At 59.8% G+C, this 57,232-nt stretch carries 49 protein-coding genes (2 of these 49 cut by a window edge); 23 read left to right on the top strand and 26 right to left on the bottom strand.

Annotated elements, in window-relative coordinates:
• Both ACUZ9Q_RS08425 and ACUZ9Q_RS08420 read left to right on the top strand, forming a co-directional pair.
• On the top strand, positions 1–877 hold the 3' portion of the coding sequence (locus tag ACUZ9Q_RS08425) for an MFS transporter (protein WP_449247684.1). Its footprint begins 341 nt before the window's first position; only the last 877 of its 1,218 coding nucleotides appear in the window; its start codon lies beyond the left edge, outside the window; the stop codon is at positions 875–877.
• Positions 878–1,313: 436 nt separating this feature from the next.
• On the top strand, positions 1,314–3,854 hold the full coding sequence (locus ACUZ9Q_RS08420) for a glycosyltransferase (RefSeq protein WP_449247683.1): 2,541 nt from the start codon (positions 1,314–1,316) through the stop codon (positions 3,852–3,854).
• 139 nt (positions 3,855–3,993) lie between these two features.
• Here the strand turns inward: ACUZ9Q_RS08420 and ACUZ9Q_RS08415 are convergent, their stop codons facing one another.
• A complete protein-coding gene (locus ACUZ9Q_RS08415) occupies positions 3,994–4,215 on the bottom strand; it encodes a hypothetical protein (protein ID WP_022659278.1) in 222 nt (73 codons plus the stop codon).
• A 248-nt stretch (positions 4,216–4,463) separates the two neighbouring features.
• Positions 4,464–5,615 (bottom strand): HD-GYP domain-containing protein, encoded by a 1,152-nt coding sequence (locus tag ACUZ9Q_RS08410; RefSeq protein ID WP_192111975.1) that lies wholly within the window; start codon positions 5,613–5,615, stop codon positions 4,464–4,466.
• A 337-nt stretch (positions 5,616–5,952) separates the two neighbouring features.
• On the opposite strand from ACUZ9Q_RS08410, the gene ACUZ9Q_RS08405 reads away from it, so the two are divergent.
• Positions 5,953–7,011 (top strand): polysaccharide deacetylase family protein, encoded by a 1,059-nt coding sequence (locus ACUZ9Q_RS08405; protein ID WP_449247682.1) that lies wholly within the window; start codon positions 5,953–5,955, stop codon positions 7,009–7,011.
• A 36-nt stretch (positions 7,012–7,047) separates the two neighbouring features.
• Positions 7,048–7,692, top strand: a complete 645-nt coding sequence (locus ACUZ9Q_RS08400; RefSeq protein WP_300551974.1) for an HAD-IA family hydrolase — start codon at positions 7,048–7,050, stop codon at positions 7,690–7,692.
• A 99-nt stretch (positions 7,693–7,791) separates the two neighbouring features.
• On the opposite strand, the gene ACUZ9Q_RS08395 is transcribed toward ACUZ9Q_RS08400, so the two are convergent.
• The 4 genes from ACUZ9Q_RS08395 to ACUZ9Q_RS08380 all read right to left on the bottom strand — a co-directional run bounded on the left by ACUZ9Q_RS08395 (position 7,792) and on the right by ACUZ9Q_RS08380 (position 11,596).
• Entirely contained in the window at positions 7,792–9,015 is a 1,224-nt protein-coding gene (locus ACUZ9Q_RS08395; protein ID WP_027180909.1) for an aspartate kinase, read from the bottom strand.
• A gap of 61 nt (positions 9,016–9,076) precedes the next feature.
• Entirely contained in the window at positions 9,077–9,568 is a 492-nt protein-coding gene (locus ACUZ9Q_RS08390) for a tRNA (adenosine(37)-N6)-threonylcarbamoyltransferase complex ATPase subunit type 1 TsaE (RefSeq protein WP_192111972.1), read from the bottom strand.
• On the bottom strand, positions 9,556–11,223 hold the full coding sequence (locus ACUZ9Q_RS08385) for an NAD(P)H-hydrate dehydratase (RefSeq protein ID WP_449247681.1): 1,668 nt from the start codon (positions 11,221–11,223) through the stop codon (positions 9,556–9,558). The genes ACUZ9Q_RS08390 and ACUZ9Q_RS08385 overlap by 13 nt, the downstream gene beginning before the upstream one ends.
• A 1-nt stretch (position 11,224) precedes the next feature.
• Entirely contained in the window at positions 11,225–11,596 is a 372-nt protein-coding gene (locus ACUZ9Q_RS08380; RefSeq protein WP_449247680.1) for a holo-[acyl-carrier-protein] synthase, read from the bottom strand.
• A gap of 164 nt (positions 11,597–11,760) precedes the next feature.
• Here ACUZ9Q_RS08380 and ACUZ9Q_RS08375 point away from each other — a divergent pair, with 164 nt between their 5' ends.
• Entirely contained in the window at positions 11,761–13,095 is a 1,335-nt protein-coding gene (locus ACUZ9Q_RS08375) for a UDP-glucose dehydrogenase family protein (RefSeq protein ID WP_192111970.1), read from the top strand.
• Between the two features lie 387 nt (positions 13,096–13,482).
• Here the strand turns inward: ACUZ9Q_RS08375 and ychF are convergent, their stop codons facing one another.
• From ychF to ACUZ9Q_RS08355, 4 genes are all read right to left on the bottom strand, one after another.
• A complete protein-coding gene (ychF, locus tag ACUZ9Q_RS08370; RefSeq protein ID WP_449247679.1) occupies positions 13,483–14,583 on the bottom strand; it encodes a redox-regulated ATPase YchF in 1,101 nt (366 codons plus the stop codon).
• Positions 14,584–14,814: 231 nt separating this feature from the next.
• Positions 14,815–15,423: a FlgO family outer membrane protein gene (locus tag ACUZ9Q_RS08365; protein ID WP_215647853.1), complete on the bottom strand. Its 609-nt coding sequence runs from the start codon at positions 15,421–15,423 to the stop codon at positions 14,815–14,817.
• A gap of 8 nt (positions 15,424–15,431) precedes the next feature.
• Positions 15,432–15,785: a hypothetical protein gene (locus tag ACUZ9Q_RS08360; protein WP_449247678.1), complete on the bottom strand. Its 354-nt coding sequence runs from the start codon at positions 15,783–15,785 to the stop codon at positions 15,432–15,434.
• 13 nt (positions 15,786–15,798) lie between these two features.
• The gene (locus ACUZ9Q_RS08355) at positions 15,799–16,467 is read right to left on the bottom strand and encodes a FlgO family outer membrane protein (protein WP_215647854.1); all 669 of its coding nucleotides are present in this window, start codon (positions 16,465–16,467) and stop codon (positions 15,799–15,801) included.
• Between the two features lie 431 nt (positions 16,468–16,898).
• On the opposite strand from ACUZ9Q_RS08355, the gene ispG reads away from it, so the two are divergent.
• The 7 genes from ispG (at position 16,899) to dxs (ending at position 25,344) form a co-directional block, all read left to right on the top strand.
• On the top strand, positions 16,899–17,972 hold the full coding sequence (gene ispG, locus ACUZ9Q_RS08350) for a flavodoxin-dependent (E)-4-hydroxy-3-methylbut-2-enyl-diphosphate synthase (RefSeq protein ID WP_449247677.1): 1,074 nt from the start codon (positions 16,899–16,901) through the stop codon (positions 17,970–17,972).
• Positions 17,972–19,702 carry a proline--tRNA ligase gene (locus ACUZ9Q_RS08345; RefSeq protein WP_449247676.1) on the top strand — a complete coding sequence of 577 codons (1,731 nt, stop codon included), beginning with the start codon at positions 17,972–17,974 and terminating at the stop codon, positions 19,700–19,702. The genes ispG and ACUZ9Q_RS08345 overlap by 1 nt, the downstream gene beginning before the upstream one ends.
• Before the next feature lie 127 nt (positions 19,703–19,829).
• On the top strand, positions 19,830–21,359 hold the full coding sequence (gene xseA, locus ACUZ9Q_RS08340; protein ID WP_215647857.1) for an exodeoxyribonuclease VII large subunit: 1,530 nt from the start codon (positions 19,830–19,832) through the stop codon (positions 21,357–21,359).
• Positions 21,359–22,291, top strand: a complete 933-nt coding sequence (locus tag ACUZ9Q_RS08335) for a M23 family metallopeptidase (RefSeq protein ID WP_449247675.1) — start codon at positions 21,359–21,361, stop codon at positions 22,289–22,291. The genes xseA and ACUZ9Q_RS08335 overlap by 1 nt, the downstream gene beginning before the upstream one ends.
• A complete protein-coding gene (gene xseB / locus ACUZ9Q_RS08330) occupies positions 22,288–22,548 on the top strand; it encodes an exodeoxyribonuclease VII small subunit (protein WP_192111962.1) in 261 nt (86 codons plus the stop codon). Before ACUZ9Q_RS08335 ends, xseB begins: the two co-directional genes overlap by 4 nt.
• A 3-nt stretch (positions 22,549–22,551) precedes the next feature.
• A complete protein-coding gene (locus tag ACUZ9Q_RS08325; protein ID WP_449247674.1) occupies positions 22,552–23,445 on the top strand; it encodes a polyprenyl synthetase family protein in 894 nt (297 codons plus the stop codon).
• Positions 23,446–25,344 (top strand): 1-deoxy-D-xylulose-5-phosphate synthase, encoded by a 1,899-nt coding sequence (gene dxs / locus ACUZ9Q_RS08320; protein WP_215647859.1) that lies wholly within the window; start codon positions 23,446–23,448, stop codon positions 25,342–25,344.
• A gap of 150 nt (positions 25,345–25,494) precedes the next feature.
• Here the strand turns inward: dxs and ACUZ9Q_RS08315 are convergent, their stop codons facing one another.
• The 8 genes from ACUZ9Q_RS08315 to rpsU all read right to left on the bottom strand — a co-directional run bounded on the left by ACUZ9Q_RS08315 (position 25,495) and on the right by rpsU (position 34,646).
• Positions 25,495–26,040, bottom strand: a complete 546-nt coding sequence (locus ACUZ9Q_RS08315; RefSeq protein ID WP_192111959.1) for a serine/threonine protein kinase — start codon at positions 26,038–26,040, stop codon at positions 25,495–25,497.
• The gene (gene queC, locus ACUZ9Q_RS08310; RefSeq protein WP_215647860.1) at positions 26,040–26,798 is read right to left on the bottom strand and encodes a 7-cyano-7-deazaguanine synthase QueC; all 759 of its coding nucleotides are present in this window, start codon (positions 26,796–26,798) and stop codon (positions 26,040–26,042) included. The genes ACUZ9Q_RS08315 and queC overlap by 1 nt, the downstream gene beginning before the upstream one ends.
• Positions 26,795–27,517 (bottom strand): thermonuclease family protein, encoded by a 723-nt coding sequence (locus ACUZ9Q_RS08305; RefSeq protein WP_215647861.1) that lies wholly within the window; start codon positions 27,515–27,517, stop codon positions 26,795–26,797. The genes queC and ACUZ9Q_RS08305 overlap by 4 nt, the downstream gene beginning before the upstream one ends.
• Positions 27,518–27,629: 112 nt before the next feature.
• Complete coding sequence (gene rpoD / locus ACUZ9Q_RS08300) at positions 27,630–29,399, bottom strand: RNA polymerase sigma factor RpoD (protein ID WP_192111956.1); 1,770 nt, start codon at positions 29,397–29,399, stop codon at positions 27,630–27,632.
• The gene (dnaG, locus tag ACUZ9Q_RS08295; RefSeq protein WP_215647862.1) at positions 29,386–31,119 is read right to left on the bottom strand and encodes a DNA primase; all 1,734 of its coding nucleotides are present in this window, start codon (positions 31,117–31,119) and stop codon (positions 29,386–29,388) included. The genes rpoD and dnaG overlap by 14 nt, the downstream gene beginning before the upstream one ends.
• A 17-nt stretch (positions 31,120–31,136) precedes the next feature.
• Positions 31,137–33,536: an endonuclease MutS2 gene (locus ACUZ9Q_RS08290; RefSeq protein ID WP_192111954.1), complete on the bottom strand. Its 2,400-nt coding sequence runs from the start codon at positions 33,534–33,536 to the stop codon at positions 31,137–31,139.
• A 283-nt stretch (positions 33,537–33,819) separates the two neighbouring features.
• Positions 33,820–34,287, bottom strand: a complete 468-nt coding sequence (locus ACUZ9Q_RS08285; protein ID WP_192112096.1) for a GatB/YqeY domain-containing protein — start codon at positions 34,285–34,287, stop codon at positions 33,820–33,822.
• Between the two features lie 155 nt (positions 34,288–34,442).
• Complete coding sequence (rpsU, locus tag ACUZ9Q_RS08280) at positions 34,443–34,646, bottom strand: 30S ribosomal protein S21 (RefSeq protein ID WP_183718206.1); 204 nt, start codon at positions 34,644–34,646, stop codon at positions 34,443–34,445.
• 100 nt (positions 34,647–34,746) lie between these two features.
• On the opposite strand from rpsU, the gene ACUZ9Q_RS08275 reads away from it, so the two are divergent.
• Positions 34,747–34,950 carry a hypothetical protein gene (locus ACUZ9Q_RS08275; protein WP_192111953.1) on the top strand — a complete coding sequence of 68 codons (204 nt, stop codon included), beginning with the start codon at positions 34,747–34,749 and terminating at the stop codon, positions 34,948–34,950.
• 10 nt (positions 34,951–34,960) lie between these two features.
• Here ACUZ9Q_RS08275 and ACUZ9Q_RS08270 read toward each other — a convergent pair whose 3' ends face one another.
• From ACUZ9Q_RS08270 to ACUZ9Q_RS08245, 6 genes are all read right to left on the bottom strand, one after another.
• Positions 34,961–35,233, bottom strand: coding sequence for an HU family DNA-binding protein (locus tag ACUZ9Q_RS08270; RefSeq protein WP_022659306.1), 273 nt, complete (start codon positions 35,231–35,233; stop codon positions 34,961–34,963).
• A 111-nt stretch (positions 35,234–35,344) separates the two neighbouring features.
• Positions 35,345–36,166 carry a 16S rRNA (adenine(1518)-N(6)/adenine(1519)-N(6))-dimethyltransferase RsmA gene (rsmA, locus tag ACUZ9Q_RS08265; protein ID WP_449247673.1) on the bottom strand — a complete coding sequence of 274 codons (822 nt, stop codon included), beginning with the start codon at positions 36,164–36,166 and terminating at the stop codon, positions 35,345–35,347.
• A 6-nt stretch (positions 36,167–36,172) separates the two neighbouring features.
• A complete protein-coding gene (fusA, locus tag ACUZ9Q_RS08260) occupies positions 36,173–38,212 on the bottom strand; it encodes an elongation factor G (RefSeq protein WP_192111951.1) in 2,040 nt (679 codons plus the stop codon).
• 189 nt (positions 38,213–38,401) lie between these two features.
• On the bottom strand, positions 38,402–39,274 hold the full coding sequence (locus ACUZ9Q_RS08255; protein ID WP_192111950.1) for a hypothetical protein: 873 nt from the start codon (positions 39,272–39,274) through the stop codon (positions 38,402–38,404).
• A 17-nt stretch (positions 39,275–39,291) separates the two neighbouring features.
• Entirely contained in the window at positions 39,292–40,692 is a 1,401-nt protein-coding gene (gene argH, locus ACUZ9Q_RS08250) for an argininosuccinate lyase (RefSeq protein WP_308584085.1), read from the bottom strand.
• Positions 40,693–40,910: 218 nt separating this feature from the next.
• The gene (locus tag ACUZ9Q_RS08245; protein WP_192111948.1) at positions 40,911–42,116 is read right to left on the bottom strand and encodes an argininosuccinate synthase; all 1,206 of its coding nucleotides are present in this window, start codon (positions 42,114–42,116) and stop codon (positions 40,911–40,913) included.
• 278 nt (positions 42,117–42,394) lie between these two features.
• On the opposite strand from ACUZ9Q_RS08245, the gene carB reads away from it, so the two are divergent.
• From carB to ACUZ9Q_RS08220, 5 genes are all read left to right on the top strand, one after another.
• Positions 42,395–45,637, top strand: a complete 3,243-nt coding sequence (gene carB / locus ACUZ9Q_RS08240) for a carbamoyl-phosphate synthase large subunit (RefSeq protein WP_215647868.1) — start codon at positions 42,395–42,397, stop codon at positions 45,635–45,637.
• A gap of 3 nt (positions 45,638–45,640) precedes the next feature.
• Positions 45,641–46,771: a glutamine-hydrolyzing carbamoyl-phosphate synthase small subunit gene (gene carA, locus ACUZ9Q_RS08235; protein WP_192111946.1), complete on the top strand. Its 1,131-nt coding sequence runs from the start codon at positions 45,641–45,643 to the stop codon at positions 46,769–46,771.
• A gap of 249 nt (positions 46,772–47,020) precedes the next feature.
• On the top strand, positions 47,021–47,455 hold the full coding sequence (locus ACUZ9Q_RS08230) for a hypothetical protein (protein ID WP_022659315.1): 435 nt from the start codon (positions 47,021–47,023) through the stop codon (positions 47,453–47,455).
• Between the two features lie 39 nt (positions 47,456–47,494).
• Complete coding sequence (locus ACUZ9Q_RS08225) at positions 47,495–47,734, top strand: glycine zipper domain-containing protein (RefSeq protein WP_022659316.1); 240 nt, start codon at positions 47,495–47,497, stop codon at positions 47,732–47,734.
• A 105-nt stretch (positions 47,735–47,839) separates the two neighbouring features.
• On the top strand, positions 47,840–48,652 hold the full coding sequence (locus tag ACUZ9Q_RS08220) for a 4Fe-4S binding protein (RefSeq protein ID WP_215647869.1): 813 nt from the start codon (positions 47,840–47,842) through the stop codon (positions 48,650–48,652).
• 202 nt (positions 48,653–48,854) lie between these two features.
• Here ACUZ9Q_RS08220 and ACUZ9Q_RS08215 read toward each other — a convergent pair whose 3' ends face one another.
• Both ACUZ9Q_RS08215 and pyk read right to left on the bottom strand, forming a co-directional pair.
• On the bottom strand, positions 48,855–49,904 hold the full coding sequence (locus tag ACUZ9Q_RS08215; protein ID WP_192111944.1) for an HD-GYP domain-containing protein: 1,050 nt from the start codon (positions 49,902–49,904) through the stop codon (positions 48,855–48,857).
• 3 nt (positions 49,905–49,907) lie between these two features.
• Positions 49,908–51,326, bottom strand: coding sequence for a pyruvate kinase (gene pyk, locus ACUZ9Q_RS08210; RefSeq protein ID WP_192111943.1), 1,419 nt, complete (start codon positions 51,324–51,326; stop codon positions 49,908–49,910).
• 383 nt (positions 51,327–51,709) lie between these two features.
• Here pyk and ACUZ9Q_RS08205 point away from each other — a divergent pair, with 383 nt between their 5' ends.
• The 5 genes from ACUZ9Q_RS08205 to ACUZ9Q_RS08185 all read left to right on the top strand — a co-directional run.
• Positions 51,710–52,156 carry a division/cell wall cluster transcriptional repressor MraZ gene (locus tag ACUZ9Q_RS08205; protein ID WP_027180920.1) on the top strand — a complete coding sequence of 149 codons (447 nt, stop codon included), beginning with the start codon at positions 51,710–51,712 and terminating at the stop codon, positions 52,154–52,156.
• 8 nt (positions 52,157–52,164) lie between these two features.
• A complete protein-coding gene (gene rsmH, locus ACUZ9Q_RS08200) occupies positions 52,165–53,148 on the top strand; it encodes a 16S rRNA (cytosine(1402)-N(4))-methyltransferase RsmH (RefSeq protein WP_308584091.1) in 984 nt (327 codons plus the stop codon).
• Positions 53,145–53,450 carry a hypothetical protein gene (locus tag ACUZ9Q_RS08195; RefSeq protein ID WP_022659322.1) on the top strand — a complete coding sequence of 102 codons (306 nt, stop codon included), beginning with the start codon at positions 53,145–53,147 and terminating at the stop codon, positions 53,448–53,450. Before rsmH ends, ACUZ9Q_RS08195 begins: the two co-directional genes overlap by 4 nt.
• A gap of 91 nt (positions 53,451–53,541) precedes the next feature.
• Positions 53,542–55,683 carry a penicillin-binding transpeptidase domain-containing protein gene (locus ACUZ9Q_RS08190; protein WP_192111941.1) on the top strand — a complete coding sequence of 714 codons (2,142 nt, stop codon included), beginning with the start codon at positions 53,542–53,544 and terminating at the stop codon, positions 55,681–55,683.
• A gap of 115 nt (positions 55,684–55,798) precedes the next feature.
• Positions 55,799–57,232, top strand: partial view of a UDP-N-acetylmuramoyl-L-alanyl-D-glutamate--2,6-diaminopimelate ligase gene (locus ACUZ9Q_RS08185; protein WP_227117922.1) — the 5' portion only. Its footprint extends 21 nt past the window's final position; 1,434 of the gene's 1,455 nt are visible here — the first part of the coding sequence; it begins with the start codon at positions 55,799–55,801; its stop codon lies off the right edge, out of view.

Here is a 57,232-nt window from a genome sequence, read left to right as displayed (position 1 = left end):
CACCATTACGCAGATGGTTGTTCCCATGGCCGCTGACCTTGCCAGGGAAGGCGAGCGCGGCAAGGCCGTCGGCATTGCCTTCAGCGGCGTTTTGTGCGGCATATTGCTGGCACGTGTGGTGTCTGGCGCGGTGGGCCAGTGGCTGGGCTGGCGCGAGGCTTTCTGGCTGGCTTGCGCCTTTGCCGTGCTGCTGAGCGCGCTGCTTGCATGGCGCTTGCCTGATCTGCCGCGCAAGTCGAGCTTGCCCTACGGGCGGTTACTGGTCTCCATGCTGCAACTTTTGCGGGATTACCGTGCGCTGCGCTATGCCTCCATTATTCAGGCTTGCGTGTTCGGGGCTTTCAGCGCCTTCTGGTCAGTGCTTGCGCTGTATCTGCAAGGCCCGGCTTACGGGCTTGGCGCAAGCGTGGCGGGTTCGTTCGGGATTGTGGGGCTGGTGGGCGTGCTGGCAGCGCAGGCCGGGGGCAGGCTGACAGACCGCTTTGGCGTCAGGTGCGGCGTGTTGATCGGCGCGCTCACAAGCATCGCGGCTTTCGGCATCATGAGCTTCAGCGGCATGACCGCCCTTGTGCTGGGGGTTATTGTGCTTGATTTCGGCGTGTCCATTGCGCAGGTGTCCAATCAGTCGCTCATTTTGGGCTTGTCTGAATCGGCGCGCGGCAGGGTGAACACCATTTACATGACAGTATTTTTTCTGGGCGGGTCGCTGGGTTCGGCTGCGGCCAGCCATGCCTGGGCGGCATATCGCTGGCCCGGCGTCATGCTCACGGGCGGAGCTTTTGCCTTGGCTGGTTTGTTTTTTCATCTGCTGGAAAGACACTGCACCTGCCCAAAGACGCGTGTCTCGGACCGCCCCTCGGCTCAGGAGTGCTGTTAAATCCGGCTGTTGCGCCAGCAGTTCAGCCCCGCCGGTCTTTTTTTACCCGGAATTATAGCCGGGCTGGCGCAAAAAGGGAGGCTTTAGCCTCCCTTTTTGCGTTTGCAAGGATATTTTGCTTACAGCAGCCGCAAAGCGCCGTCGTTTGGGCGTGGATTGTTACAGTTAAATGGTGTAGGCCAGTTTAAATGTTTTATATCGGCGTGTTAGCCTTGTTACGGCATCGCACAAAAGCCCAACAACCTTCACGCTGCCAGCACACAATCCCTCTGGATTTTTTCTATAGTGCAGACCATGCAATACCCAGTACGCATCCGCATCATTTCAGGCAACGCTGTAAACGGCGGATGTGTCGCGCCGTTACGGCAACGTAGTTGCTGACGGCGTGATGATGGCGGAATCGCGAATGGCCACAGCACATTCAGGAGGAAGCCGCATGTTCCCAAGCCCAGACGGAAAGCAGAGTGAATCCAGCCCGTTCAATGCCTCGTTCTGCGTAGATCTGCACGTCCATTCCCGCCATTCAACCTGCCCCTCGCAGTGGATTTTGCAAAAGATCGGCTGCGGCGAAAGTTACACCCCTCCCCGCAAGATTTACGACATTGCCCGAGCAAGGGGCATGGACTACGTTACGATTACAGATCACGACACCATTGCTGGCGCGCTGGAAATCGCCCATTTGCCGCAGACCTTCATCAGCGAAGAAATTTCGGCCTACTTTCCTGAGGACAAGTGCGAGATTCATGTGCTCGCCTGGGACATCACGGAAGCGCAGCACCGGGAGATAACCCAGCTCAGGGGCAACATCTTTGAGCTTGTTCCCTACCTGATGGGGCAGGGCATTGCCCATGCTTGCGCGCACCCCCTGTGCGCGGCCAATAACCGGTTGACCCTGGGCCATGTGGAGCAGCTCATATTGATGTTTTCAGTCTTTGAGCTCAACGGGGCGCGTAATAATGTGCAGAATGACGCGCTGCGCCAGATTGTGGCCGACCTGACCCCGGAATCCACAGCCAGAATGGAAGAAAAACATGGCCTTGACGCGCTTGTCGCCCAGCCCTGGCGCAAGAGCTTTGTGGCCGGGTCTGACGACCATTCCTCCTGCAATATCGCCAGAAGTTCCACCGTGATAGAAGTTCCCCGCGCGGAACTGGGCTGCTCGGGCCACGCCCCGGCTTCGGCCCTGCTGCGGGCGGTCATGTCAGGGGGCACCACGCCCCGGGTCATCCCTGCAACGCCGCTGGGCTTTGCCCATAATCTGTATGCCATCGGTTACCAGTTCTATAAAAATTCCACAGGACTCGCGCAGGATATCAACAACAGCACCGTGCTGCGCTTTGCCGAAAATATGCTCACGGGCAAGCCAGATACGCGTACCCGCACCATCAAGACGCGTGTCATGTCCATTGGCGGATTTTTGCTCAACTGCGGCAGATGGGTGTCCCGCTCTGAAAAAAGCATGCAGGAAAACATGCTTGAGGCGGCTGGCAGGGCCATTGCCCAATCGCCGGAGCTTGCCGTGGCGGCGGACAGCGTCAACGTCATTGTGCCGCAGGAGCGCATGCCCCGGCGTGAGGCGCTGCTGGCCCGTTTTGTGGGCGATGTGGCGGAAAACGTGCAGCTTGCCTGTGCCAACTCCGTTTTGTCCGATGTGCTTAAAGGCAATTTTTTCAATGTGTTCAAGCTGGTGGGAGCCATGGGGTCGCTCTACGCCATGCTTGCCCCTTATGGCATCGGCTATTCGCTCTTTGCGCAGGATAAAATGTTTACGCGCGAATGCCTGCGTCGTTTTCGCCCAAGGGGTGCCAGATCCGACACGGCTGGGGACAAGGCCGCCATTGCCCATTTTACGGATACCTATCTTGAAGTGAACGGCGTTGCCAAAACCCTGCAATCCATGCTGCCTTTGGCGCGTGAGCAGGGCAAGAAAATGGATATCCTGACCTGCGTTCGGCCAGAAAATGTGAAAGGCAGCCACACCGACGGCCTTGGCCCCATAAATTTCAGCCCCACGGGCAGTTTTTCCATTCCTGAGTATCCGGAGCTGACGCTGCACTATCCGCCAGCGCTTAAAATTGTGCAGCACTGCTATGAAAGCGGCTATACCCTGCTGCATTCCGCAACGCCCGGCCCAATGGGGCTTGCGGCCCTGCTGACGGCAAAAATGCTCAAGCTGCCCATCCATGCCACCTATCACACGGCATTTCCGCAGTATATTCTGGAGCTGACGGGCGACACATCGCTGGAAGAAGCCACCTGGCGGTATGTGTACTGGTACTATAACCAGATGGATGTGGTTTTTGCGCCCTCGGCTGCCACCATGAAGGAACTGATCGCCCACGGTTTGCCAGAGGAAAAAATCCGCCTCTACCCCCGTGGGGTGGACGCCTCGCGCTATACGCCAGCCTGGCGCAACAGCGGGCGGGAGAGCGCTCAGGGTACACGTTTTTTGTATGTGGGGCGGCTCTCCAGAGAAAAAAGCGTCAGCCGTCTTGTGGATGCCTTCCGGATGGTGCTGGGGCATATCCCCGGCGCGCAGCTGACCATTGTGGGCGACGGCCCGCAGGCTGGGGAACTTCAGGTGCAGGCTGCGGACATGCCCGTGACCTTTACGGGCTATCTGAGCGGGGCAGCGCTTGTGCAGGCCTATGAAGAAGCCGACATCTTTGTTTTCCCCTCAACCACAGATACATATGGAAAGGTTGTGCTGGAAGCGCAGGCCGCGGGGCTGGCAGTGGTGGTGAGCGGACAGGGCGGCCCCAGAGAGAACGTGGTGCCGGATAAAAGCGGCATAGTGGTGCGGCAGGAAACGGCAGAGGCCTATGCCTCGGCCATGGTGGCTCTGGCAAGCGATGAGGCCATGCTGTTTGCCATGAAGCGCGAGGCCCGCTGCTATGCAGAATCGCGCAGCTCGCAAAAGGCCTTTGCTGCCCAGTGGAAGCTCATTGAGACCCTGACGCCGCAAGCCTGCTGGTAGCCTTGCGACAGCACGCAGGGTCAATCTGGCAAGTCCTGTACAACGCAGGCGCTGTAACCAACCGTTTGAACAGCATACCGCCGGAAGACGGGGTTTGATGTCAACCTGACCGCCCTTGGCAGAATGCCTGGGGCGGTTTTCAGTCGCTGATTCTGTTCACAAGGCGGGCCAGCACATCGGGGCCGTCCTTGAGGAGCCTTTCGCGCATGGCCGAAGCCTCGCTGAAGGTAATTTCCGCAAGCAGGTCTTTGCCTTTATCCGGATTGCTGGAAATAATGGCTTCAAAGGTCTGGGCCACAGCTTCCTCATCACGGCCAGTCAACTGGCTGAGGGCACCAATCAAAACATCAACTCTGCGCATGAAAATTATCCTTAAGCCTGATGCGTTTTGACATTTCAAATTTCGGGGCAGGGCGTTGCCGCATCCCAGATGGTGAACATACTGAAATAGCAGGTTTATCCCTTGCCCGGTGTATAGCGTTTACAGCATCTGCGGGCAAGCCCGGATGTGTGAAAGAAATGTGAACATTGCGTATTTGTAGCAGAAAATGCCGGGGGTTGCTGGCTGAGCGGCTAAAAAGTGTTTGTCTGCACGACCAGTAATCTGACCTACGCAGGGCCGCCCAGTAACAATGGTATGTCAAAATGAGCGGATTCGGCAGCAGATAGCGAGCGCGTGATGCGCAGGCCAATGTAGCGCGTGAGGTCAACAAACTGCGGCTGAATGGTGCGTCCGTCAGGGTCTCGCGCCACAAGAACGCAGGGTTGGGCGGGAAAATTGGGATTCGAGCGGCACACAATGCCCTGGTGCTCGTTTGAAAGCTCCACAGCAGTACCCACGGGGAAAATGCCCACCATTTTGATGAAGCGTTCCACATAGCCGGGTGCCCAGGCCTGACCACGCATTTTGTACATCATGCCCAGCGCCTTGTTGGGGGCCAATGCCCCTTTGTAAACACGCTTGGACGAAAGGGCGTCATACACGTCGCTGAGCGAAAGAATACGGCCAAAAACGCCAATCTGCTTGCCGGATAGCCGGTTGGGGTAGCCCGTGCCGTTGTGCTTTTCGTGGTGCTGCGCAATGCCTTCAATGGCTTCTTGCTCAACGCTTGAAAACTGCTTGATTTTTTCAACACCAAGCAGCACATGCGACCGCATGACCTCAAATTCCTGAAACGTCAGGGAGCGGGGTGCGGTGAGAATTTCGTTGGGAATCAGCGCCTTGCCGTAATCGTGCAGCAGCCCGGCCAACCCGACGTTGTGCAGGCGGTCGTCGGGCATGCCCAGAAAATTGGCAAAGGCCACGGCAAAAATGGTTACGTTGACGCTGTGGGCGTAGGTGTATTCGTCTGTTTTTTTGAGCAGAGAAAGCGTCACCAGCGCGTCAACGTTGCGCGAAAGGCTTTTGATAATGTCACCCACCAGCGGGCGCGCAAAGGTAAGATCAAGCGCGCCGCCTCTGGCGGATTCGAGAAAGTTTTTCACATTCTCGTAGGCGTCTTCATAAATCCTGTTGGCGGCCTGAAGTTCTATGGCAAGTGGAATATTTGGCTGGGGAGCTGCAGAATTTTCGTCGCGTGAGCGTTCCGGGTCGTAGTATGCTTCGGCAAATCCTTGAAGGATTATGCCGTTGATTTCGTCGTCCGACGCCAAAATTCCCTCCTGCATATACAGCAGAGGGGCTTTCAGCCATGATATCCCGGGGTCAACAATATACATCCCCGGGCGTAGGGTTGAAACGGGTATTTTGATGTGGGACATGTGGTCTTGATCGCCTGGATATAAGTTTTTGCCTTGATCTTCGCAGATAGCAAACCCCGCAGTAATGCCCACGCAAGGCCAACACGCCGCCGCAAATAGATTTTGAAATTATGCGATATTTGAAAAATAAATTCAACATGCAATTTGCTGGGAATTAATTCTTATGATTACAGGTGAGTATCGATGTCACTCGTCACGCTTGTGGGCCGATTGTGTAAAGGATATAGACCTGCTTGGCAGAAAAAGGCCTCACCATGTGTGCAGCGCACCAATCTGTATGCTATGGTTCCCAAAAGTTGCTGTTTGACGCCGTAGTGCGGCGCAGGAGTTCCCCTCTATGTTCAGCTCAGTCAGCTTGGTTTTGCGGTTGCGGCATACCGTTGCTGTTTCGGCAGGCGTGTTTTGCATTTTAGCGGGCATAAGCGTTGCGTCGATTGCTGCAGATGCGGCATCTACTGCCCCGGCTATTGCTTCGTCAGCTCCGGCCCCCTCATGGGCGCCCGATGCGCAGGATGCCCGCAAGGCTTTGCGCAACGATGCAACCCCGCCCGCCAAACGCGAACCTTCAGTGATGCTTCCACCGCTCGGACCTGACGCGGTGGGCACCATCCGGCGGGTTGCGCTGGCCGATGGGGCCAAGGTGGTTGCTCTTACCTTTGATCTTTGCGAGCTGGATACCGTCACTACCGGCTGCGATATGGATATTCTCGGTTTTTTGCGGGCCGAGCATATCCCGGCCACGCTCTTTATGGGCGGCAAGTGGATGCGCACCCATTCCCGCCGGGTGCTGCAAATCATGACCGAGCCGCAGTTTGAAATAGCCAACCATGCGTGGTCGCACGGCAATTTTGCCTTGCTTTCCCCGGCTGGTCTGCGCGCCCAGGTTTTGTGGACGCAGGCCCAGTATGAGCTGCTGCGCGAGGAGGCCTTGCGCGATGCCAGGGCGCAGGGCCGCCCGGAGCCTTTCATTCAGCCTGTGCCTACACTGTTCCGTCTGCCTTACGGGCGTTGCAGCGACCAGTCTTTACAGGCGCTGGCAAAGCTGGGCATGCAGGTGGTGCAGTGGGATGTGGTGGCGGAATCCGGCGCGGACAATACCAGTATCGAGCATGCGCGGCGCGAGGCCCATCTGGTTGCCTCGCAGGTCAAACCGGGTTCCATACTGCTGTTCCACGCCAATCTGGTGCCCAAGGGCTCGGCGCAACTGTTGCGCGAGACTGTGGCGGAACTGCGCCGCAGAGGCTACAATTTCGTTTCTGTGAGTACCCTGCTGGGCATGGGGGTTCCACAGCGCACCATGAACGGCTATTTTACATCGCCGGGCGACAACAAGGCGCTGGACAGCAAATTCGGTGTTGACGGCACTGGGCGGCATACGCCCTTTAACGGCGAGTAGCCCTTCGCCCGAAACCGGAAGCAAGGAAATCCCTTCGTGAAGCAATACCTTTTTTTTGATCTTGACGGCACGGTGACAGACTCCAAAACCGGCATCATCCGCTCTGTGCAGCATGCCCTGAAGTATTTTGATGTTGCCCGCGCTGACGATGAACTGCTGTATTTTATCGGCCCCCCGCTGAAGGATTCGTTCGGTAAGCTGTTTGGGGGCGATGCGGCCAAGGCTGATCTGGCCGTGCAGAAATACCGTGAATATTATTCGGTCACGGGTATATTTGAAAATGCGCTTTATGACGGCGTGGCAGACATGCTGGCCGATCTGCGGCGTCAGGGCCGGGTGTTGTCGCTGGCTACATCCAAGCCGGAACCCTTTGCCCAGCGTATTCTGGAGCATTTTGGCATTGCCAGCCTGTTTGACCATGTGGCGGGAGCGGAGCTGACCGGCCCGCGCAACAGCAAAACATCCGTGCTGCGGCATGCCTGCGGCCTTTGCGGTGTTGCGGATATGGCGCAATGCCTGATGGTGGGCGACCGGAAATATGACATTCTTGGCGCGCATGCTGTGGGTATGGACGGTGTGGGCGTACTCTATGGCTACGGTTCGCGCGGCGAGCTTGAAGAAGCCGGGGCGGACAAGTTGTGCGAAGACGTTCCCGCCTTGCGGCAACTGCTCCTTGCCTGATTGTCGCCACGGTCTGGCAGGAGCCTCAGACAACAAAAAAACTCCCCGCAAGCGGGGAGTTTTTTTGTTCAATATGTCGGTAAGCTGTATGGCAGGCGTTTAGCCCAGATCCCAGTCCAGCCCGAAGGTGTCGTGCAGAATGCGCACGGCAAGCTCAACGTATTTTTCCTGAATCAGGATGGTGATCTTGATTTCAGAGGTGCTGATCATAAGGATATTGATTCCTTCCTGAGTCAGTGCGGCAAAGGCCCGCGCTGCTACTCCAGAATGGTTGCGCATGCCCACGCCGATGGCGGAAACCTTGGCAACGCTCACATCGTGCAGCACTTCGCGCGCGCCGGTCTTCTGGGCGACTTCTTCCATCATCTGCAAGGTCTGCTTGAGATCCTTGCGCGAGATGGTGAAGGTCATGTCGGTATGGCCGTCCTGGCTGGTGTTCTGCACGATCATATCGACCAGAATGCCCTTTTCGGAAAGAGGGCCAAACACCGCCGCAGCCGTACCGGGCACGTCGGGAAGGTCGCGCAGGGTCACGCGGGCCTGATCTTTGTCATATGCAATGCCGGAAACGAGTACGGCTTCCATGGTGGAGTCCTCCTGAGTGACAAGCGTGCCTGGATCATCGCTGAACGTAGAGCGCACGCGCACGGGAACCTTGTATTTTTTGGCAAATTCTACCGAACGGATGTGCAGCACCTTGGCCCCCATGCTTGCCATTTCAAGCATTTCTTCATAGGCAACGCGGTCCATTTTGCGGGCCGTGGAGCAGATGTTGGGGTCGGTGGTGTAAACACCGTCAACGTCGGTGTAAATGTCGCATTCCACAGAGCCGAGGGAAGCGGCCAGCGCCACCGCCGAGGTGTCCGAACCGCCGCGTCCGAGCGTGGTGATGCGGCCATCTTCGGTGCAACCCTGAAACCCGGCGACCACAAGCACATCGTAGTCGTTAAGGTATTTGCGCAGGGAATTGCTGTCGATGGAGCGAATGCGTGCACGGCCAAAATCGTTGTCCGTGGTGATGGGAATCTGCCAGCCGAGCAGCGAGCGGGCGCGGATGCCCGCATCTTTGAGCAGCATGGTGAACAGGCTGATGGAAACCTGTTCGCCAGTGGAAACGAGCGAATCAACTTCCGCGCGGTCAGGCGTGGAAGACCATTCATCAGCAAGGGCAAGCAGCTTGTTGGTGTCGCCAGCCCGAGCCGAAAGCACCGCAATGACCTTATACCCCTTGGCAAGGCCTCCCAGCACTTTCTCTCGCACCTGCTTCATGCACTCCAGCTTGGCAACGGAAGTGCCGCCAAATTTCTGGACCAGAATTTTCATGCCTGTATCCATTGTCCTCAATCCTTGATGGGTACAACAGGTCAGCCCACCCCGGAACTGGTTACCCGTGGTCAGGACTGTCCACAGGCCAATTTCGGCGCAGGTGGCGCAAAAGCTCAGTGGCAATAGGGCCATGAGCTTGCAGCGTCAGTAGGCGACTTTCTTCGCACGGTTGCACTGAGATGTCCAGATAATCTTGCGGCATTTCCGCCTCGGGCAGGTATTCCGACCATTCCAGCACAGACAGGATTTGCGGATTATCCAGACCCTCGGCAATTTCATCAGGCAGACTGCCGGGGCTGCGGTACAGATCGCTGTGTATGACAGGCGGCTGGGTAGGGTAATAGTTGCAGAGCGTGAACGAAGGGCTGCCCACCTCGGCCTGATCGCCGCCGGGCATGGCCTCCACCAGGGCGCGGGTAAGCGTGGTTTTGCCGCTGCCAAGCGGGCCACGCAGCAACAATGCCGCAATGCCGCAGGTGGCGACAGCCTCGGCAAGCATATGCCCTAGGCGGTTGGTATCAGAAAGATTGTGCAGGATTATCTGGGCCATGGCAGGATGTCGTCCTTTGATTCACTGGCTGCCATGCAGGCAGAGAGGGTTTGCGGCAATGCATCCGCCACTGCCGAGGGCGTATTGCCCCTGAGGGGCCATTGTTCGGCAAGGTTTTTGCCCGCAAGGGCGTGCAGGGCCGCTGCCTGCCCGGCCAGCATGTGGCATGGGGTTAAAGTCTGATTTGCGGTATTGTTGTGCACTTGCGCTTGCTCTTTTGCGGTCTGCATGCTGGGCAGCAGCCGGGCAAGCAGCCCGCCAGCGCAGCCCGCCAGCACATCGCCCGAGCCTCCTACCGCAAGCTGCGGCACATCGTAGGGGCAAAGCAGTGTTGGGGCATCAGCCTGCCCGATGAGGCTTGCCGCTCCTTTAAGAATAATCACGCCACGGCAGAGATCGCGCAGGCGCTCTAGCGCGCCTTGCCGGTCGGTCTGAACATCCGCTGCGGAACAGCCCAACAGGGTTGCCGCTTCGCCGGGGTGGGGCGTCAGAATATCATCTGCGGTTATGCGGTCGAGCAGGCCTTGTCGCCCGGCCAGCAGCACCAGGGCATCGGCGTCAAATACCGTGGGCGGTCTGTGGTCCAGTGCCAAAAGAGCTTCAACAAAGGCCGCAGCGTCCTGCCCCCGGCCCATGCCGGGGCCGACCACAAGTGCAGCGCAGCGTTGGGCCAACTCCACAAAATTTTGCGGCAGGCGGGCGGGCCACTGGCGTTCGCTCTCGCCCAGCGGCAGGGTCATTATTTCGGGCCAGCCGTTCTTGATATCCGCAATGCCAGCACCGGGCGCGGCGGCGGTTACAAGGCCTGCACCTGCGCGCAGGGCCGCACGGGCAGCAAGATGCGCTGCTCCGCCAAGACCGGGCGCGCCACCAACCACCAGCACATGCCCGTAGGAGTTTTTGAAGCCTCCGGGCTGAATCTTCGCAAGCGGGGCGAGGCAATGCCCGTCAGCAACGTAAAAAGAGCAGGGAGCCTTGCGCCGTGCGGCAAGGGGAATGCCAATGCTGCGCACGTGCAGCGCGCCCGTCCAGGGGCGCGCCTCGGGCAAGGCCAGCCCCGGCTTGGCGGCCGCAAAGCTGACTGTGGCCGTGGCGCGCACTGCTTCCGGCATGGGCAGGCCGGTGCGTCCGTCGAGGCCAGATGGAATATCCAGTGCCAGCACAAAGGGACGACTTTGCAGGGAATTGACCGAACGCACAAGCTCCAGCGCATCCGGTCGCAGTTGACCGCTGAAACCTGTACCCAACAGACCATCCACAAGAATATGGGGTAGCTCCGCCCTTTGAAAGACCGCCGGGCGCCAGCGTTCAAAGGTAACGCCTGCGGCTCTGGCAATGCGTACATGTTTGCCGCAGGCCCCCTTGCAGGCGGCAAGAGGCCGCGTGTGCAGCACCAGCGGTTCCGCGCCCGCGTCCAGCAAATGCCGCGCAAGGCATGCGGCATCGCCGCCGTTGTTGCCGCTGCCCATAAGCAGCCATACGCGCAGCCCCGTTAGCTGTGGCTGGTATTCTCGCAAGACGTCAAAGGCCGCTCTGGCGGCATTTTCCATCAGCAGCTCTTCGGGCAGGCCAAGGGCCATGGCTTCCGCATCCCACTGGCGCATTTCAGCGGGCAGGGGCAGGGGAGGGAACAGATCGTCAAATGAGGTGGGCATGTTATGCCTCCAGCACCACAACCGCCACGGCGGCATTGCGGTCATGACTTATGGAAATGTGGGCGGCACGCATGCCCAGAGCCTCAGCCCGCGCAAGCGCAGGGCCGTGCAAATGGAGCAGGGGTTGCCCCGCAGGGCCGCGCAGCACCTCAATATGGTGAGGGCCAATCCCCTCGTTAAAGCCAGTGCCGAGCGCCTTGACCGCAGCCTCTTTGGCGGCAAACCGACCGGAAATGTAGGCAATAGGATTCTCCGGCACGAGTTTCAGTTCATCGGGGGTAAGGATCTTTTGCAAAAAGCGCTCTCCAAACCTGTCGTAACTTGCCTTAATGCGTGCTAGTCCCGTAATGTCAGTCCCAATGCCTACGATCATCAGTTATCCACCATATGCAGTACGGGCAAAATGTACTGCAAATAGGGCTGTTGCCCATTAAAAAAAATTAGCGTATTGCTTGCCTTTCAACCTAAACTATTCTGACCCGTTCCCCGCTGTAACGTCAAGCGCGCTGGCTGTGGGAACGTACGGAGAAATTTTGTATGAAGTTGTGCATTATCGGGACCGGCTATGTTGGCTTGGTCAGCGCCGCGTGCTTTGCTGAAATGGGTAATACCGTGACCTGCGTGGATGTTAACCCGGCTGTGGTGGAAAAGCTCAATGCCGGTTCCGTGCATATTTTTGAACCCGGTCTTGAACCCATGGTTCGCCACAGCCGCACTGATGGCCGCCTCAAGTTTACTACCCGTCTTGAAGATGGCATTGCGGATGCCGACTGCGCCTTTATCTGCGTTGGCACCCCGCCCCAGCCCGACGGCTCGTGCGATCTGAGCTATGTGCGTCAGGTGGCTGGCGAAATTGGCCGCCACATGCAGAACGACCTCGTGGTTGTGGACAAGTCCACGGTTCCCGTGGGCACCGCTGACGAAGTGCGCGCGCTCGTGGAAAAAGAGCTTGCCGCGCGCGGCGTGTCCTACAAGGTGGACGTGGTTTCCAACCCCGAGTTCCTCAAGGAAGGCGACGCCATCTCCGACTTCATGAAGCCCGACCGCGTTGTGCTTGGTACGGATTCCGAACGCGCCGCTTCGCTGATGCGCGAACTGTATTCGCCCTTTGCCCGCACCCGCGACAAGATCATCGTCATGGGCGTGCGAAGCGCAGAAATGACCAAGTATGCTGCTAACTGCATGCTTGCCACCAAGATTTCCTTTATCAACGAAATCGCCACCATTTGCGAAAAAGTGGGCGCGGACGTGCGCGACGTGCGCACCGGCATCGGCTCCGACACCCGCATTGGCTACCAGTTCATCTACCCCGGCGTGGGTTACGGCGGTTCGTGCTTCCCCAAGGACGTGAAGGCGCTCATCCACACCGCTGAAAAGGCTGGCGTGGAACCCAAGCTGCTCAACGCTGTGGAAGACGTCAACGCCCGCCAGAAAAAGCACATGGCTGGCCGCATCATGGAATATTTTGCTCCCCAGGGCGGCGTGAAGGGCAAAACCCTTGCGCTGTGGGGGCTGGCCTTCAAGGCCAATACCGACGACATGCGCGAAGCCGCTGCCATCAGCATTGTCAACGAGCTTACCGCCGCTGGCATGAAGGTTCGCGCCTTTGACCCGGTTGCCGCCGATAATGCCCGCGAAATCTTTAAAGATAATAAGCTTGTTGAAATTGTGGACAGCCAGTACGGCGCGTGCGAAGGCGCTCAGGGCCTGCTGGTGGTTACGGAATGGAACCAGTTCCGCAACCCCGATTTTGACAAGATCAAGGGCCTGCTGACCGCCCCCCTGCTGTTTGACGGCCGCAACCTGTACTCGCCCAACTTCATGGCGCAGCGCGGGTTTGCGTATTTCTGCATTGGCCGCCGCGCCGACTAGAGCCTGTTAACACGATGACCCTTTTGCCCCTTGCCTGCGTCAGGGAGCAAAATTACTCCTGGTGTTAACAGCCCCTTGTAAAAATGCTCAGTAGATAGTTTGAAATGGTTGAAGCCGCCCGGAGCCGATGCTCCGGGCGGCTTTTGTCATAAAAAAGGCTCTGTTCCTGTGGGACAGAGCCTTTTGGCATTATATAATGAACACTTTGAAATGAGAAGTATTTCAAAGTTAATCTGCTCTAGGGGCTGTTTCTAAATAAAAGATTTTGCGCCGAGGACAAGGAAAACAGTATTTTTTACGACAGGAGTGGACTCTTCTGTCCATGACTGGAGTAAAAAATGTTGGATGACGCAGTGATCGGCCAAAAGAATTATTTAGAAACAGCCCCTACACGTTGAACAGGAAATGCATGACGTCGCCGTCGTTGACCACATATTCCTTGCCTTCCACGCGCAAGACGCCATCAGCGCGGCAAGCCGCTTCGCTTTCGTGGCTCATGTAGTCGGCGTAGGAGATAACTTCGGCCCGGATAAAGCCGCGCTCAAAGTCTGTATGGATGACGCCAGCGGCCTGCGGGGCCTTCCAGCCCTTGTGGATGGTCCAGGCGCGGACTTCGTCCGGCCCGGCGGTAAAGTAGCTGTACAGGCCAAGGGTGGCGTAGCCGGTGTGGATGATGCGTACAAGGCCGCTTTCATCAATGCCGTAGGAGGAGAGCAGTTCCGCCTGTTCCTCATCGGGCAGGCCTTGCAGTTCTTCTTCAAGCTTGGCGCAAATGCGCGCAAAGCCGGACTGGCGTTCCTTGGCAAAGGCTTCAAGTTTGTCGGAAAATTCATTGCCCTCGGCAACGGCGGCTTCATCCACATTGGCGCAGTAAATAACGGGCTTGGCCGTGAGCAGGCCAAGTTCGCGCCATGTGGTCAAAAAGCTCTCGTTATCAGGCAGGTCAAATCCCCGCGCGGGCTTGCCGTCGTTGAGCTGGGCCAGCAGGGTCTGCATGATTTCTGCGGATGCCTTGGCGTTTTTGTCAAACTTGGCAAGCTTTTGCAGCTTGTCCAAGCGCTTTTCAACGCTTTGCAGGTCGGCCAGCAGCAGTTCTGTTTCGATGGTGTCCACATCCCGCAGGGGATCAACGCCGCCGTCCACGTGGGTGATATTTTCATCCTCAAAGCAGCGCACTACATGCACAATGGCCGCGCATTCGCGAATGTTGCCCAAAAACTGGTTGCCCAGCCCTTCACCCTTGCTTGCGCCGCGTACCAGACCTGCAATGTCGATAAAATCCACACTGGCGTAAATGGTCTTCTTGGGCTTGGCCTTGGCTGTCAGGGCGTCCACCCGCTTGTCCGGCACCGCCACCGTGGCCTTGTTGGGTTCAATGGTGCAGAAGGGGTAGTTGGCGGCCTGAGCGTTCTGAGCCTTGGTCAGGGCGTTGAAAAGGGTGGATTTGCCAACGTTGGGCAGGCCCACAATACCAATACTGAGCGACATGTTGTCTCCTTGCTGCGCGCAAAAAGGCGTATAGCCCGCAGTGGGCGGCGTGCCCGCGCGGGATTGGCCGCCAGCAAAATCAGCGGCCCGGGTTCACGGATCGTTTACGCTATTGCCCCTGTGGGCAAGACGGAATTGTTGAAAACAGCGGCAGCCCCAAAGGCAACCCGCGCCGTCAAGCAGACAGGCGCGGGCATGTTATAGACGCAAAGCGCGTATGAGGCAAGGACGCTACTGAAGCCGTGTGCTCACCGAGGGCGCAAGCCCGTCGCCGGGCCGGGCCTCGCGCACGAGGGGCCGCAGGTCGTCCGTAATGGGCACAGTGGCCGTGCCCATGGCCAGCACCTCATTGCTTGAGGTGTGGATAAGCCGGATGCTGAAGCGCACCTGTTCGCTGGTAGTCACATAGGTGCCCGCCAGTATGGCCTGACTGGTGCCGCTGGGGCTGGCAAGCTGGCGCACGTCGCGCGTCAGGATAAATTCGCCCTTGAGCTTGTCAAAGCGGATGTCGCGCCCCTTGCGCAGTTCCTGAAAGCGGTAGCCCGCATTGATGAGCCAGCGGGAGATTTCTTCCGTCATCTGGCGCGCCAAGGGCGAGGCTTCGTCCAGATTGTTGATGTTGACCGGGGTGGTGCCCATGATCATGATGCGGGCGCGGGCCAGAGCTTCACGGTCTTTGCGGCTCATGTCCTGGCTGTCGCCCGAAAAGCGCATCATGATCTGTTCGTCAAGCTGCTTGGCAATGCTTACGGCAGCAGTGGGCACGTTTCCGGCTGCCGCCGCCGTGAGCGGAAAGAGCAGGGCCGCAAGCACAAGAATGGTAATGAAAAAGCGGTTCATGGTGATCCTCAGCGCATGGTGCGCAAAAGCAGTTCAACGCCGTTCAGTTCTCTTTTTATGATACCAAGGGTCTGGTCATCGGCACAGATGGAAAGGGCCTGAAGATAGCGCTGCCGCGCAAGCTCATAGCGCCCCTGTTCGCGGAACTGACGGGCCTGACCAAGATAGACCAGGCTGTGCTCGTTGGCATCAGAAAGATAGTTGGCCCGTTCCTTTGCCTCGCGCTTTGCCTGGGCATCATTGGCCTGCCCGCTGTATGACGACATGCTGTCGGCCAGCGCGCTGGCTGGCAGTGCCGCAAGGGGCAGGGCGCATGAGGCCATAAGGCAAAGTGCGCAGATGTTGTTCAACATTTTTTTCATGGCAATTCCGGCATTACCGGCCTTGTTTGATTACAAGCGTGCCGCTGCTGATGCTGCTGGCAGGCGTATAGAGCGAAGTTGGGGCCGGTTTGGCTGGGGCGCTGCTGGCCGTGGCCTTTACCGGCGGTGGCACATCGGCCTCGGCCATGCGCGTCACGATGGGGGTATTCACCAGCACAAGCTGGCCCGTGCGCATCACAAGGCCATCGCTGGCGCGCACCAGCCGGGCGTTGATAAAGGTTGCGTCCTTATCCACATAATAGGTGCCCACAACAAGGGCGGCCCATTTTTGCCCGGTGGTTGAAACCATCTGGTTGGCGGCAAGGGCGAGGTCATCGCGCCCGCCCTGAACGTTGATAGCCCCGTTCAGCCTGTATTCGCGCGTGGGAAAGCCACGCTGGTTGAATTCATAAAACAGCGATTCAGCCATCAGCCTGCCCATGGGCGAGCTTTGCGAGGTGTTGTTCTGGTTCACAAAGGCCGTGGGCATGGCCACAAAGCCCTGAATGGCGTCGTTGGGCATGGTGGCAAGCATCTGCTCGGCCAGTTCGCGACTTTTGAGCTTCAGCTCCACGGCGTCCGTATAGCCGGGCGAAAGCGCGGAAGGCCCACTTTTGGCGCAGCCGGAAAAGAGCGGCAGCAAAAGTGCGCAAAGCATAAGAAGACGCGGCATTATATGCATACAAACCCCGAGTGAAGTTGCTCTGATGCAGTCCCTCGCGCCTTGATCCCGATGGATCCCCGGCGGGATAATTCCTCGTTTGCCGGGGTATTGCCCACTGCCCAGCGGAACTGCTCTTACCATAGTCTTATCGTCACAATGGCCGCCAACTTGAGTGCTGACGGAAAAAACGTCAGCCTACGACCTTTTTTCAAAACTTTGCAAGACACGTTCCAGATAGCGCATTTGCCCCACGGTTGCTTGGAATCACTCTGTCCAAAAGGGATTTTATGCGGTTCAGGATCAGGGAGCATGCGGCAAGCCTTGCCGCAAAGCCCGCAGCGCGGCCCGTGCTGCGCGCACTTGGCTTGCAGGGGGAAATAGCATAGAAGACTCGTTTACGGAGTGCCGTGGCTTTGCGCCGTGGCTCCACTTGTTTTTGTGAGGGAAGCATGCACAAGCACACAACCCGCGCCATCCGTCTGGGCGGGCTTTCCATTGGCGGCGGTGCGCCTGTTATGGTGCAGAGCATGACCAATACAGACACCCGCGATGCCGAGGCAACGCTTGCGCAGATTGCGCGGCTTGAGGCGCGCGGCTGCGAGGCCGTGCGCGTGGCAGTGCCGGACGAGGCTGCCGTTGCGGCCTTGCCCGCCATCCGTGCGGGTACGCGCCTGCCGCTCATAGCGGACATACATTTTGATTACCGCCTTGCCGTGGCCTCTCTGGAGGCCGGGCTTGAAGGCCTGCGCATCAACCCCGGCAATATCGGCCCCAAGGAACACGTGGACCGCGTGGTGGATGCCGCCAAGGCCCACGGGGCGGTCATTCGCGTGGGGGTCAACTCCGGCTCGGTGGAAAAGCGCCTGCTCCAGCAGTACGGCGGCCCCTGCCCTGAGGCGCTGGTGGAAAGCGCTCTCACCCATGTGCGCATGCTTGAGGCGCGCGGTTTTTACGATACCAAAATTTCGCTCAAGTCCTCCTCTGTGCTTGATACCATTGCCTCCTACCGCAAGCTTGCCGAAGCTTGCGACTACCCCCTGCACATCGGCGTTACCGAGGCCGGGGGCCTCATGCGCGGCACGGTAAAATCTGCCGTGGGGCTTGGTATCCTGCTGCACGAGGGCATTGGCGACACCCTGCGCGTTTCGCTCACCGCCGACCCGGTGGAAGAAGTAACCGTGGCGTGGGAAATATTGCGCGCCCTTGGGCTGCGCTCGCGCGGGCCGGAAATCATCTCGTGCCCCACCTGCGGGCGCACGGAGATTGACCTGTTTTCGCTGGCCCGCGCGGTGGAAGACCGCTTAGCTACCTCAAAGGCCGACATCAAGGTGGCGGTCATGGGCTGCGTGGTCAACGGGCCGGGCGAGGCCCGCGAGGCCGATCTGGGCGTTGCGGGCGGGCGCGACAAGGGCATCATATTTCGCAAGGGCGAGGTCATCCGCTCGGTCAAAGGGCAGGAGGCCCTGCTGGCGGCTTTTATGGAAGAACTGCAACAACTGCTCAACGAAAAGGAATCACAGTAATGCGTTTCAGCAACTGCTATATTCCCACCCTCAAGGAATCTCCGGCGGATGCCGAGGTAATCAGCCACAAGCTTTTGCTGCGCGCCGGTATGGTGCGCAGGCTTACTTCGGGCATGTACACCTATCTGCCGCTGGGCCTGAAGGTGATTGAAAAAATAAGCCGCGTCGTGCGCGAAGAAATGGCCGTCGCCTACTTTGAAGAACTGCTCATGCCCATGGTGCAGCCCGCCGACCTGTGGAAAGAATCGGGCCGCTGGGAGCATTACGGCAAGGAACTGCTGCGCTTCAAGGATCGCAACGAGCGCGAATACTGCCTTGGCCCCACGCACGAAGAAGTCATCACCGACCTCGTGCGCGGCGAAGTGCGCTCCTACCGTCAGCTTCCTGTGCGTCTGTACCAGATTCAGACCAAGTTCCGCGATGAAATCCGCCCCCGTTTCGGCCTGATGCGCGGGCGCGAATTTATCATGAAGGACGGCTATTCCTTTGACGCCACGGAAGAAGGCGCACAGCAGAACTACTGGGCCTGCCACGCGGCCTACAAGCGTATTTTCCAGCGCCTTGGCCTCAAGTTTCGCCCTGTGGAGGCCGACTCCGGCTCCATCGGCGGCAACTTCTCGCACGAATTCATGGTGCTGGCTGAAACGGGCGAAGACACCATCGCTTTCTGCCATCACTGCGACTACGCGGCCAACGTGGAGCGCGCCGAAGTGGCCTGGAACGGCAAACCCTGCACGGTTACCTGCGCTCCGGCAGAGAAGGTTGCCACCCCCAATGCCCACACGGTGGAAGAAGTGGCGGCCCTGCTGGGCGTGCCCGCCTCCTCCGTGGTCAAGACCATGCTCTTCAAGGTGGACGGCAAGCCCGTGGCCGTGCTGGTGCGCGGCGACCGCGAAGTGAACGACATCAAGCTCAAGAACCTGCTCAACGCGCAGGATGTGGTCATGGCTGACGCCGCCACCGTGCAGCAGATCACCAAGGCTCCTGTGGGCTTTGCCGGGCCTGTGGGGCTGGAAATCCCGGTCTACGCCGATGCAGAACTGCAAGGCGCCACAGATTACGTGGTAGGCGCCAACGCCGGCGATGCCCACCTTGTGCACGTTGACCTCAAGCGCGACGCCACGGTGACCGTCTGGGCCGACCTGCGCGCCATCACGCCCGAAGACACATGCCCCCGCTGCGGTGGCCGCATTGAGCTTACGCGCGGCATCGAAGTGGGCCACGTGTTCATGCTTGGCCGCAAATACAGCGATGCCATGCATGCCGCCTTCCTTGACGAAAACGGCAAGGAACAGATCATGATCATGGGCTGTTACGGCATCGGCGTTTCCCGCGTGGCCGCAGCCGCCATCGAGCAGAACAACGACGAGCACGGCATTGTGTTCCCGCCGCCGCTGGCTCCTTACGACTGCATCCTGCTGAACCTTGACCCGCGCAACGAAGAGGTCAACGCCAAGGTCGAGCAGATCTACGCCATGCTCAAGGATATGGGCGTGGACGTACTCATGGACGACCGTGACGAACGTCCCGGTGTCAAGTTCAAGGATGCGGATTTGTTGGGTATTCCCATGCAGCTCGTGGTGGGCGGCAAGGGTCTGGCCAAGGGCATTGTGGAATGTAAGGATCGCCGCAGCGGCGAAAAGGGCGAACTGCCCGCCGATGCAATGGCTGAAGCTTTTTCTGACTGGGCCGCCAAGGTTCGCGAGGGGTGGGCGCAGCAGCAGGCCTAGGGGTAATGCCTCTCACGCAACGGTCTGAGGGTTTTTATAGGTTGAGGTAATGTAAAAGGGGCACTGACAGTGCCCCTTTTACGACAAAAAAGCCTTTTTTCAGATAGATAGCCGCACGCGGAGCACCATGCAGGAAGCCATACTGTCTGTCCGTGAACTCACGGAACAGCTGCGCAAAACCCTTGAGGGACGTTTCCCCTTTGTCTGGGTGCGGGGCGAGGTGACCAACCTGACCCGTCCCGGCTCCGGGCACGTCTATTTTACCCTCAAGGATGCCGATGCGCAGTTGCAGTGCGTGTGGTTCAGGCACATGCAGCGGCAGAACAGTCAGGGTTTTGATCCGTTGACAGGCGAGGTTTTTGACGCGCCGCGTCCTTCGCCGCTGGAGCTTTTGCGCAACGGGCTGGATGTGCTGTGCGCAGGGCGCATCACCCTGTATGCGCCGCGCGGCCAGTATCAGCTTGCCGTGGAGCTGGTGCAGCCAGCGGGCGAGGGGTTGCTTGCGCAGGCCTTTGAGGCCAGCAAGCGCAAGCTGGCGGCTCTGGGCTATTTCAGCCAAGAGCGCAAACGGCCCCTGCCGTATGATCCGCAGCGCGTGGCCCTTATCACCTCCCCAACGGGCGCGGCTATCCATGATTTTATGGAGCTTGCGGCCAGCCGGGGCAGCGGGGCGCGCATTCGTCTGTTCCCGGCCCTGGTGCAGGGGGCGGATGCTGCCCCCTCCATTGTACGGGCGCTGCACGAGGCCAATGCGCAGGGCTGGGCGCAGGCCGTTGTGCTGGTGCGCGGCGGGGGCTCGCTGGAAGATTTGTGGGCCTTTAATGAAGAAGCCGTGGCCGAGGCAGTGTTTGAGTCGCGCCTGCCGGTGCTGGCGGGCATCGGGCATGAGGTGGACGTTACCCTTGCCGACATGACGGCAGACCTGCGCGCGGCAACGCCCTCGCATGCGGCGCAACTGCTCTGGCCCGCGCGGGCCGAGCTGATGCAAAAGGTTGACGAGGCGGAGGCGGCCCTTGTGCGGGCGGCGCGGCGGCGGCTGGAAACAGCGGGACAGAGCCTCGCGCAGTTTGAAAACGCCCTGCGCTGGTTTTCGCCCATGCGGCATCAGGCCCGCCTGGCGGAGCAGCTTGACGGTCTGCACCGTTCCTTGCACAGGGCCGCGCGCCAGTGGCTCGACACCACAGAGGCCCGGCGCGACAGGCTTGAGCGCGCCCTGCAGAACGCCTTCAGCCCTTCGCGGCTGGATGTGCTGGGCAGCAGGGTAGAGGCTCTTTCCGCCAGTCTGGCTGCGGCCATGCCGCGCATGCTGGCCGCGCAGGAACAACGGTATGATGCCGCGCGGCAGCGCTTGCAGGCGGCAGGGCAGGAAATGCTTGCCCGCACCGGGCGCGAACTGGATAAATGCGAATTTGCTTTGGCAGCCGCCAACCCCCTCGCGCCCCTCAGGCGCGGCTATGCCCTTGTGCATGGTGCGGATGGCGGCCTGCTGCGCACGGTGACGGAGGCTCCTGCGGGCAGCGCCATCACGGTGCGGCTGGCGGATGGCAGCCTTGCCGCCGTGGTCAACAAGGTGCTGCCAGACGTTGCGCCAGACGCTTCGCCCGACTCTGATACAGGCGCGTTGCCGGTTGCCAAAAAACAAGGACGGAATAGCTGATGTCTGTGCTCACGCGCATGCTCGTGGTTCTGTTGGCGGGGGCTTTTATTTTTGTTCCTGCAGCCGTTCTGGCTGCGCCATCCCCCACGCCAGCCCTCGCGCTTGACGCGCCTGAATCCGTAGCCAGGGGGGATGCCTTTCCCGCCCTGGCGGTGAGCGACGCGCCCGCAAAGTCCTTTACGTTCCGCTGGCTGGGCAAAACCTACGAGGCCAGGGCGGAGCAGGTGAGCGCCAATACCGCTGCGGGCGCTGCAACGCGCTGGCAGGCCGTCATGTTGCTGCCCGTGCCGCTGGAAGAAAAGGAATCCGCGCGTGATCTTGCCGTCTCCACGGGCAACGGCAAGGATGCCCCCGCAGTAGTGCGCAAGATCGCTTTTTTTGACAAAGACCGCCCGGTGCAGAAACTGAACGTTGATAAAAAATACGTTGATCCCCCGGCGGCGGAAATGGCGCGCATCAAGGCCGACAGGGAACTTGTGCGCCAGGCCCTGGCCCAGCGTCTGCCCGAACGCTTCTGGGTGCTGCCCTTTGTGCGGCCTGTGCCCGGCGATGTTTCAAGCCTGTACGGCCTCAAACGCGTGTTCAACGGGCAGCCGCGCGGGGTGCACAAGGGCCTTGATCTGCGCGGCCCGCAGGGGCAGCCTGTGCTTGCCTGCGCCGATGGTCAGGTGGGCCTTACGGGGAATTTGTACTTCTCTGGTAATGTAGTGTACATCAATCACGGCGAAGGGGTGTTCACCGCGTATCTGCACCTCTCTGAAATACTGGTGCAAAATGGCGATCGGGTGCGCAAGGGGCAGGTTATCGGGCTGGTAGGGGCCACGGGCCGCGTTACCGGGCCGCATCTGCATCTTTCGCTTCTGGTTCAGGGCGAGTCGGTTGACCCGCAGCCCTTTTTGACAACCGGGAACGCCAGGGGAAACAATCCATGAGCGCCAAGACAGACAATACTTTTGAAAAAAAGATGGCCCGGCTTCAGGAGATCGTAGCGGCGCTTGAAAGCGGCGACCTGCCCCTGGAAAAGGGCATGGCCCTGTATAAGGAAGGAGCGGCGTGCTCGCGCTATTGCCGCGAGCAGCTCGACAAAGCCCGGCACGAGCTTGAAATCTGGCAGGATGGTCAGGCTCGTCCCCTTGAGTCACGCCCTGTGGCGGCAAGCGGGCTGAACGCAGAAGAGGAGGCGGAATAGGCGATGATGAGCGTTGCTGACATGAAGGCCCTGCTGCACTCGCGGGGCAAGGATGTGGAAGCCTATCTGGCCACCTGTCTTGACGGCCGCGATGTGCCGCAGAGGCTCAAGGATTCCATGCTGTACAGCCTGCAAGCCAGGGGCAAGCGTTTGCGCCCTGTTTTGTGCCTGAGCACTGCCGCCCTGTGCGGTCTTTCGCCCCAGCGCAGCATGCCCTTTGCTGCCGCTATCGAGATGATCCACACCTATTCGCTCATCCATGACGACCTCCCCGCCATGGATAACGATGATCTGCGCCGGGGCAAGCCCTCGAACCACAAAGCTTTTGATGAAGCCACGGCCATACTGGCGGGCGATGGCCTGCTGACGGACGCATTCATGGTCATGTGCCGCACTGCGGAATCCCCTGATCGTGTGCTGGACGCCGTTGCCGAGCTTTCGTTTGCGGCGGGGTCTTCCGGCATGGTGGGCGGGCAGGAATGGGACATGATCTATACGGGCGCGTCTTCCATCACGCTTGAGCAGATGCGCGCCGTGCACGCCATGAAAACTGGGGCGCTGCTGCGGGCATCATGCGTATGCGGGGCCATTCTTGCCGGTGCGGAAACGCCCGCGCGCGAGGCCATTGCCGCCTACGGCGCTGCGCTTGGCGTGGCATTTCAGATTGCGGACGACATCCTTGATGTGGTTTCCGACACTGAAACTCTGGGCAAACCTGCGGGCAGCGACGAGGAGCAGGGCAAGAGCACCTATCCCGCCCTGCTAGGGCTTGAAAAAAGCCGGGAACTGGCGCGCGCGCAGGCTCAGGCCGCGCAGGCCGCGCTGGCCCCGTTTGACGGGCAGGAAGCGGATTTTCTGCGGGCATTGGCCGACTACACGGTAACGAGGGCGGCCTAAATGGACACCACAGAAAGCCCATTGCTGGATGCTGTGAGCAGCCCGGCGCAACTGAACAAATTTTCTGACGCGCAGCTTGCCCAACTGGCTGGCGAGGTGCGCAGCCGCATCATTGAAACCGTCTCCCGCAACGGCGGGCATCTTGCGCCCTCTCTGGGCGTGGTTGAGCTGACGCTGGCCCTGCTGGCGACCTTTAATGTGGAGCACGACAAGCTCATCTGGGACGTGGGGCATCAGGCCTACGCCTACAAATTGCTGACCGGGCGCGCCAAGAATTTTCACACCCTGCGGTCTTTTGGCGGCATTTCTGGCTTTCCGCGCATGGCAGAAAGCCCGTACGACCATTTTGGCGTGGGGCATTCTTCCACGTCCATTTCTGCGGCTCTGGGCATGGCTTTGGCCCGCGATCTTTCCTGTCTCAAGCATCACGTGCTGGCCGTTATCGGCGATGGCTCGCTGACGGCGGGCGAGGCCTTTGAGGGCCTGAACCTTGCCGGGCACATGGGGCGGCGGCTCATTGTGGTGCTCAACGACAATGAAATGTCCATTTCGCCCAATGTGGGCGCGCTTTCGCTGTTTTTGAGCCGCACGCTTTCGCAGCGCTGGGTGCGGCAAACCCGCAAGGAAGTGCTTAATTTCCTGCGCTCCATTCCGCGCATCGGCCAAAAGCTGGCCGTATACGCCATGCGCGGCGAATGGAGCTTCAAGTCGTTCTTTACGCCGGGCATGCTGTTTGAGGCGTTTCGCTTCAACTACATCGGCCCGGTGGACGGGCACGACATCACAAGCCTGCGCCGCCATCTGGAAATGGCCGCCGCCATTGAGGACGGCCCGGTGCTGCTGCACGTGCGCACCCAGAAGGGCAAGGGCTACGGCCCGGCGGAGAAAAATCCCACACTGTACCACGGCATCGGCCTGTTCACGCCCGAAACCGGGCAGCCTGTGGCTTCCACAGCCAAGTTGCCCTCGTTCACCACGGTGTTCAGCAATACGCTGACAGAGCTTGCCGAGCATAACGACAAGATCATTGCTATCACGGCGGCCATGCCCGAAGGCACAGGCACGGACAAGTTCCGCGCGCGTTTCCCCGACCGCTTTGTGGATGTGGGCATTTGCGAGCAGCACGCCGTGACCTTTGCGGCGGGCCTTGCCAGCCAGGGCTATCGGCCCGCGCTGGCCGTGTATTCCACCTTTTTGCAGCGCTCGTACGATCAGGTTGTGCACGATGTATGTCTGCAAAATCTGCCCGTTACCTTCTGCGTAGACCGCGCAGGCCTTGTGGGCGAGGATGGAGCGACCCACCACGGGGCCTTTGATATCGCCTATCTGCGGCATATTCCCAATATCTCCATGCTGGCCCCGCGCGATGAAAATTTGCTGCGTCATAGCCTGCACACGGCTTTGTGCCATCCCGGCCCGTGCGCCCTGCGGTATCCGCGCGGCAGCGCCTTTGGCGTTGCCCCTGACGGCGCGCCGCGGCTGTTGACCCCCGGCCGGGGCGAAGTGCTGCAACAGGGCGAAGGCCTTGCGGTGATAGCCGTGGGCAACCGCGCGCATCCTGCGCTGGAAGCTGCGGCCATGGTGGAGCGGCAAACAGGTGTGAAGCCCCTTGTGTTCGACCCGGTCTGGATCAAACCCTTGCCGGAAGAACAACTGGCCGAAATCGCCCAAAACTTTGACCGTATTCTTATGGTGGAAGAAGGCGTGTTGGCTGGCGGTTTTTCATCCGCAGTGCTGGAATTCTGGAATGACCGTGGCCTCATGCGCGGCCAGCGCATCAAACGCCTTGGTCTGCCCGACCATTTTGTGGAGCACGGCAGCCAGTTGCGTCTGCGCGAACTTGTGGGCCTGCGCACCAACAATATTGCCGAGGCCATGCTGGAACTTTTGGGAAAGTAATAGGGCAATAGAAGTTCTTGAAAATAAAACTGCCGGGATTTTGATGCATCAAAATCCCGGCAGTTTTGTATTGTGTGGGAGAAAAACTAATTTGCGGCAGTGCGTCCTATGCTTGCTGGATCAGAATGGAAGTATTCCGCCCTACGCGTTCTAGTCTGGCTGAATATCGTATTGCTCCAGCTTGTCCCACACTGCGCTGATAATCAGGGCCATAACAGCAGCGAGGCGGGCCTTGGCGTGATCGTCCGGCGGGGTGGCCTGACCGCGCAGGTTGGCGGCCTGCACCGCAAGGCGCTGACAGAACAGTTCCGGGCAGCGAACCTGCTGTTCCTGCGCAAGCAGGGGCATGTATTCGGCAAAGGGGCCGTCCACAAAGGCGTTGAGGGCAGCGTTGACCGCTTTTTCGTCCGCGCTGTCAAAATTATTACTGGCTGCGGCCAGCAGATTGCCCGTCTGGCGCAGATAGGCCAAAAATACGGTATTGGGCGCGTGGTGCATGATGGCGGCCGTAACCACCGCGTGCACAAAGGCCCGCCACTCCGCGCAGAACATATCCGCACCCGGGCCTGACAGATATTCATCGGGCATCTGAGCGCCGCTGGCCATATTGATGATATCGGCGGTCTTGCTGTTGAGCTGAAACAGAATGCAGGCCGCTTCCACACCCTGAGCCGCGCTGAGCAGTTTTTTGGACATCAGGCCTGTTCCTCTAGCGGGTTTTGCGCGCAGGCTGCCTGCGCTTCGGCATAGGCGGCGTAACCCGCAGCGCGCAGGCGGCAGGCTGGGCAGTCGCCGCATCCATAGCCCCAGGGGTAGCGCTGCCCGCGCTGGCCCATGTAGCAGGTGTGGCTTTCTTCCACAATCAGGTTCACCAGCGCGTCGCCGCCAAGGCTGCGGGCCAGCATCCAGGCGTCCTTTTTGCTGCGCCACATGAGCGGCGTGTGCAGCGTAAAATTGGCGTCCATGCCGCTGTTAATGGCAACCTGCATGGCCTTGATGCTGTCGTCCCGGCAGTCGGGATAGCCGGAGTAATCGCTCTGGCAGACGCCCAGCACCATGTGGCGGATTTCCTTGGCATAGGCCCAGGCAGCGGCGTGCAGAATAAAGATGAGGTTGCGGCCAGGCACAAAGGTATTGGGCAGGCCGTTGGCGCAGTGCTCTTCTATTGGCGCGTCAGAGGTCAGAGCCGTGTCTGCAAGCTGGCGGAAAATATCGAGATTAAGCAGGGCATCCGGCCCCATGCGTTGCGCCCATTGCGGGTTAAGGGCGGCAATGCCCTCGCGCACGCGCTTGCGGCAGTCAAGCTCCACAGAGTGACGCTGCCCATAGTCAAAACCCAGCGTCAGCACCCGCTTGAAGCGGCTGAGCGCCCATGCGAGGCAAGTGGCGGAATCCTGCCCGCCGGAAAATATGACAAGAGCCTGTTGTTCAAGCAGGGGAGAAGTGGTGTTCATTTTACTTGCGGCCAGAAGTTGCAGGGACGCGCCGGGGCGTAGCCAGCCATAAAGGCATCCATGAGTGTGCCGAAAAACACGCGGTTGCGGGGCTTTATGTGCTGTACTTCAGCGCAGTCAGTGGGAAAAAAGCGCATGGATTCACGATTGCCCAGATAGGTCTTTTTGGCGGCAGGCAGGGTGAGCAAATGCGCCCACATGCCGCGCCGGGCGGCAATGGCTTCGTGCTGGAGCTTGCGCAGCCTTTCCTGAAAATGGGGATTGAGGTCGCTGTGCGGATACACAAAGGCCGCGCCGTTGCGAACCATGGTGTCGGACAGGGAGTGCCCGTCAGGCAGGATAACATCGGCCACCACGCGGCCGTAATGATCCTTGCCCTTGGCATCCACGGCCACCAGACGCACATCCTTGCCCTGAGCCAGTTTGGTAAGCTGGTCAAAGGCTTCGCGGGCGTAGTACTGGGGCTTATGTTTGCCCCGGTCCATTTCAGGGGCGTCAATGCCCGCAAGGCGCACTGTGCGGCGATCAGTGAGCTTTAACGTGTCGCCGTCAAAACATTTGGCGACCTTGCCCTGCGGATTGGGCAGAGGCTCGGCCGCAGGCGCAGCGCCAGCAACATTGGTCAATGCCAGCAGACACAGAAGAATCAGCGCAAAGACATGCGCTGTAGTATGATTTTTGCCGCCCGAAAAATGGGGCCAGCGGAAAAGCTGTTGCATGTGGCTCAGCATAGGTGCGGTGCTCGTCCGTTGCTGTCAGAGTGGCGGAAAGGTCAATGGGATCATGACCGTGCAAGCCCGACAGGTCAACCTGCCGGGCTTGCACAATGAATCAGTTTTCGTAGTAGGAACGCAGGGGCTGGCTGCGAACGGGGTGGCGGAGCTTGCGCAGGGCCTTTGCCTCGATCTGCCGGATGCGTTCGCGCGTGACGTTGAAGAGCTTGCCCACTTCTTCAAGGGTGTGGTCGCTCTTTTCTGCAATGCCAAAGCGCTTGCGCAGCACCTGTTCTTCACGCGGGGTAAGGTCGGCCAGCACGGCGGCAAGCTGCTCGGACAGCTTGGTATTGATGACTTCTTCAGCCGGTGCAACGGCCTTTTTGTCTTCAATAAAGTCGCCAAGGCTCGAATCTTCTTCATCACCAATGGGCGTCTCAAGCGAGATGGGCTCCTTGGCGATCTTGAGCACTTTTTTGACCTTTTCCACCGGGTATTCCATACGCTCGGCGATTTCCTCGGGCGTGGGGTCGCGCCCCAGTTCCTGCACAAGGTAACGCGAGGTGCGGATAAGCTTGTTGATGGTTTCGATCATGTGCACGGGAATGCGGATGGTGCGGGCCTGATCCGCGATAGCGCGGGTAATGGCCTGACGGATCCACCACGTGGCATAGGTCGAAAACTTGTAACCGCGCTGGTATTCAAACTTGTCCACGGCCTTCATCAGGCCGATGTTGCCTTCCTGAATGAGGTCAAGGAACTGAAGGCCGCGGTTGGTGTATTTTTTGGCAATGGAAACAACCAGACGCAGGTTGGAGCGGATCAGCTCCTGCTTGGCGCGCATGGCGGCGGTGTTGCCGCGCTTGATGCGCCACAGCACTTCTTCAAGATCAGTGACGTTATGGCAGCACTTTTCCTGGAGGCGGCTGAGAATTTCGATCTTGCCGATGATCATTTCCTTGAATGAAAACAGCTCGTCCACGCTCAGCTTGAGGTCGCGGGCCGCATCGTTGGGGTTGACCTCGCGTTTTTCAAGGCCGTCAAACATGGCCTGAATTTCCGCCTGGGTGCGCCCGGTGGAAAGGATGTAGGCCGACAGGTCGCGCTGGCAGTTGTGCATCTGGCGCACATAGTCCTCGACCGTTTCAATGATGCGGTCGATGAGCGTTTTTTCCAGCTTGATGTCGCGCAGGCGGGTGACGATTTCATCCTTGAAGCTGATGATTTCTTTCTGCACTGCGGTAACGCGGCGATCCATGCAGGCGCAGGCGTCCAGCTTTTTGTAAATCTTGCGCTTCTTCTTGAAAGTCTGCTTGATTTCGTCCAGCAACAGAATAACGCGGGTGCGCTGGTTCATTTCGTCTTCGCTGGGGTCGTCTTCTTCAATGGTTTTGACCACGTCCTTCAGTTTGACGCGGTTCTGGCGCAGGTCTTCGCCCACATTGATGAGTTCTTCAACGGCCACAGGCACTTCAACCAGGGCGTAGAGCACGTCCTGCTCGCCCATCTCGATCTTTTTTGCGATGACAACTTCGCCATCGCGGTCGAGCAGGGGCACGGCGCCCATTTCGCGCAGGTACATGCGCACGGGGTCGGTGCTGCGCGAGGAATAGTCCGCAGTGTCTTCGTCTTCGGACAGATCCAGCGAACCTTCGGTAATGTCTTCGTCAGTCTCGGTGGCGGCGGCGGAAATCTTTTTCCCGTCCTTTTCCGAGTCCACAATGACGATTTCGAGCTGTTCAAAGATGCCGATGATTTCCTCAAATTGCTCCGGCGTGCTCATTTCAACAGGCAGAGCCTTGTTGACCTCTTCAAAGGTCAGAAAGCCCGCGCCCTTGCCTTTGGCAATAAGGGATTGTATCTGCTGGATATCTTTAAGATTGCTCATGCCCTTTCTCCAAGGTTTCCTTAAGTGCGCGAAGATAATCCAAATCAGCTTCAAAGTCACCTATGCCTGTATTGGCCCGCATGGCAGCGGACAGGGAGGAGGCCTGAGCTGAGGCGTAGTATTGATCTAGCGACTGTCGCAATAATTCAAGTTCTTTTTCGCCGCTGTCGCATGGCGCGGCTTCCGGGCCGCGACATTTGCACCAGAAGTTTTTTTCCCGTTCATCAAGCTGATGGAACACTTCTTCCGGGCCGTGGGTTTCAATCTTGTCCCACAGCCGCCGGGCGATGTCAGACCTCAAGGCAAGGTCAGCCCCCATTTCCTGCATATCGCGCAGGCGGTGGGGATACCGCACGGCAAACATCATTATTTCGCGGTCGCGTATGTTCTGGCGCGTCCGCGAGGCGGAGACCCCCTGTGGCTGGCCGTCTTTGCGTTGCCCCCGCGCCCCGGCAATGCCCTCGCGCAGGTCGGCTTCCGAAAGCTGCAAATGAGCCGCCAGCCGTGAAATGTAGGGACTGATCAGCTCTGGAATATCCAGCTGGCGCAAAAAATTGCGCGCCCATTCCACTGTTTCGCGCGGGGCCAGGGCCTTGAGCACGTCCACGCAAAAGCGCAGACCGTCCGGGGCCTGTGCCTGCAAGGCCTCAAAAGCCTCGGGGCCAGCGCCGCGCAGCAAACTGTCTATGTCTTCACCTTCGGGCATGATCACCACGCTGCACGAAAGGCCGCGCGTGAGCAGCATTTCGCACGAGCGCAAAGCTGCCTTGCGTCCGGCGCGGTCGCCGTCAAACAGCAGGGTCATTTGCGATGCAAAGCCCGAAAGGCGTTTTATCTGTTCAGGCGTCAGGGCCGTGCCAAGCACGCCAACGGCATTGTCGTAGCCGAACTGGTGCAGGGTGAGCACGTCCATGTAGCCTTCTGTCAACATGGCGCGCCCCTTGGTCACAATGCCGCGCCGCGCCTGCGCCAGCCCGTAAAGGTGCTCGCCCTTCTTGTAGAGGGGCGTGTCGGCGCTGTTGATATACTTGGCTTCTTCCTCATCGGCGATAATACGCCCGCCAAAGGCGATTATCTGGTTGGAAAGACTCTTGATGGGAAAAATGAGCCGCCCGCGAAACCTGTCGTAGGGCCGCCCGCTGCTTGCCTGTCCTACAAGGCCGGCTTCTGCGGCCATGCGCATGTCAAAGCCCGCACGGCGCAGGGCATCAGCCAGCGACTGCCATTCGCGTCTGGCCCAGCCAAGGCCAAAGCGCTGTACTATCTCATCGCTCAAACCGCGTTTTTCTATATACCGCCTGCATTCTTCCGCCTCGGGGCTTTGCAGGGCCGAGGCAAAATGGCCTGCCGCAAGCTCGTACATGCGCAGCATCTGCTGCCGCGCCGAGCGCTGCTTGCGTTCCTGCCCGTCCCGCTGGGGATCACGCGGGCCGCGGTCAATGGTAATGCCAGCTTCCGCCGCCAGTTGTTCAAGCGTTTCCTTAAACTCCAGCCCGTTGATGCGGCTGTAAAAATCAAAAACATCGCCCGAGGCGTGGCAGCCGAAACAGTAAAAAAGCCCCTGATCTTCGTTGACGGAAAAGGACGGCTTGGTTTCCTGATGGAATGGGCAGGGCGCTACCCAGCGCGGCCCGTTGCGCTTCAGCTCAACATAGCGGCGCACCACGTCAACGATATTCAGGCGCTCTTTAATGGCGCGGATTGCGTCCTTGGACTGCATGGGTCACACGCCCGTAATTAGCGAAAGGTTACTATGGTCATGCCATCGCCGCCCCGGTCTTCCGGCGCAAGGGCAAACTGCCCCACAGCCGGAAAACTCCGCAAAAAATCATGCACCTGACGGCGCAGCGCGCCCGTACCCCTGCCGTGTACCACTTCCACCTCTGAAAATCCTGCCAGCAAGGCCTTGTCCATAAAGCGTTCCAGCTCGGCCAGCGCCACATCCGCGCGCATGCCGCGCATATCAAGGCGCAGGGATGCTGCCTCGTCACTGGCGGATGTGCGGCCCACAACGCCCCTGAGGGCGCTTTTGGAGGGGCTTGGCGCTGTCTGGCCCGGCACGCGCAGGGCCTTCATTTCTGCCCAGAGGTTCACGCCGTTCATTTCCAGCCGCACACGCCCGCGCCGTTCGTCCACATCGGTGATGACGCCGCGTTTGTTGAATACGGTGTGCAGCACTTCCTGCCCGGCCGTAAAGGTTTGGGGCTGGGGCAGCACGGACGCGCCTTCCGCAGTTTCATCCTGCGCGGGAGCCAGCGAGGCCCGCAGACGCGACATTTCCTTGAGCGCCTGCTTGTGGGTGGCGCGGCCTTCCTTCCAGGCGCGCATGAGGTCGCCAGCCTGTGCGCGAACCTCGTCGTGCAGGCGGAGGCGTTCCTTCTCAAGCTTTTCGCGCAGATCCTGCGTCTGGCGGCGGGTTTTATCCTGCTCGCGCTTGAGTTCCGCCAGCTCTTCCTCCCGCTTTGCGGCCAGATCATTGAGCCTGCCAAGCAGGGCCGTTGCGTCCTGCCCGTCCTGCAAAAGGTAATGCTCCGCCCTGCGTACAATGCTTTCGGCAAGGCCGTGCTCGCGCGCCACATCCAGCGCCTGACTGGCCCCGACCTGATCGTAAGCAAGCCGGAACAAAGGCTTTTTGCTTTGGGGATCAAAGAGCATGGAGGCCGCCCGTGCGCCTTCGCGCGTGAGGGCATAGCTTTTGAGCGCGGGGAAATGCGTTGCCGACAGAACAAAGGTATGTTTGTCCAGCAATTCGTCAAGTACGGCCTGAGCAAGGGCAGCGCCCTGGGCCGGGTCGGTGCCTGCGCCAAATTCGTCAAGCAGCACAAGGCTGCTGGCGTCCAGGTGCTTCCAGGCCTTGGCGAGGTGCTCGATCTGTGCGGTGAAGGTAGAAACATTGTCCGCAAGGCTCTGCTCGTCGCCGATAAAGGCATCCAGCCTGCTGAACCAGGGCAGGTGCGAACCAGCGCCCACAGGCACGGGCAGGCCGCTCAGGGTCATGGCCGCAATGAGGCCAAGCGTCTTGAGGCATACGGTTTTGCCGCCCGCATTGCCGCCGGTGATGACCAGGGCGCGCTCGCCGGGGCGCAACACGATATCCAGAGGCCGCACCTTGCTGTGGGCAGCGGCGGCGGCCTTGGAGCCGTCCTTGCCGGATTCGGCCACGCGGTTGAGCATGAGCAGGGGGTGGCGGGCATCAAGAAGCTGAATGCCCTCCGCCACAGGGGTGAGGGGCAGCGGGCGGCCGTCAAAAAGGGCGGCAAGCCTGCGCTTGGCCTGCAAAACATCAAGCTGGGCCAGCAGCTCAAGGGCTGCGCGCGCGCCGGGCAGCTCCGCCTCAAGCAGGCTGCGCAGATAGACCAGAACCTTACGTTCTTCTTCGCGTTCTTCGCGCTTCAGTTCCTGAAGGCGGTTGTTGATCTCCACCAGAAACATGGGCTCAAAGTAGCAGGTCTCGCCCGTTTGCGACCAGTCGTGGATGATGCCCTGCATGCGGCCCTTGAAGTTGGCCTTGAGGGGGAGCACGTAACGGTCGGACGAGAGGGTCATGAACTCGTCTTGCAGATAGGCCAGCATGTTGTACTGCTGGGCAAAATCCTTGACCTTGCGCATGCAGCTCTGGTGCAGGCGGCGCAGTTCGCCGCGCAGGCGGTACAACTCGGGCGAGCTTTCATCGCGCAGCAGGCCATCGTCGGAAATGCAGCGCAAGAGGGCCGCGGTGAGCTGAACTGGCAGGGGAGAGCCATCGGCCATGGCCAGCAGGTGCGGCCAGCGGGTGGCGGCCTCAGGCTGGGCAATGGATGCGTGGGCGTCTCTGGCAAGGCGCAGCACCTCGCGCAGCGCCCAAAAGGCGTCTACATCGGGCTGAAAAGTGTGGGCGCGGCTGGTGGCCGCAGCGCGCAGCATGCCGCTGACATCGGGGAAGGAGCATACGCAGAAAACCGCGCCGCCTGCGGCAGGGCGGCTGGCCCAGTCGGCGGCTTCCTCATAGATGCGTGCGGCAAGCGTTACCGCCTCTGCATCGTCAAGGGGGGCAATGGCCCTGGCGCGTTCCCGGCCAACGCCGGAAAGGCACAATTCCGAAAGGTGATCTGCAATGCGGTGAAATTCTAGGGCGTTGAGCGTGCGGGCGTGAATCATGCGTGAACTGCCTTAAAGCATTGGGTTTGCGCGCAAAAAACGGCGCTTGCCCGTGGTGCGGAAAAAACATCGTGAGCCGTTGGGCAGCATGCCCTTGCGCAGCAGCAAAGCTACCCGGCAAGCGCAGCTGTAGCTGCGGCGCTTTCGGGCTGTCGCCCAAGGGGCGAAAGTGAGCTGCTCAAGGCTTTTTGCTCCAAAACGTGGCGACTCCCGCAAGATTGCATGCCAACTCAAAACGGGACACTGAAACGGGGTTTTCCCCCAGGTGGAAATGCGCCTGAAGCTACGGCTGGAGGCGTTTTTTGACGGCTTCCGAAAGAGCCTTGCCGTCTACACGGCCTTTGTGGCCCGCCATGATGGCAGAAATGACCTTGCCCATGTCCTTGGGGGAAGTTGCGCCCACTTCGGCCACGGTGGCGTCAATAAGGGCTGCAAGTTCTTCTGCCGAGAGGGGCTTGGGCAGGTATTCCTTGAGAATGACAAGCTCCGCCGCTTCCTTGTCGGCCAGATCGGTGCGGCCTGCTGCCGTGAACTGGTCGATGGAATCCTGCCGCTGCTTGCCTTCCTTGATGATGATATCAAGCATTTCTTCGTCGGCAAGGCTGCCGCCGGGGCGCTTGAGTTCCACCAGGCGATTCTTCACCGCCGTCTTGAGAAGGCGCAGCACGGTAAGGCGCACACTGTCCTTGGCTTTGTAGGCTTTGATATAGTCAACGTCGATCTGCTCAAAAAGCGTGGTGGTGACAGTCATGGCGGTGGTGGGGTGGAGGGTGGAGAAAAGCAGAAAACGCGGGAAGCCCGAGGGGCCTCCCGCAAACTGGCCGAATGAACGGAGCGATGGCTTTGCATCGCGCGGCCTGCCGTTTGCAGGGTTATGGCCTGCAAAACGGCGCAAGGCATTGCTGCCTAGGCCATGTTCATCTTCCTGATCTTTTTCATCAGCCGCTTCCGGGCGGCGGCCTTCTTCTTTTTACGCATAACGCTGGGCTTTTCGTAGTGCTGGCGCTTCTTCATTTCAGAAAGAACGCCCGCCTTTTCTACCTGTTTCTTAAAGCGGCGCAGTGCGATGTCGAAGTTATAGTCGTCGTCGTTAAGAAAAACTCCGGGCAAGAAAATCACCCCCTTCGGCGGTGGGGCACAGCTCTAGACCATGGCCCGCAAAATATGAACTGCTCTTTTAGCCCGCACTTTAGAAAAAGGCAAGCCTCAAGTGCGGGAAAATGAATATTTTCCGCAAAAGGTGGCAGCTTTTCAAATTGCTGATCCCAGCGGCAAGGCAAAGGGGCATCTTGCAAGGGTGCATCGGGTGCATCGCTGGCGAGGTGGTTCTTTGCCTTGCCGTTGGGCAAAAGCATTCGGCAACAGCCTTGCGGCTGCTGACGCAAATCAAAAAGCCGCTATGCCAGAGGCATAACGGCTCAAGCTTAATTCAGGGAGTCCTTAAGCATTTTGCCGGGACGGAATTTGAGAATTTTGCAGGCGGGAATGGTCAGCGTATCGCCGGTGCGCGGGTTGCGCCCCTGGCGAGCCTTGCGGGTTTCTACCGCAAAGGTGCCAAAACCCGTGAGGGTCAGTTTGGACTCTTTTACAAGAGCGTCTTCCACAGAAGCAAGAAAAGCATTGAGGGCACGCTCGGCGGCAGCCTTGGTCAGGTTTGCCTTGGCGGCGATTTTTTCAACCAGATCAGCTTTAGTCATCAGCACATCCTCCTGAAAATTCCCCGGCTTGAGTTGTTCTGCCAGCAAGCTCAGACGGCAAATGCCGCCAAGCGTTACGTTTTAAAAGACAGTGCGTAAACTCAAAACTTTTTATGCATTATTGTCAAGCTGCTCGGCCCAAAAAGCGGCTAGAGCCTGAAAATCTTTGTTGGCAAGGGCTTCAGGCCGCAGGCTTGGGTCGATGCCTGTTTTTTCCAGCGCGGCCTCAAGCCCGGGCTGACCGCTGCGCCTGAAAACGCCGCCAAGCTGTTTGCGGCGCTGCTGAAAGCACACGCGCAAGAGCCGCGCCAGCACTTCGGGGTGGGCTGGCCTGCGCTCCGGCGGCAGGGGATCAAAAGAAAGCACTGCAGAATCCACCTTGGGCGGCGGGCTGAAAGCCCCCGGCCCCACAATAAATTCCATGCGCGGGCGGGCGTAGCTTTGCACCCAGACAGAAAGCGCGCCGTAGTGGTTGGTGTTGGGCTGGGCAGCCAGCCGCTGGCCCACCTCTTTTTGCACCATAAAGGAAGCGCGCTGCCAGCCCGTTGCGCGCGAAACAATGTCCCATATGAGGGGCGAGGCTACGTTGTAGGGTAGGTTGCCTATGATCTTCCACGGTTTTTCAGGCGTGATGCGCCGCCAGTCAAAACGCAGGGCATCGGTCAGCACCGCCTGGGTGCGGGCCTCGCCAAGGCGCTGGCGCTCAGCCGCCCAGTGGCGGTCTTTTTCAAGCAGCAAAAGGCGGGCGTGGGGCTGCTCCTCGATGGCGCGGGTGAGCGCGCCGGGGCCGGGGCCGATCTCAAGCACCATGTCTTCGGGCTTGGGCAGCAGCAGCATGGCGATGCGGCGGCAGATATCCTCGCGCTTCAAAAAGTGCTGGCCGAGGCTTTTTTTTGCGCGGGGCTGGCCGTGTGTGGATTCTTGGTGCTGCATGGTTCCTCAGGGCAGATCAAAGCGGTCAAAGGTCATTACCAGCCCGGCGCGGCCCTGTGTGGCCGAGCGCAGGGAGGTGGAAAAGCCGAACAGGCGGCGCAGGGGGGCGGCGCCGCGCAGGGTTTTGCGCCCGCCGTGGTCTTCCATATCCTCAACCTTGCCGCCGCAGGTGGTGAACAATGTGATGGACGCGCCGAGGAAGTCTTCCGGCACGGTAATTTCCACGCGCATCACAGGCTCAAGCACCACGGGAGTTGCCGCTGCCAGCGCCTCGCGCAGGGCTTGTCCGGCGGCCATACGACAGCCGGGAACCGTTGTCAGGCCTTCCTGCCTGTCCACAGCCGTGAGGGTCACGGCCACGTCTTCAATGGGGTAGCCTGTCAGATCGCCGCATTGCAGGGCATCGCGCACGCCTTCAAGGGCGGCGTCCAGATATACCCTGGGCAGAATTTTGCGGGCTTCGGCGGCATCCTGCGGCAAAAAGTCGCCCACTTCAACCACATTGCCAGTGCCTCGGGCGCGCGGTGCAACACGCAGGGCCGCTGAGCCCTGATGGCGCTCCTTGCCCATTTCACGGTCAAAGACGGCTGCCGCCTCGGCCTCCTTGCGCACGGTTTCGCGCAGCACAACCTGCGGATTGCCCGCGCGGGGGCTGATGCCGTATTCGCGCTGCATGCGCTCCAGCAGAACGTCCAGATGCAGCTCGCCCATGCCGGAAACCATGCGGGAGCCTGTGTCGTCATCCAGCCGCGCCAGCAGGGTGGGGTCTTCTTCCGTATAGCGCGCCAGCGCTTCGTCCAGAATCTTGCCTTCGTCCGCATTGCGGGGTTCCAGCGCAAGGGTGATGACGGGCGCGTAGGCATCTATGCTTTCCAGCGCAAGCTGCCGCTCGCGGGCAGTATAGGTTTCGCCCGTATGCCCGCGCAGGCCCACCACGACCACGATTTCGCCCGCTTCAGCGCTTTCCACCTGTTCCCGCCTGTCGGCATGGGGGCGGTAGATGCGGCCCAGGCGGTCATCCTTGCCGCTGGCGGTATTGCGCAGGCTTTCGCCCTCGCGGATGCGGCCCGCGTACATGCGTACAAAGGCCAGCTTGCGGCCATTTTCCATAAGCACTTTAAAAACCAGCGCCGCAGCGGGGGCATTGGGCGTTGCTTCCACAATGATTTCCCGACCATCGGCATCATGCCCCACCGGGGCCGGGACATCGGCGGGCGAGGGCAGCAGGGCGCACACGGCATCAAGCACGGGCTGCACACCCATGTTGCGCAGGGCAGAGCCGCAGAAAACAGGCGTGAGCGTGCGGGCCAGCGTGGCGCGCCGCAGGGCGGCGTTGATGTCGGCCAGGGTGAAGGTGCCTTCCAGATAGGGTTCCACAAAGGCATCGTCCGCCTCGCCAAGCTTTTCCAGCAGAATTTCGCGCCAGGGGGCGGCGATGGCGGCTTCTTCTTCCGTAAAGGGCGCGCGGTGTACGGTCTGGCCCTGATCCGCCGGGTCAAAGGTCAGGCTTTGCTCGTTCACAAGGTCAAGCACTGCGCGGAAATCTTCGCCCTGCCCAAGGGGGATGGTCACGGCAACGGCATTGGTTTGCAGGCGCTGGCGCATGGCCTCGAGCACTGCCTCAAAATCCGCGCCCAGACGGTCTATCTTGTTGATAAAGGCGATCTTGGGAACGTTGAAATCTTCCGACTGCCGCCACACGGTTTCCGACTGCGGCTCAACCCCGCCCACGGCGCAGAACACGCCCACGGCCCCGTCCAGCACGCGCAGGGCGCGCTCCACCTCAATGGTAAAGTCCACATGGCCGGGCGTGTCGATGAGGTTGATGGTATTTTCGCCCCACTGGCAGGTGGTGCAGGCCGACATGATGGTGATGCCGCGCTCCTGCTCCTCCGGCATGTAGTCCATGGTGGCCGAGCCGTTGTGCACTTCGCCCATGCGGTGGATTTTGCGGCTGTAGAACAGCATGCGCTCGGAAAGCGTGGTTTTGCCCGCGTCGATATGGGCAATAATGCCTATGTTGCGGATATGCTTGATGCTGGGCATGGCTTTGCTCCCAAGGCGAGGTGTTTCTGAATGATTACGGCTTTTTCAGGCGCAGGGCAAGGCTGACCGCCGCAGCTTCCCCATGCTGTGCGGGGAGGCTGGGCAGTCAGCTTGCAAAGAAGCTTTGGCGGAGATTCAATTAAGAACGCCCGATGGCTTTGCGCAGTGCCTGGCGTGAATTTACGCGGGTTACAGCAGCCCGAATGCCTGCCGCTGCACGCGGAAGAAGTCGGGCGTGAGGCCGGGGTGCAGCCAGAAGCCCTCGCAGCCCGGCGTGAACGCGGGCGCGCCACTATAGGGGAATGGCCCGGTGCGGCGCTCGCGGCAATGCCCAAGGGCGGCCACGGGCGCAAGATAGGTAGCGTCAGGAGTGAGGCGCAAGGATGTGTCGAGCGCTGTTTCCAGAGCCTCGGCCTGCGCAAAGGCCAGCGCTTCAAGGTCAAAGGCTTCGGGCTTGGGCAGGCACAGGATGGGCGAACGCCGCTCCTCGTAACAGGGCAGCTCCAGCGCCCGTGCTGCTCCGGCCACGCCGTCCAGTTCGCCCCTGTGCAGCAGCACCAGCCGCCCCGGCCCTGGCTGGGTTTCTTCCAGCAGGGTGCAGAGGCTTGCGCTGTCCATAACAAAGATGTCTTCCACGCCAGCCAGCTCCAGCGTGACCAGAGCATTCCTGCTGGGTGCGCCGCCCACGCACACTGCCCCCACAAGGGGCACGCCGCCAAGCAGGGCGGGCATGCAGGCCGCCGCAAGGCGGGCCGCCGCGGCGTATGCGGGCGTAAAGGCAATGACCGCCCAGGGCGCGGGGTGCGCGATGGAACGCCGCCAGAAGCCCAGATGCGCGTTGCGCACCTCGTTGCGCTGGCTGGTGGTGGACTCGCCAAAGTGCATGTGGGCCAGAGCCAGCCCTGTTTTGACTGCGGCGCGCAGGGGAGCAGGCGTGGCCTCATAGGCCTCTGCGGCGAGGTCGTCGTCAAGCCGCGCGTCTTCGGCCCACTGGGGCCAGCTCACGGCGGAGGGGGCTTCCGCCTCCACATCCTGCCGGTTGTCTATATCAAAAATGGACATGGCGTTCGGCTCCGTGCTCAGTTTTCCTCGCCAAGATTCTGCCCAAGCCACTGGTGGATCTGTTCAAGCTGTGTTTCCACAGAGCGGGGCCCGGTACCGCCAGGGGTTTCGCGGCGGCTCACGGCTGCGGCATACTCCAGAATGGCAAAAACCGAGTCGTCAATGCGTGGTTCAAGGCTCTGGAGTTCGCCAAGAGTGAGGTCTTCAAGGCCTTTGCCAGCCTTTTCGGCCATGGCCACGGCCTGACCTGTGATGTGGTGCGCCTCGCGGAAGGGAATACCCTTGCCCACGAGGTAGTCCGCCAGCTCGGTGGCGTTGAGGAAGCCAGCCTTGCAGGCCTCGCGCATGCGGTCGGTGCGGAAGGTCAGTTCTTCCAGCATGCCCGCCATGAGGCGCAGCGATGCTTCAACAGTGCGGTCGGCATCAAGAAAGCCTTCCTTGTCTTCCTGCATGTCGCGGTTATAGGCAAGGGGCAGACCCTTCATGACCGTGAGCAGGCCCGTGAGCGCGCCATAGACGCGCCCGGTCTTGCCGCGCATGAGTTCGGCCACGTCTGGGTTTTTCTTTTGCGGCATGATGGACGAGCCAGTGGAATAGCCGTCAGAAAGGCGCACAAAGCCAAAGGCTGGGTTGGCCCAGAGGATGATTTCTTCGCAAAGGCGCGAGAGGTGCATCATGATGGTCGAGCCGTCAAAAAGTGCTTCAAGTACAAAATCGCGGTCAGAAACGGCGTCCATGGAGTTGCCGTAAATTTCTGCAAAACCCACTTCGTCCGCCACGCTCTGGGGGTCGAGAGGGTAGGTGGTTCCGGCAAGGGCGGCAGCGCCCAAGGGCGAAATGCGCACGCGTTCAAGGGTGTCTTCAAGGCGCATGGCATCGCGGCGGAACATCCAGGCATAGGCCAGCAGGTGGTGGGCAAGGCTCACGGGCTGGGCCGGTTGCAGATGGGTGCAGCCGGGCAGGATGTCCGTCTTGTGGTCCGCGGCCTTGTCGGCCAGCACAGAGCACAGCAGGGCCGCGCGCTGACGCCAGGTTTCGAGGCGGTCGGCCACAAAGAGGCGGAAGGTCAGGCCCACCTGATCGTTACGGCTGCGGCCAGTGTGCAGTTTTTTGCCCACATCGCCCACAAGCTCGGTGAGGCGCGCTTCAATATTCATGTGCACGTCTTCCAGCTCGGGCTTCCACACAAAGTTGCCAGCTTCGATTTCTTCGCGCACACGGTCCAGACCGTTGACCAGAATCCGCGCCTCGTTCTGGCTGATGACGCCCTGACGGCCCAGCATGCGGGCATGCGCCTGTGACGCGCGGATATCCTGGGCGTAGAGCGCCCTGTCGTAGGATTGCGAATCCGTATACTGGGCCACGGCTTCCTTGGGGCCTTCGGCAAAGCGGCCGCCCCAGCTCTGGTTGGTCTTCATGGTCTGTCCGTTTTCTGTAAAAAATGAATCGGGGGAAGCCGCGTTGCTCGTGGCTAACGCCGCTTCCCCCGGAACCTGTCCCGTCAAATCTCTGCAAAATATGCGGCAATGCCGCCAAAGGCCGAGCCCGGGATGGCGCAGGCTCCGGAGAAAGCGCCCGATATTCCACAACCCCGCATGCCGCTTCACGAATAAGGCGGCATGCGGGGCGTTTCAGTCTACTTGCCGAGCTTGCTCTGCACAGCGGCGTGCAGGCGCAGGCGCAGGCTGTTGAGGCGGATAAAGCCAGCGGCATCCTTGTGGTCGTAGTTGCCGCCTTCAAAGGTGGCCAGATCTTCGGAGAAGAGCGAATTGGGGGAGGTGCGGGCCAGGGGCCACACGCCGCCCTTGTAGAGTTTGGCGCGCACGGTGCCGGTGACGCATTCCTGCGACTTGTCCATAAAAGCCTGCATGGTTTCGCGCTCGGGCGAATACCAGAAGCCATTGTACACGCACTGGGAGTAGCGCACGGCCAGCATGTCGCGGATGCCGAGCAGTTCGCGATCCATGCAGATGCCTTCAAGGTCGCGATGCAGGGCAAACAGCAGGGTACCGGCGGGGTTTTCGTACACGCCGCGGCACTTCATGCCCACAAAGCGGTTTTCGACCATGTCGTCGCGGCCAATGCCGTTACGTCCGGCCATTTCGCTGAGGGTCTTGATGATGGCGGCGGGGGAGAGGCGCTGACCGTTGACGGCCACAGGGTTGCCCTGCTCGAAATCCACACTGATGATCTCGGGGGTGTCGGGCGCTTCTTCCACGGGCACGCAGCGCTGATGGCACGAGGCATCGGGCGCGCTGCCGGGATTTTCCAGCTCGCTGCCTTCAAAGCTCGTGTGCATCATGTTGGCGTCCATGCTGTAGCGCTTGGCTTCGCTGGAGATATGGATGCCGTGCTTTGCGGCAAAGGCCGTGAGGGCCGTGCGCGACATGAGATCCCATTCGCGCCAGGGGGCGATGACCTTGAGATCGGGCGCAAGGGCGCTGACGGCAAATTCAAAACGCACCTGATCGTTGCCCTTGCCGGTTGCGCCGTGGGCCACGGCGTCCGCGCCTTCCTTGCGGGCGATGTCCACAAGGGCCTTGGCGATGAGCGGGCGGGCGATGGAGGTGCCCAGCAGATAGCGGTTTTCATAGCGGGCAGCGCCGCGCATCATGGGGAATACAAAGTCCTTGGCCATTTCTTCGCGCAGATCAAGCACGTATGCCTTGGAAGCGCCAGTCTTGAGCGCTTTTTCTTCCACGCCAGTGAGGTCTTCGGGCTGGCCCAGATCGGCGGTAACGGCAATGACTTCACACTTGTAGGTCTCAATGAGCCATTTAAGGATAACGGAAGTATCAAGCCCGCCCGAATAGGCGAGGACGACTTTTTTTACATTCTGCATGTGGTGCTCCCCTTGTGGATTCAAGGGAAAAATTATTGCGCAAAAAAAACTGCGAGGCAAGGGCTTTGTGCCTCCGGCATGCCGCACGGACAGGGTAAAACCCTCTGATACTGGCCTGGCGGGCGCGCGGCGGCAGCCCTGCAAGGGTGTGTATTCATTTGGCCGAAGGAAAAACTTGACTTTTATACCAGCTGTGGAATAAAAACAATCGTTTTATGCAAATCGGCGCGCCTGTGCCGCGTCATTACCTCTGATCTCAAAATCCGCAGGAAAGTTCAATGCCCAAGCGTTCGGATTTACACAAAATTCTTGTCATCGGCGCGGGCCCCATCATCATCGGCCAGGGCTGCGAGTTTGACTACTCCGGTTCCCAGGCCGTGAAGGCCCTCAAGGAAGAAGGGTATGAGGTGGTGCTGGTCAATTCCAATCCGGCTACCATCATGACCGATCCACATATGGCTGACGCCACCTATGTGGAACCCATCGAGCAGGAGACCCTTGCCGCAATCATCCGAAAAGAACGCCCCGATGCGCTCTTGCCTACGCTTGGCGGTCAGACGGCTTTGAACGCCGCTCTTGGGCTTGCCAAGAGCGGCGTTTTGGCGGAATGCGGCGTTGAGCTCATCGGCGCGCGCGCCGACGTGATTGAAAAGGCAGAAAGCCGCGAGCTTTTCCGCGAAGCCATGGAAAAGATTGGCCTCAAAATGCCCGCCAGCGGCATTGCCCGCACCATCGATGAAGCGCGCCAGCTCGGCAACGTGCTGCCCTTCCCGCTGATCATCCGCCCGGCCTTTACGCTCGGCGGCACCGGCGGCGGTGTGGCCTACAACATGGAAGACCTGGAAGCCATTGCCGCCAGCGGCCTTTCGGCCAGCCCCACCTCTGAAGTCATGATTGAACAGAGCGTGCTTGGCTGGAAAGAAATCGAAATGGAAGTGATGCGCGACACCAAGGACAACTGTGTCATCATCTGCGCCATTGAAAACTTTGATCCCATGGGTGTGCACACGGGCGACTCCATCACCGTGGCCCCGGTGCAGACCCTCTCTGATGCCGAATACCAGAACCTGCGCGACGCCTCCATTGCCATCATGCGCGAAATCGGCGTGGAAACGGGCGGCAGTAACGTGCAGTTCGGCCTCAATCCGGCCAACGGCGAGATTGTGGTTATCGAAATGAACCCCCGCGTGTCGCGCTCGTCCGCGCTGGCCTCCAAGGCCACGGGCTTCCCCATTGCCAAAATCGCCGCCAAGCTGGCCGTGGGCTACACCCTTGATGAACTGCGCAACGACATCACCCGCGAGACCGTGGCGAGCTTTGAACCCGCCATCGACTACTGCGTGGTGAAGATCCCGCGCTTCACCTTTGAAAAATTCCCCGGTGCCAAGGACGAGCTCACCACCTCCATGAAGAGCGTGGGCGAGGCCATGAGCATTGGCCGCACCTTCAAGGAAGCCTTGCAGAAGGGCCTGCGCTCCATGGAAATCGGCGCAACGGGCCTTGGCTATAGCTTCCGCTCCGAGCTGCCCGACCGCGAAACCATTCTGGAATCCTTGCACCGCCCCAACTCCAAACGCATCTTTTCGCTGCGGCAGGCCATTGTGGCTGGCATCAGCGAAGAAGAAATCTTTGCGGTTTCCGCCATTGATCCCTGGTTCATCCGCCAGGTGCGCGACATTGTGGAGATGGAAAAGCGCATCAGCAACTTTGGCCTCGCCAACGACATGACCACGGCCAACGCCGCTCTTGCCGACATGCTGCGCGAAGCCAAGGAATACGGCTTCTCCGACCGCCAACTGGCGGAAATGTGGAAGATGCCCGAGGCAGACATCCGCCGCATGCGCAAGGAAATGCACGTGGAGCCCACCTATTATCTGGTGGACACCTGCGCTGCGGAATTTGAGGCCTACACCCCCTATTTCTACTCCACCTACGAGCGTGGCGAAGAAATCAAGGTGGAAGACCGCCGCAAGGTGCTCATTCTTGGCGGCGGCCCCAACCGTATCGGTCAGGGCATCGAGTTTGACTACTGCTGCTGCCACGCCTCCTTCGCCCTGCGCGATGCGGGAGTGATGGCCATCATGGCGAACTCCAACCCCGAAACCGTTTCCACAGACTACGACACCTCGGACAGGCTCTACTTTGAGCCGCTGACCTTCGAGGATGTGATGAACATCGTGGAAAAGGAAAAGCCCGAGGGCGTCATCGTGCAGTTTGGCGGCCAGACCCCGCTGAATCTTGCCGTGCCGCTCATGCGCGCTGGCGTGCCCATTCTTGGCACCAGCCCGGACGCCATTGACCGCGCCGAAGACCGCGAACGCTTCCAGGCGCTCATTGAAAAGCTTGCGCTGCTCCAGCCGCCGAACGGTACGGCCATGAGCCTTGAAGACGCGCTTGAAGTAGCCGAACGCATCACCTACCCCGTGGTTGTGCGGCCCAGCTACGTGCTCGGCGGCCGCGCCATGGCTGTGGTGTACGACGCCGCCGAACTGAAGGATTACTTCCACACCCAGGTTCCGCAAAAGCCGGAACACCCCATTCTCATCGACAAGTTCCTTGAGCATGCGGTGGAAGTGGACGTGGACGCGCTTTCGGACGGCAAGGAAGTGTACGTGGCGGGCATCATGGAACACATCGAGGAAGCCGGCATCCACTCCGGCGACTCGGCCTGCGTGCTGCCCTCGTACTCGCTTTCCTACGACCACGTGGCCCGCATTGCGGTGCAGGCCGAGGCCCTTGCCCGCGAACTCAAGGTCGTGGGCCTGATGAACATCCAGTTTGCCATCAAGGGCGATGATATCTATATACTGGAAGTAAACCCGCGCGCCTCGCGTACCGCGCCCTTTGTGTCCAAGGCCACGGGCGTTCCCCTGCCGTACCTGGCAACCCAGGTCATGCTGGGCAAAACGCTTGAGGAACTGGACCCCTGGAGCATGCGCAAGGGCGGATTCACCTGCGTCAAGGAAGCTGTGCTGCCTTTCCAGCGCTTCCCCGGCGTGGACGTGATTCTCGGACCAGAAATGCACTCCACCGGCGAAGTCATGGGCATGGGCTCCAACTTCGGCGAGGCCTTCCTCAAGAGCCAGCTTGGCGCTGGTCAGGTGTTGCCGCAGGGGGGCAAGCTCTTCCTGTCGGTCAACGACCGCGACAAACCCTATCTGCCCGAAGTGGCGGATATGTTTGCCAAGCTTGGCTTCCACCTGCTGGCAACGCGCGGCACGGCTGCCGTGCTGCGTGAGCACGGGCTTGAAGTGGAAGAAGTGCTCAAGGTTTACGAAGGGCGGCCCAACATTGTGGATCTGCTCATCAATCATGAGGTGGCTCTGGTCATCAACACGGCTTCGGGCAAGCATACGGCCAGAGATTCCAAGGCCATTCGCCACGCGGCCCTGACATACAAGGTTCCTTACTGCACCACCATCGCCGCAGCGCGCGCCACGGCCACGGCCATTGGTTCGCGGCGGGCAGAGACCCATGTGGAAAGTTTGCAGGAATACTACGCGCGGGAAGCGCGGGGGTAAGTTATGAAAGCATTGCTGGTGCTGGAAGACGGATTCACGTTGGAAGGCAAATCCTTTACCGGAGACTTTGAAACCGGCGGTGAAGTGATTTTCACCACGGGCATGACTGGCTATCAGGAAGTGCTCACCGACCCCTCCTACTACGGGCAGATGGTCTGCATGACCTATCCGCTGGTGGGCAACTACGGCATTTCCGAGGCTGATATGGAATCGGCCCGCGTGCATTGCAGCGCCTTTCTGGTAAAGGAATGCTGCAAGCAGCCCTCCAACTGGCAGTCTGTCATGGCATTGCCCGCCTTTTTGCAGAAGTTCGACAGGCCTGGCATGGAAGGGCTGGATACCCGCGCCCTGACGCGCCACCTGCGCATCAACGGTGCCATGCGCGGCATGATTTCCACCAGGGAGCTGAACCCCGCTGCCCTCAAGGAAAAAGTGCTTGCCCAGCCCACCATGAAGGGCCGTAACCTTGTGCCCTTTGTGGCAGCGCAGGAACCCTACGCATGGTTTGACAACCAGCCGCAAAAGGTCGCCCTTGGCGCGGACGGCGCCTACGCATGGCGCGGCACGGGCCTGCCCCTGCTGGTGTATGATTATGGCATCAAGTGGAATATTCTGCGCCGCCTGTGCGAGGCCGGTTTTGAGCCTCTGGCCGTGCCGCCGAACTTCAGCGCCGCGCAGGCCAAGGCCAGCGGAGCCAAGGGCGTGTTCCTTTCCAACGGCCCCGGCGACCCGGCGACCCTGACTGCGGAAATTGCTCTGGTGCGCGAGCTTGTGGGTTCGTTCCCTGTCACGGGCATCTGCCTTGGGCATCAGCTTATTGGTCACGCCCTTGGCGGTACCACCGACAAGCTCAAGTTCGGCCACCACGGCTGCAATCATCCGGTCAAGGATCTGACCACAGGACGCATCGAGATTTCGTCCCAGAACCACGGTTTCCATGTGGTGCTGGACGGCGTGAACGATGTGGAAGCCACGCATATCAACCTGAACGACAACACGCTTGAAGGCCTGCGCCACAAGACCCTGCCTGTCATGAGCGTGCAGTACCACCCCGAAGCGGCGGCTGGCCCCCGCGACGGGCAGTACCTCTTTGGCCGCTTCCGCCAGCTTATAGGCGAGGCCGCGGGAGCGTAGGGCGGATTGCCCTGCCCGCAAGGCATATAAAATACAAGGGCGCACTGTGCGCCACCGCGAATGAAAACCCGGCTGTTTGCTAAGACAGCCGGGTTTTTCGTACTTGATATCTCGGTGGGGTTTTGGGTAAACTGCAATACAAGCTAAGGGCCATGCCCCGATAATTCTTGCCGCTGGTGTATTCCGTCCATGCGGCTGGCTGCCGCGCAAGCGGTATTGCAGAGGGTTCTTCAACTCAAGGAGCATATCGTGAAAAAGTCGGTTTTGTGTCTGGCCTTAAGCCTTGCACTTGTTCTGGCATTCGCTCCGGTTCGCGCTGCCGAAAATACGCCCGAGGCCGAAAATTCCAAGGCGAACCCTGTGGATCAGTTTACGGGTGCCGCGTGGCAAAAAACCCCTGAAGCTGAAAAGCTCGCCTTTCTTTTCGGTGTGGAAACAGCGATCACCGTTGAGTATTTTGTAAACGGAAAAATCGCGGAAAAAGCGACCAAGGAAGGCAAGCGTCCGGTGTACACGCTTTCACCTTTTGAAAAGGGCTGGATGAAGGCCTTCAAGGGTGTGAACCGCGCAGAGGTCGCCAAGATGGTGGACGCGTGGTATACGGCAAATCCTCAGCAGCTTGACCGCCCCGTCATGAGCGTGATCTGGCGCGAAATTATTGAACCCCGCCTGAACGCCAAGTAACAGCAAAATCCGCTACGCGGTTTCTTCAGGAGAGAAAATATGAAAAACTTGTTGATAATCACGTTGCTGGCCGCCATGTTTGTCAGCGGCATCGGTTGCACCAATATGAGCAAGACCCAGCAGGGTGTTGCCAGTGGCGCGGCCCTTGGCGCGCTTGGCGGCGCAGGCGTTGCCGCCATTGCCGGTGGATCCGCTGCCTGGGGCGCTCTGGCTGGCGCGGGCGTGGGCGCGCTGGCTGGCGGCATAGTCGGGCACGAGCAGAGCAAGAAAGCCTGGTAAGGGGCTGTTTGCTTAACCACATTTGCGGCCCAGCGCCGCAAGAAAATGAACTCTTCAGGCGGGCTGTATCAACGGCCCGCTTTTTCATGAACAAAGGATGATGTCATGACCCCAAGCCTTCACACGGTCTTTTTCAGCCCAACTGGCAGCAGCCGCAAAATGGCGCAAGAGACTGCCCGTGCTCTGGCGCAGGAACTGGCGCAGAATATGGCACTGGCGCGCGGCAATGACTGGAACTGGACGTTCCCTGAAGGGCGGGCTGCAGCCCACACGCTTGGGCCGGAGGATGTGCTGGTTTTTGCCTTTCCGGTCTATGCCGGGCGTATTCCCCAAGTGCTGATGGAGCCGTTGGCAAGGCTGGCAGGGCATGGCGCACGCGCAATTCTGCTTGCCGTGTATGGCAACAGGCACTACGACGATGCCCTGCTTGAAGCGGTTGATCTGTTTGGGGCCAACGGTTTTTCCGTTCCAGCGGCAGGGGCCTTTGTGGCAGAGCACAGCATGACGGCAAAGGTCGGGGCAGGCAGGCCTGATGCAGAAGATATGGCCGCTATCGCGGATTTTGCCCGCAGCGCAGCCAGAATCATTGCCAGCGGAGAAAGCGCAAACGTGGCAGTTCCCGGCAACCGGCCTTACAAGGCGCTGCCTCCAGCGGCGGATATTCGGCCTCAAACCCTTGATTCATGCACGCAGTGCGGCTTGTGCGCCAGCGTGTGCCCCATGCGCGTGATTGATGCCGACAATGCGGCACAAGTGGCGCAGGGCTGCTTGCGTTGTTGCGCCTGCGTAAAAATCTGCCCGGAACAGGCAAAGTATTTTGACAATCCGCAGGTGGACAAAATTGTTGCCATGCTTGAAAGCAACTGCCGCGAACGGCGTGAACCAGAGGTGTTTTTTGCCGCAGCGGGCAAAATGTAAGCAGGCCTGACCGAGCCGGGCTGGGTGATTGGCCGCCGCTGCAAGCGGGCCATGTTGGCTCACATAAAAAGCCGGGTCAGAACGCATGTTTCTGACCCGGCTTTTTATGTATCTGCTGGCAGCAGGCCAAACTCCCGAGGGCGTTTGGCACTGCGACCAGATGAATTTCGTTGTTCTCTTGTTGGGCTGCGCCTGGATTTGTCTATTCCGGCTGCGGCGTATCCACCACTGCGTCCATGTCAACCATTTGCCCGATGGTTCCAGCGGCAAAACCACCGAAAAGCGCGTTGGCCATTTCCTGATCATAGCGCGGGTCGTTGGCCAGTTCCTTGGCAGACTGCACAACATCCTTGGCCTTTCTGAAAGGTCGGTCGCAAATCATGGCGGCAAAAGAGTCGGCCACCGCTGCGAGGCGTCCAACCTTGGTGGTCTGGTTGCCCTTGGTGTGCTGGGGGTAGCCGGAACCGTCAAGCCGCTCATGGTGTTCAAAGCAGGCGCGCAGCAGTTCGTCAAAAGACACTTCCATCTTTTGCATCAACCGAACGCCCACAATGGGATGGGGGATAATTTTTTCCCTTTCTTCCTGCTTCAGGGGGCCAGCCTTGCTGAGCAGGAAAGGGGGAACCTTGCACATGCCCACATCGTGCAACAGCATGGCAACAGCAATGCGGTCCATGTCTTTGCGGCGGTATTCACCAGTGCCCTGCAACCATATCCACAGGCCCACTATCATGCTATTGATGGAATGACGTGCAAGATTGTTTTTGCGAAACAGACGGCGCATGAATGTGTTGATGTGGTGTTTGTCGCTCCACAGATACTCTGTAACAACCATAACATCGCGGTACAGCGGTTCAAAGAGCGCCTTGACGGGCTGCTCAAAAAAGTCGCTGCAACGCATAAGCAGGGCGCGGATGCAGATATCTGCGATTTCCGCTTCCTTGAGGTTGTTGTCCTGCAGCACAAGGTCAAGCTGCTTGACGATGTGGCGCGAGTAAATGGGGTGGTCGGAGCGGGAGACAAAAAGGTCTCCCTCGGCGCACAACTGCGCCACTTCGTCCACCTGTTCGCTGCTCAGGCGGCTCCCCTTGACGCAGTAGGGAGCGAGCACAGCGATATCTTCACGAAACCTGAACAGATCTACCGGAGGGCGGAACTTGGGAAAGCTCGACAGAATTTCGCCGCTGATCTGATAATATTCCTCGTTGATGTTCATGGGAACATCAAGAACTTTCCTTTGCTCTGCGGCCATGAGCTACTTCCAGTAAATTTTGACAAGGTTTGTGCCACGGGGCGTGGCGGAAGACCCCTTGACCTGACCGGCAGTAATAACCGCGCAGTCGTCAGGTTCAAAATCCGGGCTGTTATGGATAAAGCTCTCGGCCCGGATAAGGTGACTTGGTTCTTCCTGCGGATTTTCCACAAAAACCGGCCTCACGCCCCAGACGAAGTTGAGCGCCTTGATGGAAACCGGGTCAGGAGTAAGCGCATAGATGCTTTGCGGGGGGCGGCGGGCAGAGACCTGCCGGGCCGAACTGCCCGAAAGACTGTGCGACACTATGGCCTTGGCCGAAGCCTTGTCTGCCAGCAGACAGGCGGAGTAGGCCAGAAATTCAGGTATGCCCTTGTCGCTGTCCGGCTCTTCAAGCTTGCGGTTGATCAGCAGCAGGCGTTCGGCTTCGTCCGTGATGCGGCGCATGTAGCGCACTGTTTCAACGGGGAAGTTGCCCATGGCGGTTTCTTCCGAAAGCATCACGCAGTCCGCGCCGTCAAGCACGGCATTGGCAACGTCTGTGGTTTCCGCGCGGGTAGGGGCGGGGCTGTTGACCATGGAGAGCAGCATCTGCGTGGCAACAATAACCGGCTTGGAGGCCTTGTTGCAGGCGCTGATGATGCGCTTTTGCAGGGCGGGCAGAAGGGGCAGGGGGCATTCCACGCCAAGGTCGCCGCGCGCCACCATGACCACATCTGTCTCGTGCAGAATCTCGGCAAGGTTGTCCACGGCGCTCTGCCGTTCGAGCTTGACGACCACGGGCAGGCTTTTGCCGGCAGCGGCGATAAGCTCCTTGGCTTCGCGCACGTCGTCCGCAGTCTGCACATAGGAGATTGCCACTGCGTCCACGCCAAGTTTGAGGCCGTCCGCAAGGTCTTTTTTGTCCTTTTCCGTCAGGGCGCGCACCTTGGTGGCTTTGCCGGGCAGGGCCAGACCCTTGCGCGAGGTGACGATGCCCGAGTTGTCCGCCTTGAGCAGCACAAGGCCGTCCGCGCGGCACTCCGTAACCACGAACTGAAGCCCGCCGTCAGCCAGCACCATGCGGTCGCCGGGTTCGAGGCTTTCGAGGATCACATCGTGGTCAAAGGGCAGGTAGGGGAAATCGTCCACATGGCGGTCACTGGGGCCGAGCAGCAGCTCCATGCCCTTGGTGACGGTTATGCTGGTTTCGGGCAGCACGCCAAGGCGGATTTTGGGGCCGGAAAGATCCTGCATGATGGTGATGGGTCGCCCGATGGCGGCTTCCACCTCACGGATGCTCTGGATAATGGCAACAAAGTCCGCCGCGCCGCCATGCGAGAAATTGAGTCGAAATACACTGACTCCGGCCTCGGCCAGTTCGTGCAGTTTTTCTTTGCTGTTGGAAGCGGGACCGATAGTAGCGACAATTTTCGTTCTCATATCTGTTCCTTATGGCTGAAACCGGTGGCGCAAGGGCGCAAAAGTACAAAATTTACAGTTCCGGCTTGATCTAAATAGTCTTGGTTTTCCCGCATATTGTCAAGGCATTCAGCGCAAAAGCGTTGAAACAGCGCCCATGCTGTCCGCCGGGTGTTTTTTTGTCTCCGGCGGCAATGGTGGGCGGTATTTTTTTGCCGTGCATCCCCTGAGGAGGGGCGTGGTAAATCGCCACTTTTTACCACCGCAATAAATGGGCGGAAGCTGGAGGGCTTATCGCTAGATAATTCGCAGATAAAGCCAATTTTGCGACATTGCTTGACACGGGGTAGGGCTTGGGGCATAAGTGGGAAAAAGTGGTAACAAGTAGTAAGAAGTGGGAAAAAGTGAAAAAACTGTTCACAAAAAGCCTTTCCCGCAGCCTAGACCCCAAGGGGCGACTCATGCTGCCGCCGGAATACCGCGAAGGACTCTGCGCGGACGGCGGCTCTGGGACGTTTTGGCTTACTGCTTTTTACGGACGCCTGGTGGCCTATCTGCCCGCCGACTGGGACATGGTTACAGAGCAACTTGGCAGTATCCCCATGCCCTCACCCAGGCTTTCGCACTTCAAAACCAAGGTTATGGGCCTTGCCCAGGAACTCGAGCCTGATGCCCAGGGCCGGGTGCGCATTCCGCAGGTGCTGATGCGCGAGGCTGGTTTGCACAAGGATGCAATGCTCGTGGGCATGCTGAACAAATTTGAAATCTGGGATCAGGAACGCTTCAATGCCCTCCAGCTTGAGGATGTGTCCGACGAGCTTTCCGGGCTTGGCATAACTCTCAGTCTATAGGCCGCACCATGACGGAAATTTTGGATAACATCGCAGAACCCGTGCGGCACGTGCCGGTGCTTCCGGCAGAAACGCTGGAGGCTCTTTCGCCCCGCGCCGGGGGCCGCTATCTGGATGGCACCCTTGGCATGGGCGGCCATGCCTCGGCAGTGCTCGGCACCGCCAGCGACATAGAACTGTGCGGCCTCGACCGGGACGAAGACGCCATGGCTCTTGCGCGTCAGCGGTTGGCCCCCTTTGGCGACCGCGCTCACATTTTTCATTGCAATTACAGCAATTTTCCCGATGCGCTGGCAGAACTGGGCTGGGACAAGGTGGACGGCGCGCTGCTGGATATCGGCGTTTCCTCGCTCCAGCTTGATGAAGCCGAACGCGGCTTCAGCTTTCACGGCGATGGCCCGCTCGATATGCGCATGGATCAGAATTCCGGTCAGCCATCGGCCTGGCACTGGGTCAACCGCGAAAGTTTTGCAAGGCTCAAGGAATGCATCGCCATGCTGGGCGAAGAACCCCAGGCAGGGCGCATTGCCCGCGTGATTGTGGAATCGCGCCAGAAGGCAAGCATAGACACTACGGCAGAACTGGCGGCCCTGGTGGAAAAGGCCTATCCCGCAGCATGGCGGGCCAAGGCCCGGCGGCATCCGGCCACGCGCACCTTTCAGGCCTTGCGCATGGCCGTCAACGACGAGCTGGGCGAATTGCGGCGTTTTCTTGATAACATACTGGCTTATCTGCCCATCGGCGGCAGGCTCGCCATCATAACGTTTCACTCGCTTGAAGACCGCATGGTCAAGCAGGCCATGCGTCACTGGGCAGAAGGCTGCCGCTGCCCGCGCCATGTGCCGGTATGCGTGTGCCATCATCAGCCCGAAGTGCGCATTCTGTTCAAAAAACCCGTGACCGCCACGCCCGAAGAGCTGGCCGTCAACCCTCGCTCCAGCAGCGCCAAGCTGCGCGCTGTGGAGAAAATAGCCGAGGCGACGGAATCATGAAGCGCAATACAACCATGAACCAGCAACATGGGGGCAGGGGATGGCTTCTGGCGTTGGTTCTGGGGCTTCTGAGCTGCATGGTCATGGGCCTTGTGCTGGTGTGGAGCAACATTGAGCGCATGGACACAACCTATTTCATCAATATTCAGCAAAATACTGTTCGCGAACGGCGCGCCCTGAGGGCCAAGCTTGAGGTTGAGCGCGAACGGCTGCTTTCTCCCTATGAACTGCGGCGCAAGGCAGATGAGTTCGGTATGCGCGAACCCAAGCCCGGTCAGATTCGACGTATGGAACTACAGTAAAAACTCCGGAACGCTCCAATGCCTGACCAGTTAATGCTCAGGCCCGGAAAAAGCCCGGCGTCATCACGGCGACGCCCAGTTTGGAAACGCCATGTTCAAACTCAGTTCTCGCAAACGCAATGTGTCCAGCGCTGGCCCTGTCCGTGCCACCAAGCCGCAGACCACCCGCAACCTTGTCTCTTCGGGCAAGGGTACGAGCTCTCCGGCCTGGATGGGCAATGTGGACTGGGGCCGCGCCCGCATCAAGATCGTTGTATGCATCTTCTGCTTGCTGTGGGTCGGGCTGTGGGGGCGCGCATGGTATCTCCAGATGATGGAGGGGCCGCGTCTTGCAGAACGCGCGCGTCGGCAGCATACGGCTACGGAGCTGGTCACCGGGCGTCGCGGCATGATCTTTGACCGCAACGGTCAGGTGCTGGCCCGCAGTGTAGAAGCCAAATCCATTTACGCCCGCCCGCAGGATATCACCGATTTTCAGGCCATGGCCAACACCCTTGGCCCCATTCTGGGCATGGAGCCGCAGAAGCTTTATGACGACCTGGCGCAGACCAAGCGCCGTTTTGTCTGGCTGAAACGCAAGGTGGACGACTATACCGCCGAGGCCGTGCGCAAGGCCAACATTACCGGCATAGGCCTGAGCAAGGAATATGACCGCGTTTATCCCTTCAAGCACATGGCCGGGCAGCTTCTGGGCTTTGTGGGCCTTGACGACAAGGGGCTTGAGGGTATCGAGCGCTCGCTTGATTCGCGCCTTGGCTGCATTCCCACGCGCCAGATTGTGCAGCGCGACGCCATGGGCCGCCGCTTTTATCTGCACGAAGAAGGGCAAAGCGAGCCGGTGGGGCAGGATCTGACCCTCACCATCGACATGCAGATCCAGTTTTTTGTTGAAGAAGCCGTGGCGCGTACCGTGCGGGAATATGATGCCCGCTGGGGCGGGGCGCTGGTGGTGGATGTGGCCTCTGGCGAAATTATGGCCTGGGCGCAGTATCCTTTCTTCAATCCCAACAACTACAAGGATTTTTCGCCGCTCGTTTATCGCAACAGGCTGGCTGCCGATGCCCTGGAACCGGGTTCCACATTCAAGCCTTTTGTGATGGCTGCCGCCATTCAGGAGCGCAAGGTCACGCCCAATACCCTTATCGACTGCGAAGGCGGCAAGTGGGTGACCAAGAATTTCACCATTCGCGACACCTCGCGGCAGGGAATATTGCCCGCTGCCAAGGTGCTGCGCTATTCGTCCAACATCGGCATGGCCAAGATCGGCCTGTCCATGGGCGCTCCCACCTTCTATAAATATATGCACGCGCTGGGCTTTGGACAGCGCACCGGCGTACCTGTGTCTGAAAGCCGTGGCATCCTGCGCGCCCCGCGTGACTGGAGCGAAGTGGACATCATGTCCACCTCGTTTGGACAGAGTATCTCGGTGACGGGCCTCCAGATGGCGCAGGGCTATCTGACCCTGCTCAACAATGGCGTGTACAAGCCTCTGCGCCTCACGCGCGAAGACGGCGTTGTGGATGAGGTGCGCCCCCGCATTTATTCTGAAACCGCCGTGCGCGAAGTCATGCACATGATGCGCGATGTTGTTGAAGAACATGACGGTACAGGCAAGCGCGCCCGCGTGGACGGCATTGACGTGGGCGGCAAGACCGGTACGGCCCAGAAGGCCGACCACAGGTCGGGCACCTACGGCAGCAAGCGTCTTGCTTCGTTCGTGGGCTTTTTCCCTGCAGACAAGCCCAAGTATTTTGTAATGGTCATGGTCGATGAACCTTCGCGCAACCAGTACGGCGGTGTCGTTGCCGCGCCCGTGTTCAAGGAAGTTGCCTCCCGCATGGTGACGTATACGGGCATGTTTAACGAAACCAAGGTGGCAGAAGCGGATACAAAGGCAGCAACTGGCGAAGGCCCGGCCACCAAAACGCGTCAGCGCGGTCTCAAGCTTGCCTCGCTGGAAGTTCCCTATGCAACCGACACCAGAAAGCTGGCCCCGCCGCAGCAGGCCGAAGGCATGCGCTTGCCGGGGCATCTGGCAAAGGCCAGCAGCAAGGTGCCGGACGTGATGGGCAAATCTGTGCGCAATGCGGTTGAACTGTTTGCCCGCGCGGGCGTTGTGCCTGAACTCAAAGGATCCGGCAGCAGGGTGGTCAAGCAGACCCCTGCCCCCGGTGTGGCCTGGCCTGAAGAAGGCAAGGACATCGAATATATTCTCTGGCTTTCCGAACGGTAAGAACGGCAGGTTGCTTCCGGCTGGCGCACGCATCGCGCGCGGGGTTGCGGGTTGAATTGCGCGCGCCGCCGGGACTAAATTGGGGCATTTGCCCCGGTTATGCAGTGAGGTTGATATGGAACGGGAATTTGCAGCCCTTCTTGAACAGTGCAGACGCGGCGGTATTGAAGTGCGCGTCGATTCTCGTCAGGTCAATTCCGGCGATATCTTTGTTGCCGTGCCTGGCGTTAACGAAGACGGGGCGCGCTTTATTCCCGCCGCAGTGGCCGCAGGGGCCTCCATTGTCGTTTGCCGTCCCGGCGGAGCGGAGGAAGCCGCAGCGCTTGCTGGCGGCTGCCGCGTCGTGCATCATTCCGACCCGCGCGAGGCGCTCTGGCGTCTGGCGGAGGCCCGCTGGCGCACCAGCGAACTGCCGCTCAAGATCGTGGGCGTCACAGGCACCAACGGCAAGACCACATGCTCCTATCTGCTCGAACAGCTCTTTGCGCAGGCCGGGCACAAGCTTGGCGTCATGGGCACGGTCAGCTACCGCTGGCCCGGCCATGCGGAAGCTGCGCCCCTCACCACTCCCGATGCCCTGAGCGTGCACGCCATGCTGGCCGCCATGGCCAAGGCGGGCGTGGATGTGGCGGTGATGGAAGTGTCGTCCCACGCCATCGACCAGCAGCGCGTCTGCGGTGTGCCGTTTTCCGGCGCAGCCTTTACCAATCTGACGCAGGATCATCTGGATTATCACAAGAACATGGAGAGCTACTTCCAGGTCAAGGCCCGCCTGTTCCTGGAGCTGCCCCGGCCCGACAAGGCCATGGCTGTCAACGCCGACGACCCCTGGGGCCGCCGCCTGCTGGAATTGTGCCCCACGGCACTTTCCTTTGGTTTGCAGAAAGGCGCGCTGAACAAGCGCCACCTCTGGGGTGAACTGCTTTCTGCCGGAACGGACGGCTGCCACATGCGTATGCATCTTGAGGGCAGCAAGTGGGAACTTCGCTCGCCCCTGGTGGGCGCGTTCAACGCCTCCAACCTGCTGGCCGTGCAGGCCGTTGCCCTTGAAATGGGCATTGAGCCTGAGGCCTTCAAATCTCTTGAAAGTTTTACGGGCGTGAGCGGGCGGCTGGAGCGTGTAGAAAATCCCCAAGGATTAAATGTATTTGTAGACTACGCCCACACGCCAGACGCGCTGGAAAACGTTTTGCAGGCCCTGCGGGGGGCTGGATTCAAACGCGTTGTTACTGTATTTGGCTGCGGCGGCAATCGAGATCGCACCAAGCGCCCACTCATGGGCGAGGCCGTGGCCCGCTGGTCCGATGTGGCAGTGCTGACCTCCGACAACCCGCGTTTTGAAGAGCCGGAAGCCATTTTGCAGGATGTTCTGCCCGGTTTGAAATCCGCCCGCGAAGTTGTGGTTGAGGTTGACCGCCGCGCGGCTACCATCAAGGCGCTGAAAATGCTCGGCAAGGACGATGCATTGCTTATTGCAGGCAAGGGCCATGAGGATTATCAGATCATCCAGGGTGTCAAACACCACTATAGCGACCAGGAAGTAGTTAGG

The organism is Desulfovibrio desulfopostgatei (assembly GCF_053570645.1).
The sequence above is the reverse complement of the archived record's forward strand: the minus strand, read 5'-3'. Positions and strand labels throughout refer to the sequence as shown.

Coding starts and splice junctions, on each gene's coding strand:
- ACUZ9Q_RS08420 (WP_449247683.1), top strand. CDS start 1,314: ATGTTCCCAAGCCCAGACGGAAAGCAGAGTGAATCCAGCCCGTTCAAT.
- ACUZ9Q_RS08415 (WP_022659278.1), bottom strand. CDS start 4,215: ATGCGCAGAGTTGATGTTTTGATTGGTGCCCTCAGCCAGTTGACTGGC.
- ACUZ9Q_RS08410 (WP_192111975.1), bottom strand. CDS start 5,615: ATGTCCCACATCAAAATACCCGTTTCAACCCTACGCCCGGGGATGTAT.
- ACUZ9Q_RS08405 (WP_449247682.1), top strand. CDS start 5,953: ATGTTCAGCTCAGTCAGCTTGGTTTTGCGGTTGCGGCATACCGTTGCT.
- ACUZ9Q_RS08395 (WP_027180909.1), bottom strand. CDS start 9,015: ATGAAAATTCTGGTCCAGAAATTTGGCGGCACTTCCGTTGCCAAGCTG.
- ACUZ9Q_RS08390 (WP_192111972.1), bottom strand. CDS start 9,568: ATGGCCCAGATAATCCTGCACAATCTTTCTGATACCAACCGCCTAGGG.
- ACUZ9Q_RS08385 (WP_449247681.1), bottom strand. CDS start 11,223: ATGCCCACCTCATTTGACGATCTGTTCCCTCCCCTGCCCCTGCCCGCT.
- ACUZ9Q_RS08380 (WP_449247680.1), bottom strand. CDS start 11,596: ATGATCGTAGGCATTGGGACTGACATTACGGGACTAGCACGCATTAAG.
- ACUZ9Q_RS08375 (WP_192111970.1), top strand. CDS start 11,761: ATGAAGTTGTGCATTATCGGGACCGGCTATGTTGGCTTGGTCAGCGCC.
- ychF (WP_449247679.1), bottom strand. CDS start 14,583: ATGTCGCTCAGTATTGGTATTGTGGGCCTGCCCAACGTTGGCAAATCC.
- ACUZ9Q_RS08365 (WP_215647853.1), bottom strand. CDS start 15,423: ATGAACCGCTTTTTCATTACCATTCTTGTGCTTGCGGCCCTGCTCTTT.
- ACUZ9Q_RS08360 (WP_449247678.1), bottom strand. CDS start 15,785: ATGAAAAAAATGTTGAACAACATCTGCGCACTTTGCCTTATGGCCTCA.
- ACUZ9Q_RS08355 (WP_215647854.1), bottom strand. CDS start 16,467: ATGCATATAATGCCGCGTCTTCTTATGCTTTGCGCACTTTTGCTGCCG.
- ispG (WP_449247677.1), top strand. CDS start 16,899: ATGCACAAGCACACAACCCGCGCCATCCGTCTGGGCGGGCTTTCCATT.
- ACUZ9Q_RS08345 (WP_449247676.1), top strand. CDS start 17,972: ATGCGTTTCAGCAACTGCTATATTCCCACCCTCAAGGAATCTCCGGCG.
- xseA (WP_215647857.1), top strand. CDS start 19,830: ATGCAGGAAGCCATACTGTCTGTCCGTGAACTCACGGAACAGCTGCGC.
- ACUZ9Q_RS08335 (WP_449247675.1), top strand. CDS start 21,359: ATGTCTGTGCTCACGCGCATGCTCGTGGTTCTGTTGGCGGGGGCTTTT.
- xseB (WP_192111962.1), top strand. CDS start 22,288: ATGAGCGCCAAGACAGACAATACTTTTGAAAAAAAGATGGCCCGGCTT.
- ACUZ9Q_RS08325 (WP_449247674.1), top strand. CDS start 22,552: ATGATGAGCGTTGCTGACATGAAGGCCCTGCTGCACTCGCGGGGCAAG.
- dxs (WP_215647859.1), top strand. CDS start 23,446: ATGGACACCACAGAAAGCCCATTGCTGGATGCTGTGAGCAGCCCGGCG.
- ACUZ9Q_RS08315 (WP_192111959.1), bottom strand. CDS start 26,040: ATGTCCAAAAAACTGCTCAGCGCGGCTCAGGGTGTGGAAGCGGCCTGC.
- queC (WP_215647860.1), bottom strand. CDS start 26,798: ATGAACACCACTTCTCCCCTGCTTGAACAACAGGCTCTTGTCATATTT.
- ACUZ9Q_RS08305 (WP_215647861.1), bottom strand. CDS start 27,517: ATGCAACAGCTTTTCCGCTGGCCCCATTTTTCGGGCGGCAAAAATCAT.
- rpoD (WP_192111956.1), bottom strand. CDS start 29,399: ATGAGCAATCTTAAAGATATCCAGCAGATACAATCCCTTATTGCCAAA.
- dnaG (WP_215647862.1), bottom strand. CDS start 31,119: ATGCAGTCCAAGGACGCAATCCGCGCCATTAAAGAGCGCCTGAATATC.
- ACUZ9Q_RS08290 (WP_192111954.1), bottom strand. CDS start 33,536: ATGATTCACGCCCGCACGCTCAACGCCCTAGAATTTCACCGCATTGCA.
- ACUZ9Q_RS08285 (WP_192112096.1), bottom strand. CDS start 34,287: ATGACTGTCACCACCACGCTTTTTGAGCAGATCGACGTTGACTATATC.
- ACUZ9Q_RS08270 (WP_022659306.1), bottom strand. CDS start 35,233: ATGACTAAAGCTGATCTGGTTGAAAAAATCGCCGCCAAGGCAAACCTG.
- rsmA (WP_449247673.1), bottom strand. CDS start 36,166: ATGCAGCACCAAGAATCCACACACGGCCAGCCCCGCGCAAAAAAAAGC.
- fusA (WP_192111951.1), bottom strand. CDS start 38,212: ATGCCCAGCATCAAGCATATCCGCAACATAGGCATTATTGCCCATATC.
- ACUZ9Q_RS08255 (WP_192111950.1), bottom strand. CDS start 39,274: ATGTCCATTTTTGATATAGACAACCGGCAGGATGTGGAGGCGGAAGCC.
- argH (WP_308584085.1), bottom strand. CDS start 40,692: ATGAAGACCAACCAGAGCTGGGGCGGCCGCTTTGCCGAAGGCCCCAAG.
- ACUZ9Q_RS08245 (WP_192111948.1), bottom strand. CDS start 42,116: ATGCAGAATGTAAAAAAAGTCGTCCTCGCCTATTCGGGCGGGCTTGAT.
- carB (WP_215647868.1), top strand. CDS start 42,395: ATGCCCAAGCGTTCGGATTTACACAAAATTCTTGTCATCGGCGCGGGC.
- carA (WP_192111946.1), top strand. CDS start 45,641: ATGAAAGCATTGCTGGTGCTGGAAGACGGATTCACGTTGGAAGGCAAA.
- ACUZ9Q_RS08225 (WP_022659316.1), top strand. CDS start 47,495: ATGAAAAACTTGTTGATAATCACGTTGCTGGCCGCCATGTTTGTCAGC.
- ACUZ9Q_RS08220 (WP_215647869.1), top strand. CDS start 47,840: ATGACCCCAAGCCTTCACACGGTCTTTTTCAGCCCAACTGGCAGCAGC.
- ACUZ9Q_RS08215 (WP_192111944.1), bottom strand. CDS start 49,904: ATGGCCGCAGAGCAAAGGAAAGTTCTTGATGTTCCCATGAACATCAAC.
- pyk (WP_192111943.1), bottom strand. CDS start 51,326: ATGAGAACGAAAATTGTCGCTACTATCGGTCCCGCTTCCAACAGCAAA.
- rsmH (WP_308584091.1), top strand. CDS start 52,165: ATGACGGAAATTTTGGATAACATCGCAGAACCCGTGCGGCACGTGCCG.
- ACUZ9Q_RS08195 (WP_022659322.1), top strand. CDS start 53,145: ATGAAGCGCAATACAACCATGAACCAGCAACATGGGGGCAGGGGATGG.
- ACUZ9Q_RS08190 (WP_192111941.1), top strand. CDS start 53,542: ATGTTCAAACTCAGTTCTCGCAAACGCAATGTGTCCAGCGCTGGCCCT.